The organism is Bosea sp. ANAM02, assembly GCF_011764485.1.
GTDB lineage: Bacteria > Pseudomonadota > Alphaproteobacteria > Rhizobiales > Beijerinckiaceae > Allobosea.
The window spans coordinates 4,596,221-4,651,639 of the sequence record NZ_AP022848.1 but is presented as its reverse complement, the minus strand read 5'-3'; the positions used below and the strand labels follow the sequence as shown (position 1 = coordinate 4,651,639).

Annotated in this window: 53 protein-coding genes and 1 pseudogene (2 of these 54 only partly in view); 21 read left to right on the top strand and 33 right to left on the bottom strand. The window is 66.9% G+C overall.

Annotation, left to right across the window (positions count from 1 at the left end; translation table 11 throughout):
• Nucleotides 1-371, top strand: the 3' end of a protein-coding gene (locus OCUBac02_RS22190) for a flavin-dependent oxidoreductase (RefSeq protein WP_173048744.1). The gene continues 874 nt to the left of window position 1, outside the view; only the last 371 of its 1,245 coding nucleotides appear in the window; its start codon lies beyond the left edge, outside the window; the stop codon is at nt 369-371.
• Between the two features lie 134 nt (nt 372-505).
• Here OCUBac02_RS22190 and OCUBac02_RS22185 read toward each other — a convergent pair whose 3' ends face one another.
• From OCUBac02_RS22185 to OCUBac02_RS22150, 8 genes are all read right to left on the bottom strand, one after another.
• Entirely contained in the window at nt 506-964 is a 459-nt protein-coding gene (locus OCUBac02_RS22185; RefSeq protein ID WP_047582071.1) for a cupin domain-containing protein, read from the bottom strand.
• A 56-nt stretch (nt 965-1,020) separates the two neighbouring features.
• Nucleotides 1,021-1,719 carry an ABC transporter ATP-binding protein gene (locus tag OCUBac02_RS22180; RefSeq protein ID WP_047582073.1) on the bottom strand — a complete coding sequence of 233 codons (699 nt, stop codon included), beginning with the start codon at nt 1,717-1,719 and terminating at the stop codon, nt 1,021-1,023.
• Between the two features lie 166 nt (nt 1,720-1,885).
• Nucleotides 1,886-2,635, bottom strand: coding sequence for an ABC transporter ATP-binding protein (locus OCUBac02_RS22175; RefSeq protein ID WP_173048742.1), 750 nt, complete (start codon nt 2,633-2,635; stop codon nt 1,886-1,888).
• Nucleotides 2,628-3,617, bottom strand: coding sequence for a branched-chain amino acid ABC transporter permease (locus tag OCUBac02_RS22170; protein WP_173048740.1), 990 nt, complete (start codon nt 3,615-3,617; stop codon nt 2,628-2,630). The genes OCUBac02_RS22175 and OCUBac02_RS22170 overlap by 8 nt, the downstream gene beginning before the upstream one ends.
• A 2-nt stretch (nt 3,618-3,619) precedes the next feature.
• Nucleotides 3,620-4,546, bottom strand: a complete 927-nt coding sequence (locus OCUBac02_RS22165; protein ID WP_173048738.1) for a branched-chain amino acid ABC transporter permease — start codon at nt 4,544-4,546, stop codon at nt 3,620-3,622.
• A 203-nt stretch (nt 4,547-4,749) separates the two neighbouring features.
• The gene (locus tag OCUBac02_RS22160) at nt 4,750-5,922 is read right to left on the bottom strand and encodes an ABC transporter substrate-binding protein (protein WP_052232676.1); all 1,173 of its coding nucleotides are present in this window, start codon (nt 5,920-5,922) and stop codon (nt 4,750-4,752) included.
• A 173-nt stretch (nt 5,923-6,095) separates the two neighbouring features.
• Nucleotides 6,096-6,983, bottom strand: coding sequence for a DMT family transporter (locus tag OCUBac02_RS22155; RefSeq protein WP_173048736.1), 888 nt, complete (start codon nt 6,981-6,983; stop codon nt 6,096-6,098).
• A 10-nt stretch (nt 6,984-6,993) separates the two neighbouring features.
• The gene (locus OCUBac02_RS22150) at nt 6,994-8,151 is read right to left on the bottom strand and encodes a trans-sulfuration enzyme family protein (protein WP_173048734.1); all 1,158 of its coding nucleotides are present in this window, start codon (nt 8,149-8,151) and stop codon (nt 6,994-6,996) included.
• 126 nt (nt 8,152-8,277) lie between these two features.
• Here OCUBac02_RS22150 and OCUBac02_RS22145 point away from each other — a divergent pair, with 126 nt between their 5' ends.
• Complete coding sequence (locus OCUBac02_RS22145; RefSeq protein WP_047579992.1) at nt 8,278-8,739, top strand: Lrp/AsnC family transcriptional regulator; 462 nt, start codon at nt 8,278-8,280, stop codon at nt 8,737-8,739.
• Nucleotides 8,740-8,854: 115 nt separating this feature from the next.
• Entirely contained in the window at nt 8,855-10,021 is a 1,167-nt protein-coding gene (locus OCUBac02_RS22140) for an AGE family epimerase/isomerase (RefSeq protein ID WP_173048732.1), read from the top strand.
• Nucleotides 10,022-10,039: 18 nt separating this feature from the next.
• Here the strand turns inward: OCUBac02_RS22140 and OCUBac02_RS22135 are convergent, their stop codons facing one another.
• Nucleotides 10,040-11,239: an MFS transporter gene (locus OCUBac02_RS22135; RefSeq protein ID WP_173048730.1), complete on the bottom strand. Its 1,200-nt coding sequence runs from the start codon at nt 11,237-11,239 to the stop codon at nt 10,040-10,042.
• 93 nt (nt 11,240-11,332) lie between these two features.
• Between OCUBac02_RS22135 and OCUBac02_RS22130 the strand changes: the two genes are divergently transcribed.
• Entirely contained in the window at nt 11,333-12,085 is a 753-nt protein-coding gene (locus OCUBac02_RS22130) for an AraC family transcriptional regulator (RefSeq protein WP_173048728.1), read from the top strand.
• 10 nt (nt 12,086-12,095) lie between these two features.
• Here the strand turns inward: OCUBac02_RS22130 and OCUBac02_RS22125 are convergent, their stop codons facing one another.
• The 7 genes from OCUBac02_RS22125 to OCUBac02_RS22095 are packed head-to-tail and all read right to left on the bottom strand — an operon-like array spanning nt 12,096 to nt 18,994.
• Nucleotides 12,096-12,977 (bottom strand): ABC transporter permease, encoded by an 882-nt coding sequence (locus OCUBac02_RS22125; protein ID WP_173048726.1) that lies wholly within the window; start codon nt 12,975-12,977, stop codon nt 12,096-12,098.
• A gap of 1 nt (nt 12,978) precedes the next feature.
• Nucleotides 12,979-13,911, bottom strand: coding sequence for an ABC transporter permease (locus tag OCUBac02_RS22120; protein ID WP_047579977.1), 933 nt, complete (start codon nt 13,909-13,911; stop codon nt 12,979-12,981).
• Nucleotides 13,911-14,636, bottom strand: a complete 726-nt coding sequence (locus OCUBac02_RS22115; RefSeq protein ID WP_173048724.1) for a glycerophosphodiester phosphodiesterase — start codon at nt 14,634-14,636, stop codon at nt 13,911-13,913. Before OCUBac02_RS22115 ends, OCUBac02_RS22120 begins: the two co-directional genes overlap by 1 nt.
• Nucleotides 14,633-15,625 (bottom strand): ABC transporter ATP-binding protein, encoded by a 993-nt coding sequence (locus OCUBac02_RS22110; protein ID WP_173048722.1) that lies wholly within the window; start codon nt 15,623-15,625, stop codon nt 14,633-14,635. The genes OCUBac02_RS22115 and OCUBac02_RS22110 overlap by 4 nt, the downstream gene beginning before the upstream one ends.
• On the bottom strand, nt 15,622-16,485 hold the full coding sequence (locus OCUBac02_RS22105) for an ATP-binding cassette domain-containing protein (RefSeq protein ID WP_173048720.1): 864 nt from the start codon (nt 16,483-16,485) through the stop codon (nt 15,622-15,624). The genes OCUBac02_RS22110 and OCUBac02_RS22105 overlap by 4 nt, the downstream gene beginning before the upstream one ends.
• Nucleotides 16,482-18,089 (bottom strand): ABC transporter substrate-binding protein, encoded by a 1,608-nt coding sequence (locus OCUBac02_RS22100; protein WP_173048718.1) that lies wholly within the window; start codon nt 18,087-18,089, stop codon nt 16,482-16,484. The genes OCUBac02_RS22105 and OCUBac02_RS22100 overlap by 4 nt, the downstream gene beginning before the upstream one ends.
• Before the next feature lie 53 nt (nt 18,090-18,142).
• The gene (locus tag OCUBac02_RS22095; protein WP_173048716.1) at nt 18,143-18,994 is read right to left on the bottom strand and encodes a MurR/RpiR family transcriptional regulator; all 852 of its coding nucleotides are present in this window, start codon (nt 18,992-18,994) and stop codon (nt 18,143-18,145) included.
• Between the two features lie 109 nt (nt 18,995-19,103).
• Here OCUBac02_RS22095 and OCUBac02_RS22090 point away from each other — a divergent pair, with 109 nt between their 5' ends.
• On the top strand, nt 19,104-19,859 hold the full coding sequence (locus OCUBac02_RS22090) for a glycerophosphodiester phosphodiesterase family protein (RefSeq protein WP_173048714.1): 756 nt from the start codon (nt 19,104-19,106) through the stop codon (nt 19,857-19,859).
• A gap of 166 nt (nt 19,860-20,025) precedes the next feature.
• Here OCUBac02_RS22090 and OCUBac02_RS22085 read toward each other — a convergent pair whose 3' ends face one another.
• The 10 genes from OCUBac02_RS22085 to OCUBac02_RS22040 form a co-directional block, all read right to left on the bottom strand.
• Nucleotides 20,026-20,424, bottom strand: coding sequence for a helix-turn-helix domain-containing protein (locus tag OCUBac02_RS22085; RefSeq protein ID WP_173048712.1), 399 nt, complete (start codon nt 20,422-20,424; stop codon nt 20,026-20,028).
• A gap of 249 nt (nt 20,425-20,673) precedes the next feature.
• Entirely contained in the window at nt 20,674-21,654 is a 981-nt protein-coding gene (locus tag OCUBac02_RS22080) for a peptide ABC transporter ATP-binding protein (RefSeq protein WP_173048709.1), read from the bottom strand.
• Nucleotides 21,651-22,673 carry an ABC transporter ATP-binding protein gene (locus OCUBac02_RS22075; protein WP_047575098.1) on the bottom strand — a complete coding sequence of 341 codons (1,023 nt, stop codon included), beginning with the start codon at nt 22,671-22,673 and terminating at the stop codon, nt 21,651-21,653. The genes OCUBac02_RS22080 and OCUBac02_RS22075 overlap by 4 nt, the downstream gene beginning before the upstream one ends.
• Nucleotides 22,674-22,677: 4 nt before the next feature.
• Nucleotides 22,678-23,586: an ABC transporter permease subunit gene (locus tag OCUBac02_RS22070; protein ID WP_047575095.1), complete on the bottom strand. Its 909-nt coding sequence runs from the start codon at nt 23,584-23,586 to the stop codon at nt 22,678-22,680.
• A gap of 40 nt (nt 23,587-23,626) precedes the next feature.
• Entirely contained in the window at nt 23,627-24,637 is a 1,011-nt protein-coding gene (locus tag OCUBac02_RS22065) for an ABC transporter permease subunit (protein ID WP_047575092.1), read from the bottom strand.
• A gap of 63 nt (nt 24,638-24,700) precedes the next feature.
• Nucleotides 24,701-25,525, bottom strand: coding sequence for a M55 family metallopeptidase (locus OCUBac02_RS22060; RefSeq protein WP_173048707.1), 825 nt, complete (start codon nt 25,523-25,525; stop codon nt 24,701-24,703).
• 98 nt (nt 25,526-25,623) lie between these two features.
• A complete protein-coding gene (locus OCUBac02_RS22055; protein ID WP_173048705.1) occupies nt 25,624-27,240 on the bottom strand; it encodes an ABC transporter substrate-binding protein in 1,617 nt (538 codons plus the stop codon).
• Nucleotides 27,241-27,390: 150 nt separating this feature from the next.
• Nucleotides 27,391-28,983, bottom strand: a complete 1,593-nt coding sequence (locus OCUBac02_RS22050; protein WP_173048703.1) for an ABC transporter substrate-binding protein — start codon at nt 28,981-28,983, stop codon at nt 27,391-27,393.
• A 282-nt stretch (nt 28,984-29,265) separates the two neighbouring features.
• A complete protein-coding gene (locus OCUBac02_RS22045; RefSeq protein ID WP_173048701.1) occupies nt 29,266-29,931 on the bottom strand; it encodes a GntR family transcriptional regulator in 666 nt (221 codons plus the stop codon).
• A 52-nt stretch (nt 29,932-29,983) separates the two neighbouring features.
• Nucleotides 29,984-31,390, bottom strand: a complete 1,407-nt coding sequence (locus OCUBac02_RS22040) for a flagellar biosynthesis protein FlgA (protein WP_173048699.1) — start codon at nt 31,388-31,390, stop codon at nt 29,984-29,986.
• Between the two features lie 153 nt (nt 31,391-31,543).
• Here OCUBac02_RS22040 and OCUBac02_RS22035 point away from each other — a divergent pair, with 153 nt between their 5' ends.
• The 6 genes and pseudogenes from OCUBac02_RS22035 (at nt 31,544) to OCUBac02_RS22010 (ending at nt 37,666) form a co-directional block, all read left to right on the top strand.
• Nucleotides 31,544-32,578, top strand: coding sequence for a 4-hydroxythreonine-4-phosphate dehydrogenase PdxA (locus OCUBac02_RS22035; RefSeq protein ID WP_173048697.1), 1,035 nt, complete (start codon nt 31,544-31,546; stop codon nt 32,576-32,578).
• Nucleotides 32,579-32,647: 69 nt separating this feature from the next.
• Nucleotides 32,648-33,643: a Bug family tripartite tricarboxylate transporter substrate binding protein gene (locus tag OCUBac02_RS22030; protein ID WP_047575901.1), complete on the top strand. Its 996-nt coding sequence runs from the start codon at nt 32,648-32,650 to the stop codon at nt 33,641-33,643.
• Between the two features lie 200 nt (nt 33,644-33,843).
• Complete coding sequence (locus OCUBac02_RS22025) at nt 33,844-34,332, top strand: tripartite tricarboxylate transporter TctB family protein (protein WP_047575898.1); 489 nt, start codon at nt 33,844-33,846, stop codon at nt 34,330-34,332.
• Between the two features lie 18 nt (nt 34,333-34,350).
• The gene (locus OCUBac02_RS22020) at nt 34,351-35,862 is read left to right on the top strand and encodes a tripartite tricarboxylate transporter permease (protein ID WP_047575895.1); all 1,512 of its coding nucleotides are present in this window, start codon (nt 34,351-34,353) and stop codon (nt 35,860-35,862) included.
• A gap of 35 nt (nt 35,863-35,897) precedes the next feature.
• Nucleotides 35,898-36,816, top strand: a pseudogene (locus tag OCUBac02_RS22015) (dihydrodipicolinate synthase family protein).
• A gap of 130 nt (nt 36,817-36,946) precedes the next feature.
• Nucleotides 36,947-37,666, top strand: a complete 720-nt coding sequence (locus tag OCUBac02_RS22010) for a ribonuclease activity regulator RraA (RefSeq protein WP_173048696.1) — start codon at nt 36,947-36,949, stop codon at nt 37,664-37,666.
• Nucleotides 37,667-37,694: 28 nt separating this feature from the next.
• Here OCUBac02_RS22010 and OCUBac02_RS22005 read toward each other — a convergent pair whose 3' ends face one another.
• Nucleotides 37,695-38,168, bottom strand: a complete 474-nt coding sequence (locus OCUBac02_RS22005; protein WP_173048694.1) for a hypothetical protein — start codon at nt 38,166-38,168, stop codon at nt 37,695-37,697.
• A gap of 216 nt (nt 38,169-38,384) precedes the next feature.
• On the opposite strand from OCUBac02_RS22005, the gene OCUBac02_RS22000 reads away from it, so the two are divergent.
• The 10 genes from OCUBac02_RS22000 to OCUBac02_RS21955 all read left to right on the top strand — a co-directional run bounded on the left by OCUBac02_RS22000 (nt 38,385) and on the right by OCUBac02_RS21955 (nt 49,741).
• Nucleotides 38,385-39,041, top strand: coding sequence for a helix-turn-helix domain-containing protein (locus OCUBac02_RS22000; protein ID WP_173048692.1), 657 nt, complete (start codon nt 38,385-38,387; stop codon nt 39,039-39,041).
• 182 nt (nt 39,042-39,223) lie between these two features.
• A complete protein-coding gene (gene ccoN / locus OCUBac02_RS21995) occupies nt 39,224-40,834 on the top strand; it encodes a cytochrome-c oxidase, cbb3-type subunit I (protein WP_173049795.1) in 1,611 nt (536 codons plus the stop codon).
• 13 nt (nt 40,835-40,847) lie between these two features.
• Nucleotides 40,848-41,612: a cytochrome-c oxidase, cbb3-type subunit II gene (gene ccoO / locus OCUBac02_RS21990; protein WP_047575880.1), complete on the top strand. Its 765-nt coding sequence runs from the start codon at nt 40,848-40,850 to the stop codon at nt 41,610-41,612.
• Nucleotides 41,613-41,623: 11 nt separating this feature from the next.
• Nucleotides 41,624-41,779: a cbb3-type cytochrome oxidase subunit 3 gene (locus tag OCUBac02_RS21985; RefSeq protein WP_047575877.1), complete on the top strand. Its 156-nt coding sequence runs from the start codon at nt 41,624-41,626 to the stop codon at nt 41,777-41,779.
• A gap of 4 nt (nt 41,780-41,783) precedes the next feature.
• Nucleotides 41,784-42,668 (top strand): cytochrome-c oxidase, cbb3-type subunit III, encoded by an 885-nt coding sequence (gene ccoP, locus OCUBac02_RS21980; RefSeq protein WP_173048690.1) that lies wholly within the window; start codon nt 41,784-41,786, stop codon nt 42,666-42,668.
• Complete coding sequence (gene ccoG, locus OCUBac02_RS21975; RefSeq protein WP_173048688.1) at nt 42,640-44,124, top strand: cytochrome c oxidase accessory protein CcoG; 1,485 nt, start codon at nt 42,640-42,642, stop codon at nt 44,122-44,124. The genes ccoP and ccoG overlap by 29 nt, the downstream gene beginning before the upstream one ends.
• Nucleotides 44,125-44,144: 20 nt before the next feature.
• Nucleotides 44,145-44,666 carry a FixH family protein gene (locus tag OCUBac02_RS21970; RefSeq protein ID WP_173048686.1) on the top strand — a complete coding sequence of 174 codons (522 nt, stop codon included), beginning with the start codon at nt 44,145-44,147 and terminating at the stop codon, nt 44,664-44,666.
• A gap of 1 nt (nt 44,667) precedes the next feature.
• A complete protein-coding gene (locus tag OCUBac02_RS21965; RefSeq protein ID WP_173048684.1) occupies nt 44,668-46,863 on the top strand; it encodes a heavy metal translocating P-type ATPase in 2,196 nt (731 codons plus the stop codon).
• Nucleotides 46,860-47,033: a cbb3-type cytochrome oxidase assembly protein CcoS gene (gene ccoS / locus OCUBac02_RS21960; RefSeq protein ID WP_082009912.1), complete on the top strand. Its 174-nt coding sequence runs from the start codon at nt 46,860-46,862 to the stop codon at nt 47,031-47,033. Before OCUBac02_RS21965 ends, ccoS begins: the two co-directional genes overlap by 4 nt.
• Before the next feature lie 125 nt (nt 47,034-47,158).
• Entirely contained in the window at nt 47,159-49,741 is a 2,583-nt protein-coding gene (locus OCUBac02_RS21955; RefSeq protein ID WP_244639016.1) for a DNA translocase FtsK, read from the top strand.
• 213 nt (nt 49,742-49,954) lie between these two features.
• Here OCUBac02_RS21955 and OCUBac02_RS21950 read toward each other — a convergent pair whose 3' ends face one another.
• The 6 genes in view from OCUBac02_RS21950 to OCUBac02_RS21925 are tightly spaced (at most 56 nt apart) and all read right to left on the bottom strand, a layout consistent with a single transcriptional unit that may run on beyond the window.
• On the bottom strand, nt 49,955-50,779 hold the full coding sequence (locus OCUBac02_RS21950) for an inositol monophosphatase family protein (RefSeq protein ID WP_173048682.1): 825 nt from the start codon (nt 50,777-50,779) through the stop codon (nt 49,955-49,957).
• Entirely contained in the window at nt 50,776-51,618 is an 843-nt protein-coding gene (locus tag OCUBac02_RS21945; protein ID WP_173048680.1) for an endonuclease/exonuclease/phosphatase family protein, read from the bottom strand. Before OCUBac02_RS21945 ends, OCUBac02_RS21950 begins: the two co-directional genes overlap by 4 nt.
• 16 nt (nt 51,619-51,634) lie before the next feature.
• The gene (locus OCUBac02_RS21940) at nt 51,635-52,498 is read right to left on the bottom strand and encodes a carbohydrate ABC transporter permease (RefSeq protein ID WP_197933290.1); all 864 of its coding nucleotides are present in this window, start codon (nt 52,496-52,498) and stop codon (nt 51,635-51,637) included.
• Nucleotides 52,495-53,373, bottom strand: a complete 879-nt coding sequence (locus OCUBac02_RS21935; RefSeq protein WP_173048677.1) for a carbohydrate ABC transporter permease — start codon at nt 53,371-53,373, stop codon at nt 52,495-52,497. Before OCUBac02_RS21935 ends, OCUBac02_RS21940 begins: the two co-directional genes overlap by 4 nt.
• Nucleotides 53,374-53,383: 10 nt before the next feature.
• Nucleotides 53,384-54,676, bottom strand: coding sequence for an ABC transporter substrate-binding protein (locus OCUBac02_RS21930; protein WP_173048675.1), 1,293 nt, complete (start codon nt 54,674-54,676; stop codon nt 53,384-53,386).
• Nucleotides 54,677-54,732: 56 nt separating this feature from the next.
• Nucleotides 54,733-55,419 carry the 3' portion of an ABC transporter ATP-binding protein gene (locus OCUBac02_RS21925; protein WP_173048673.1) on the bottom strand. The gene runs 351 nt beyond the window's last position, so 687 of the gene's 1,038 nt are visible here — the last part of the coding sequence; its start codon lies beyond the right edge, outside the window; its stop codon occupies nt 54,733-54,735.

Here is a 55,419-nt window from a genome sequence, read left to right as displayed (position 1 = left end):
TGCCGCGCTGGACCCATGGCCGCGTCACGCTGCTCGGCGATGCCGCGCACCCGATGTACCCGGTCGGTTCCAACGGCGCCTCGCAGGCGATCCTCGATGCCCGCTGCCTTGCCGACTGGCTGGCGAGGGCCGAGCATCCGCGCCAGGCGCTGGCGGCTTACGAGGCCGAACGCCTGCCGGCGACGGCGGAGGTCGTGGCGATGAACCGGGTCGGCGGGCCGGAGCGGGTGATCGACGCGGTCGAGGCGCTGGCGCCGCAGGGCTTCGACAATGTCGAGAGCGTGCTCGACCACGCCTCGCGCGAGCAGATCGTTAAGGGCTATGCCGGCAAGGCCGGGTTCTCGGCCGAGCAGCTCGCGCGGAAGAAGTAACGTTACGTCATGGTCGGCCTTGTGCCGACCATCCACGCCTTCCTTCGTACAATGCGGCGTTCAAGACGTGGATGCTCGCCACAAGGGCGAGCATGACGGCGTGGCTCCACGACGGGCGTTGAAGCGTCTTGGCCTCAACCCGCGTCGGGCGGAGGCGGCAGGAAGTCGACCTCGTGCTTGGCCGAGAGCGCGACGACATCGGCCGGCTTCTGCTCGGCCATCGAGTGCAGGCCCCAGAACAGGTCGTAGAGACGCGCCGTCGGCGAGACCCAGAACAGGCACTTCACCGTCGCGTCGCTTTTGTTGAACAGGCCGTGGGGGACGTTGCGCGGCAGCTTGATCAGGTCGCCGGCGGTGGCGAAGCTCTCCTTGCCGTCGAGCAGCAGGTCGAGCCGGCCCTCCAGCATGTAGATGAACTCGTCCTGCGTGGTGTGGATATGCGGCGGCACGAAGGTGCCGGGCGGCAGGGTCGCGTGCCAGGAGAAGCTCTCCTCCGTCAGCGTCTTCGGCACATAGGTCTGGCCGAGGATGCTCCAGGAGATGCCCTCCAGGCCCTCGTTGGCGCGCGTCACGCCGGCGGTCAGCGGGTTCATGTCTCGGCTCTCCTCATCTGTCGGCGTGCAGGCCAGGTGGCGGTGATGTGATGGGCTCAGAAATGCAGGAAGCGGTCCTTCACGGCGCTGTCGTTACGCAGCTCCGCGCTGGAGCCACGCCAGACGACGCGGCCCTTCTCCAGCACGACATGGCGGTCGGCGATCCGGACCAGCGCATCGACATTCTTGTCGATGACGAGGATGGATTCTCCTTCCGCCTTCAGGGCCGTCAGGCAATTCCAGATCTCCTCGCGGATCAGGGGGGCGAGCCCCTCGGTCGCTTCGTCGAGGATGATCAGCTTCGGATTGGTCATCAGCGCCCGGCCGATCGCCAGCATCTGCTGCTCGCCGCCGGAAAGCTGGTTGCCGCGATTCTCGCGCCGCTCCTTGAGGCGCGGGAAGAAGGCGTAGATCCGCCCCAGGTCCCAGCGCTTCTTGCCGGAACGGTCGGCCGCGGTTGCGATCAGGTTTTCCTCGACAGACAGCGTCGGGAAGATCTGGCGGCCTTCCGGCACGAGCCCGATCCCGGCCTGCGCGATGCGGAAGGGCGCGGCGCCGGTGAGGTCGCGCCCGCCGAAGGCGATCTTCCCGGCCTGTGCCGGCAGCAGCCCCATGATCGAGCGCACCGTCGTGGTCTTGCCCATGCCGTTGCGGCCAAGCAGGGTCACGACCTCGCCTTCGCCCACCGTGAGATCGACCCCGAACAGGATCTGCGCCTCGCCATAGCCGGCATCGAGCCCTTCGACGCTCAGCATGGCGAGCGCCCCATCTTTGTCGTTCCGGGGCGCGCAGCGAACCCGGAACCCACCACTGGGTTCGACGATTTTGCGGTGTCGGAAAGGGCTCGCTCGGTCGTGGGTTCCGGGTTCTTCGCTGTGCGAAGCTCCGGAATGACAAAGGCGGAGCAACAGGCTGGCATCGCTAGCCCTCCTCGCCGAGATAGGCATGCCGCACGGCCGGATCGGCTCGGACAGCCGCCGGCTCGCCCGAGGCGATGACGCCGCCATAGACCAGCACGGTGACGCGATCCGCCAGCGCGAAGACGGCACTCATGTCGTGCTCGACCAAGAGCATGGCGAAGCGGCCCTTGAGGCTGTTGAGCAAGGCGATCAGACGCTCGCCCTCCTCATGGCCGACGCCGGCCAGCGGCTCGTCGAGCAGGATGAGCTTCGGCTGCAGGGTCAGCGCCATCGCGATCTCCAGCGCCCGCTTCTCGCCATGCGACAGGCTGCCGGCCGGGGCGTGGGCGCGTTCGGTCAGGCCGACTGCGTCCAGCGCCTCCCAGGCAGGCGCATTGAGCCCCGCGTCGCTGGCCGCGTCGCGGAACAGCGAGAGCGGACGGGCGCTATGCGCCTGCACGCCGAGCGCGACATTCTCCAGTGCCGAGAGCGAGGCGATGGTCGAGGTGATCTGGAAGGTGCGGGCGAGTCCGGCGCGCGCGCGCGCCTGCGGCGGCAGGCGGGTGATGTCCTGGCCGCCGAACAGGATTGCGCCGGCATCGGGCTTGAGCGTCCCGGAGATCTGGTGGACCAGCGTGGTCTTGCCGGCGCCGTTGGGGCCGATCAGGGCATGAAGCTCGCCGAGCGCGATGGTGAGGTCGACCCCGTTGGTGACCTTGAGCGCGCCGAACGACTTGGCGAGGCCCCTGAGTGCGAGCGCCGGCTCAGCCATCGCGGCGCCCCCCCAGCTTCTTGGCGAGCCCGGCGATGCCGCCACGGGTGAACAGCACGAAGAGCACGATCAGGGGCCCGAAGATGATCTTCCAGTTCTGCGTCAGGCTGGAAAGCACATCCTCTGTGACGAGAAAGGCGAGCGCGCCGAGGATCGCGCCATAAAGCGAGCCGACACCGCCGAGCACGACCATGAAGATCAGTTCGCCCGAGCGCGGCCAGGACATATAGGCCGGGCTGACGAAGTCGGTCTGGTTGGCGAGCAGGAAGCCGGAGAGCCCCGCCATCATGCCGCTGATCACATAGGCGCCGAGCCGGACATGGTTGACGTCGTAGCCGGTGACGGTGACGCGCACGGCGTTCTCCCGCGCCGCCCGCAGCACCCGGCCGAAGCGCGAGGAGACGATGCGACGCGCCAGCCAGTAGCAGAAGGCCAGGGTGCCGAGCGCGACATAGTAGAAGCCGGTGCGGTTGCCTAAGATGTCGTGTCCGAAGAGCGTGCTCTTCTCGTAGAGCGTCAGCCCGTCATCGCCGCCATAGGCCGAGAGCGCCTGTGCGAAATAGAAGGCCATCTGCCCGAAGGCGAGCGTGATCATGATGAAGGCGACGCCGCGCGTGCGCAGCGAGACATAGCCGGTGACGGTCGCGAAGACGGCGCAGACGAGCAGGATCACCGGCAGCGCCACCAGAAGCTCGGTCTGGCCCTCCGTGATCAGGATGCCGGCGCCATAGGCGCCGATGCCGATGAAGGCGGCATGGCCGAAGGAGACGAGGCCGCCGATGCCGAGGACGAGATCGAGCGAAAGTGCTGCGATCGCGAAGATCATCGCCCGGGTCACCAGCGTGAGCCAATGGCCGGGCAGGCCGAGCGCGGAGGCCAGCGGCAGCAGAGCGAGCAGGAGGAAGATGACGGGCGGTGCCAGCCGGCGCAGCGTCGGTGTTGCCGGCCGCGTCGCGACGGCAGTCGGGGAGGAACTCGCCATGCTCACGAGCGCCCCTTGGCCGGCAGCAGGCCTTCGGGCCGGACGAACAGCACCGCCGCCATGACCAGATAGATCAACATCGAGGAGAGCGCCGCGCCCGTGGCGCGGGCCGAGGCCGGCGCCATGAACAGCCGCAGCAGATCGTTCATCGAGGACCGGCCGAGCGTATCGACGAGGCCGACGATGAGCGCGCCGACGAAGGCGCCGCGGATCGAGCCGATGCCGCCGACGACGATGACGACGAAGGCGAGGATCAGGACCGTGTCGCCCATGCCGGGCTCGACCGAGAGGATCGGCGCCGCCATCGCCCCGGCGAAGCCGGCGAGCATCGTGCCGAAGGCGAAGACGATCATGAACAGCTTGCGGATATCGACGCCGAGCGCCGAGACCATCGGCGCGTTCGAGGCGCCGGCCCGGAGCAGCATGCCTGTGCGCGTCTTCTCGACCACGAACCAGAGCAGCGCGCCGACACCGAGCCCCGCCGCGATCAGGGCGAAGCGGTAGACGGGGTAGAGGATGCCGTCCATCAGCCGGACATTGCCGGAGAGGAATTCCGGCACCGGTACCGAGAGCGGCGCGGCGCCCCAGATCATCTTCACCGCCTGGTTGAGCAGCAGGATCAATCCGAAGGTCGCCAGAACCTGGTCGAGATGGTCCCGTTCGTAGAGATGCCGGAAGACCAGGAATTCGAGCGCGAGCCCCAGCAGCAGCGCGGCGGCGAGCGCGAGCACGAGGCCGAGCAGGAACGAGCCCGTCAGCCCGACGAAGGTCACGGCGAGATAGGCGCCGAGCATGTACTGGACGCCATGGGCGAGGTTGATGAAGTCCATCACGCCGAAGACCAGCGTCAGCCCGGCCGCGACCAGGAACAGCAGGACGCCGAACTGGAGGCCGTTGAGAAGCTGGACGATCAGGAGGCTGAGGGTCATGGAAGGTGCTGTCGCCTGTTCGCTCAGGGCACGGGGCCGTTGCCGTCTTTCCGGAGGGCGATCGCTTAAGCCCGTCATGCTCGCCCTTGTGGCGAGCATCCACGTCTTGAACACGACCTTCGCCCAGCGAAGACGTGGATGGTCGGGACGAGCCCGACCATGACGACGGGACGGATAGCGTCAGAGACGTCTGACGCTTCGCGTCACTTCAGCGCGCAATCCTTGGCGTGCGGATCGGCGTAGTCCGAAAACACCTTCTGGGCGATCTCGGTCTGGAACTTGCCGTCGGCGCGCTTGGCGACCTTGACGAGGTAGAAGTCCTGGATCGGGTAGCCGTTGGTGTTGAACTTGAACTTGCCGCGCAGCGAGGTGAAATCGGCCTTCTTGATCGCCTCGCGCAGCTTGTCGGCATTGCCGGTGCCACCCGCCGCCTTCACCGCGGAATCGATCAGCATCGCCGCGTCATAGGACTGCTGCGCATAGGAGCCGGGCACGATCTTGTAGGCCGCCTCATAGGCTTTGACGAAGTCCTTCGTCTGCGGGTTGTCCATGTTGGGCGCCCAGGTCATGCCGCCATAGAGGCCGACCGCGGCGTCCTGCTGCGCCGGCAGGGTCGATTCATCGACCGTGAAGGCGGAGAGGAACGGGATCTTGCCCTGCAGGCCGGCCTGCGACCACTGCTTGACGAAATTGACGCCGAGCCCGCCGGGCAGGAAGGCGAAGACGACATCGGGCTTGGACGAGGCGATCTTGGCGAGATCGGCCGAGAAATCCATCACGTTCAGCGGCGCATAGACCTCGTCGACGATCTCGCCCTTGAAGTAGCGCTTGAAGCCGGCGAGCGAGTCCTTACCCGCCTGATAGTTCGGCGCGATGATATAGGCCCGCTTGTAGTTCTGGTCCTGCGCGTATTTGCCGAGGACCTCGTGCACCTGGTCGTTCTGGTAGGAGGTGACGAAGAAGTTCTTGTTGCAGGCCTTGCCGGCCATGGTCGAGGGGCCGGCATTCGGGCTGATCAGGAAGGCGCCGGAATCGAGCACCGGCTTGGCGATCGCGCCGAGGATGTTCGAGAAGACCGGGCCGACGACGAAGGCAGGCTTCTCGCTCTCGACGAACGAGCGCACGCGCTCGACCGCGACATCGGGCTTCAGCTCGTCGTCGATCACCGTGATCTTGACCGGCACGCCGCCGAGCTTTCCGCCGTTCTTGTCGACCGCGAGCTGGAAACCGTCGCGAACCTGCTGGCCGAGGGAGGCAGCCGGGCCGGTCAGCACGCTGACCACGCCGATCTTGATCGGCTCCTGCGCTTGCGCCGAGGCGATGGACAGCGCCAGCGCGCCGCAACCGAATGCCAGACCGAACCTGAATGCCGTCATCGATGCTCTCCCGGACGAAGTTGAAGCGCGGCCGCGTTCCCTCGGATTTCTATGGCTCGCGCAGACCATAATGTTTCAAGCTTAAAATATCTGCAAGTCGCAGTTTACGGAAATTTCGCGAACTCTCCAAGGCAGCCTCGGCTGCGCTCGCCTGACGCTGCTCGCTGCGGCGCTCAGGATCGAAGGGCCAGCGCCACGCCGCCGATGGTCAGAGCGATCGCGACGGCCTCCCGCAGGCCGAGCGTTTCGCCCAGCAGGGGGACGGCGGTCAGCGTTCCCACGACCGGCACGATCAGCATGCTGGTCGCGGCAACCGCCGTGGGCAGCCGCCTGAGCGCGCCGAACCAGGTCAGATAGCAGAGCGCCATCGGGCCGACGGCCATATAGGCCAGTCCAAACGCTCCGGGCATGGACAGTGACGATATCCGCGGCTGCTCCAGCGCAAGGCCGAGCACGACCATCGGCAGGCAGCCGAGGCAGACCTGCCAGGCTGCGAGCGCCGGGCCGGGCATGGCGATGGGTTTCCGTGCCCGGACCGTGCCGAGCGCGAACAGCAGGGCAGCAGCGAAAGCGAAAAGCACGCCGGGAAGCTTTGCCGCGGTGAAATCCGGCCCACCCATCAGGATGGCCATGCCGGTGAGGCTCAGCCCCAGCGCCACCAGGCTGCGCCGGGTCGGGCGTGCACCGAGCAACGGCCAGGCGAGCAGCATCGCCCAGATCGGCATCGAATAGGCGATCAGGGCCCCTTCCGAGACCCTGAGCCAGTTCAGGGCGAGCGCGGTGAAACCCATCCAGGCGAAGACGTTGACCGCCGCGGCCGTCACGAGAGCGGCCCAGGCCTGCCGTGGCACGGCGAGGCTGTCGCCCCGGGCGAGGGCCAGCAGGACGAGGCAGAGCGCGCCGAGGAGGCCGGCCGTGCCCCGCGCGAAGAGCGGCGGCCAGTCCTGCAGGACGAATTTCAGCACGGACCAGTTGAGGCCCCAGCCGAAAGCCGTCGTCAGCAGCAGGGCTTTGCCGATCGCCTGACCGGCCGGCGCGCTGGCGGAACCCGTCGTGGCCATGGCGCGCGCCTCAGGAGCGATGCCCGGCCTTCAGCGCCTGGTCGAGATCGGCATAGAGGTCATCGACATCCTCGATGCCGGTCGAGAGACGCAGCAAATCGGTCGGGCAGGGCGAGCCGGCGCCTTCGATCGAGGCGCGATGCTCGATCAGGCTCTCGACCCCGCCGAGCGATGTCGCTCGCTTGTAGAGTTCGACATGGGCCGCCGTCTTGATCGCTGCGCCCTCGCCGCCGGTGACCTGCACCGAGAGCATGAAGCCGAAGCCGTTCTCCATCTGCCGGGCGGCGATGTCGTGGCCGGGATGCTGCGGCAGGCCGGGATAGAGCACGCGCGCCACCAGCGGATGCGCCGAGAGGCGCTGCGCCAGCGCCATCGCCGAGGCCGCCTGTCGCTCCTGCCGGACATGGAGCGTGCGCATGCCGCGCATCAGGAGATAGGCCTCGAACGGGCCGAGGATGCCGCCCTGGCCCTTGCGGACCGTCTTGATACGGTTCCAGAACTCGTCGTCCTCGCGGGCGCAGAGCGCGCCGGCGACCACGTCGGAATGGCCGTTCAGCACCTTGGTCGCGGCATGCATGACGATATCGGCGCCGAGCGTCAGCGGGCGGGTATGGACCGGCGAGGCGCAGGTCGAGTCGACCGCGAGCCTGGCGCCGGCCTTGTGCGCGATCTCGGCCGCCGCCGCGATATCGGTGATGGTCCAGAGCGGGTTCGACGGCGTCTCGATCCAGACCAGCTTGGTCGCGCCCGGCTTCACGGCGGCCTTGAGCGCGGCGAGATCATCGGTCTCGACGAAATCGACCTTGATGCCCCAGCGCGCCGCCTCGGTGAGCAGCCAGGCGCGCAGCGCCCAGTACATCACCTTGGAGGCGACGACATGGTCGCCGGGCGAGAGCGCCTGAAACACGGCGGTCGCCGCCGCCATGCCCGAGCCGAACAGCAATGCGCCGGCCTGGGCCTCCTCCAGCATGGCGAGCACGGCCTGTGCCTCATGCACCGTCTCGTTGTCCGGGCGGCCATAGATGAAGCCGGTCGAATAGCCGTTATCCTCATCGCGGATATAGGTCGTCGCGATATGAATCGGCGGCACCACGCCCCTGGTGGTCGGGTCGATCTTGCCCATGGCCTGCGCGGCAAGGCTTCGCTTCGTCCATTTCGTCGAGGTCATGGCCTGCTTCCCGGATTCATGGCTGCCGAGGGATCGGCGGATGCTGGGATCATGCCGGCGAACGCCTGGCGATTGTCGCCCAATTTTGCTATCGAATGACGAATTTTGCCGATCGTGGGGTATTTCGTGGCCAAAACGGTCGATCTCGACAAGTTTGATCATGCCTTGCTCAAAGAGATGCAGGCCGACAACCAGACGCCGGCGCGGGTGCTGGCCGAGCGCGTGGGCCTGTCCCAGAGCGCGGTGCTGCGGCGATTGAGGCGGCTACGGGCGGAAAAAGTCATCACGGCCGATGTCTCGATCGTCAGTCCGGAGGTGATGGGCGTGCCGGTGACGGTGCATGTCACCGTCTCGATCATCCAGGGCTCGCGGACCTATGGCGATTTCGCCCGCAAGCTCCAGGCCCGGCCCGAGGTCAAACACGCTTCCTATGTGACGGGGGACGCCGATTTCGTGCTGCATCTGCAGGTCGAGAGCATGGCCGCCTATGCCGCCTTTACCCGCGAGGTCTTCCATGACGACCCGAACGTCGCGGAATACCATAGCTATATCGCCATGCGGGAAGTCGTCGGCTGGGGCGCGGCCTGAGCGGGATGCTCGTCTTGGCGCACGGTCCGGCAGGCGCTATCGATTCGGCCTGTTCGCGACGACACGGTTCTTTGATCTCCGGTTCGTCGCAGTGCCTCCCCGAAGGTAACGCCCGATGAAGTCTGAAGAAGCCTTGGAAACCGCCGCCGGCCTGCCGTCGAAGGCGTGGCTCAGCGACACCCTCATCCCGGCCTGGATCGCTCGCGCCGTCCGGCCCGGCCGCGCCGGTTACGTCGAGATGTTCGATCCGGCCGATCCGGACCGCGAGCCCGGCCCGGTCCGGACGACGCTGGTCACCGCCCGGCTGATCTATGTCTTCAGCCATGCCCACCTGCTCGACCCGCAGGGGCATGCGCTCGATGCCGCCCGTCACGGCTTCGCCTTCCTGCGCGATGCCTGCCGGGAAGGCGGGCAGGGGCGCTTCCTGCATTCGGTCCGCGAGGACGGCTCGGCCGTAGATGTCCGCACCGATCTCTACGATCTCGCCTTCGTGCTCTTTGCCATGGCCTGGTACCATCGCGCGACGCGGGACGATCAGGCTCTCGCGATCGCCGACGAGGTGATCGGCTTCATCGCAAGCGAGATGGCGCATCCACAGGGCGGTTTCGTCGAGGACACGCTGGGCAGCCTGCCGCGCCGGCAGAACCCGCATATGCATCTGCTGGAGGCGTTCCACGCGCTGGCCGAAGCGACCGGGGAGCGACGCTGGCTCGACCACGCCGATGCGATCGTCCGGCTGGCGCGCGAGCGCCTGGTCGATGCCGGAGCCGGGACGCTCGGCGAGTATTTCACCGATGACTGGCAGCCCGCTCCCGGGGCGGCCGGCATGGTCTGCGAGCCCGGCCATCACTTCGAATGGACCTGGCTCCTGCTGCATCACTGGCGCCTTACCGGCGACACGCAGGCGCGCGATCTGGCGGAGAGGCTCTATGACTTCGCGATCCTGCACGGTCTCGACAACGGCGCGGCTGGCCCGCTCGCCGCTTTCGACGTTGTCGACCGCTCGGGCAGCATCACGGCCTCGACCAAGCTGCTCTGGCCTCAGACCGAGGCGATCAAGGCCTTCCTCGCCCGGATCGAATTCCTGGATGACGCCGATGCGGCTACGCGTCTCGACAGGCATCTTGCCAGCCTGTTTCGCTGGTTCGTCGCGCCCGAGACCGGGCTCTGGTTCAATCAGGTGGCGAGAGATGGAACGCCGACCCAGACCGTGATCCCGGTGCGGGTGCTCTACCACCTCCTGCTCGCTCTCGCGGAAAGGGAGCGTGTTCGCGCAGGCTGACCGGGCCGTTGGCGGAATCTATTGTTCGGCGGGCACGGTGCTCGCCGCGGGCGCGGCCTGCGCCAGGAAGAAGAAGGCCAGCGCGGCGCACCAGACGATCAGGCCGAAGACGCTGGCGCCGGCCAGCACGAGCCCGAACCCGCCCTGCGCATGCAGCAGGGCCAGCATCGGCACAACGAAGCCGCTGACCGTGAAACCGAGGAAATAGCGCACGCTGAAGGCCTTGGCGCGATGTTGCGCCGGCACGTAGCGGGCGACCATCGCGTCGTTGACGACGACCTGCCCGTAGATCGCGGCCATGGTCATGACGAGGCCGATGAGCAGCGGCACGCCGGAGGTCGTCGCCGCGAGCGCGAGGCCGAGCGGCTGGAATAGCGCGAGCCCGACGAACAGGGCCGGCAGCGTGAAGCGATCGACGAGGCGGCCCATCAGCCATTGCGTCGCGGCGCCGAAGACGAAGACGAGCGTCGCCAGAGAGCCGATCAGCGCCAAGGGCAGGTCGAGGCCGAGCCGCTCGTCGATGACCTTCGGCAACGCGATCGTGGTGATGTTGAAGGTCATGCCGCCGGCGATGACCGCGACGGCGAAAACGACGAGCAGCGCCATCGGCCGGCTGACCGGGACGAGCTCGGCCTTGCCGGAGCGGCTCGCGGACGGGTTTCCGTCGCCGGGCACCAGCGCGAGGAACGCCGCGCCCAGCACGAGGCAGACGAGGCCGGGCAGGATGAAGGCGAAGCGCCAGCCGAATTGCGCGGCGATCAGCGCGGTGACGCCGGCGGCCGAAGCGGCGCCGAGATTGCCCCAGACGGCGTTGACGCCAAGATCGCGGCCGAGCTGGCGGGCATGGCTGACCAGCATGGTCGAGCCGACGGGGTGATAGATCGCCGATGCCACGCCGAGCACGAGCAGCCAGCCGGCGAAGGCGGCGGGACGGTCCGCGCTGGCGACGCCGAGGCAGGACAGGCCATAGCCGAGGAAGAACACGGCGAGCATGTTGCGCCGGCCGAACCGGTCCGAGAGCCAGCCCATCGGCAGGGAGCACAGGCCGAAGGCGACGAAGGCGCCGGTGGCGAGGCCGATCAGTTCCGCGTAGCTGAGATCGGTTTGTGCCGCGATGGCGATCACCGCGGTCGGATAGATCAGCAGCACGAAATGGTCGAGCGCGTGCGCCGCGTTGACGAAAAGCAGGGTGCGCCTGGACAGCGTCTCGGGAATCATGGGCGATCTCGCAGCGATGATGTGCGATCCTAGCTTGACCCGCTAAGCCTGTCGGGTCGTTATTCGACATGATCGGGCCAAACAGGGCATAGGATGCGCAACGCAAGCGAGGCCTATCAGACGGTGCCGCGCGCGGTTGCCGTGATGCCGAAGAGCTACGAGTCCGGCGCGAGTACGGGCTGGCACAGCCATCCGCGCGCGCAATTGCTCTATGCGACGGCCGGGCTGACGCTGGTGCGGGCCGAGGACGGCACCTGGGTTCTGCCGGCCCGGCACGCGCTCTGGATACCGCCGCGTCTCTCCCATGAAGTCAGAATGCATGGCGCGGTCTCGATGTGCTCGGCGTATATCGCGCCCGAGGCGGTCGGCGTCCTGCCCTCGGGGTGTCGCGTGCTGGAGGTCTCGGCCCTGCTGGCTTCGGCACTGGAGGCGCTGTCAGTCGAGCCGCTGCTCTATGACGAGGCCGGGCGCGGCGGCCATCTCGCCGCGCTGATCCTCGACGAGATCGCGCGAGCGCCCGAAACCCCGCTGACGCTCCCCCTGCCGCGCGACCCGCGCCTGCGGCGGATCTGCGATGCGCTGCTGAAGGACCCGGCGCTCGACGTCGATCTCGACGGCTGGGCCGAGCGGGCCGGCGCGAGCCGGCGCACCCTGACGCGCGGCTTCAGGGCCGAGACGGGGATGAGCCTGGGCGATTGGCGTGCCCGCCTGCGCGTGCTCAGGGCCATGACGATGACGAGCGATGGCGCTTCGCCGCAGCAGGTCGTCAAGGCGGTCGGCTATGCCGATCAGCGTGCGTTGCGGACAGCGGCCCGGCGTATCCTCGGCCGGACTGATCTTTCCTGAGGGTAGCCGGTCAGCGCGATTGCAGCGTCGGGTCGAGCCGGTCGCGGATCCAGTCGCCGACGATCGAGATCGACATCGTCGTCAGGAAGATCGCCAGGCCCGGCAGCAGCGCGATCCACCAGGCGCTGGTCAGATAGGCGCGGCCGGCGCCGAGCATCTGGCCGAGGCTGGTCAGGGGCGGGCGGATGCCGAGGCCGAGGAAGCTGAGCGAGGTCTCCAGCAGGATCACCTGCGGGAAATTCAGCGTGAACTGGACGATCAGCACACTCAGGATATTCGGCAGGACATGCCGGAGATAGACATGGCGGGCGGGCGCCCCGAGTGCGGTCACGGCGGTGGCATAACCCTGCGTGTTGGCGGCGATGACGACGCCGCGCGTCAATCGCGCGAAGACCTCCCAGCCATAGAAGCCCATGATCGCCACGAACAGGAAGAAGCCGCCGCCGAACAGGGCAATCAGCGCCAGCGCGATCATCATGAAGGGCAAGGACGCCTGCACGTCCGCCAGCATCATGATCGCTTCCTCGGTGAGCCCGCGGAAATGGGCCGCGATGAAGCCGAGCGTGGTGCCGATCAGGGCGCCGATCAGCGTGCCGCCGAGCGCGACCAGCACGCTGAAGCGGATCGCGTAGATCAGGCGGCTGAGGACGTCGCGCCCGAGTTCGTCGGTGCCAAGCGGGTGCTGCGGCAGGCCGCCGAGAAAGCTCGGCGGCTTCAGACGCTTCAGCAGCGACTGCGTGCGGTAGTCGTAAGGCGCGAGCCAGTCGGCGAAGAGGAAGATCACGAGGATCAGGCCGAGCAGGACGAGCGCCGCGATGACGAGGGCCGGATAGCGCGCTTCGGCCTTCACCGGCGCATCGTCCTTCCGGCGGAAGAGGGTCGTCAGCGCCATCTCAGCTCTCCGAGCGGGCGGCGCGCATGCGCGGGTCGATCAGCGCGTAGATCGCGTCGACGGCGAGGTTGGCGAGAACCATCGTGATCGAGGTCATGATCAGGATCGCCTGCACCAGCGCGAAATCGCGCGAGGTCACCGCGTTGACCAGCAGCCGCCCGACGCCAGGCACTGCGAAGACGGTCTCGACGATGATCGAGCCGGCGACGAGATCGCCGAGCTTGAGGCCGATGATCGTGATGATCGGGATCGCGGCATTGGGCAGGGCATGCCAGAGCACCCGGCGCGGGCGTGGAACACCCTTGGCCCGGGCGGCGACGACATATTGCTTGTTCAGCACCTCGAGCATGGCCGAGCGGGTGAAGCGGGCGAAGGTGCCGGCGAAATGCGTGCCGAGCGTGATCGCCGGCAGGATCAGGTGCCAGATCGTCTGGTCGCCCGAACTCGGCAGCAGGCGCCAATGCAGCGAGAACAGCAGGATCAGCAGGATACCCAGGAAGAAATTCGGCAGGCTGAAGCCGAGCACGGCGAAGCTCATCACGAAGCGGTCGATCGCCCGGTTGCGGTTGAGCGCCGCGACGATGCCGAGCCCGACGCCGAGGACGAGGCCGAGCAGGAAGGCGGTGAGCCCGAGCCGGAGCGTGCGCGGCAGCGCCGCGGCGATGAGCTCGATCGCAGGCTGCTGATCGGACAGCGACAGGCCGAAATCGCCCTGCGCGATTCCCGCGACATAGGAGACGTATTGCTGCCACAGCGGTCGGTCGAGGCCGAATTTCTCGCGGTAATGCGCGACGACCTCGGCCGGAGCCTGGTCGCCGACCAGCGCCTCGATGGGGTCGCCAGACAGATTGAGCGCAACGAAGGTCAGCGTCACGATCAGCCACACGGTCAGCAGGCCGCGCGCCAGCTTGGTCAGGAAGAGCCGGCCGGGCATCACGAGGCCTTGCGGCTCTGGAAGCCGGTCAGCAGGTCGGGGTCGTTGAGCAGCACGGCCTGCGGCGCATGCGCGAGGATGGCGCGAAGACCGTCGCCATCGACATCGCCGACGATGCGGCCGGTGCCGGTGCCTCCGGCCGTGACCCAGACGGGCACGCGCCCCAGCAGCCGCGACGCGACCGGGCCGTCGAGAGCGCCCTCCCAGATGCGGAAAGCGCTCGCGCCCGCGGCGGCATAGTGATCCGGATTGGCCTTGTCGGGCAGGAAGGCGAGCATGCGGATGCCCGGCACCTTGAGCGTGGCATGGGCAACCTGAAGCACCTCGCGCGCGCCGATCCAGACCCGGTCGAGCAGGTCCAGGTCCCTGATCACCGCGAGCACCGCGTCGATGATCGCGAGGTCTTTCGTCTTGATGTCGATCAGCGCTTCGCGATGCGGGCAGATCGCGGCGAGCGCCTCTGCCAGCGTCGCGAGCTGAACGCCGCCGGAGCGGGCGATGGCCTTGAGCTGTTCGTGAGACGTCTCCACGATCGCGGCATCGCTGCCTGCGACCCGGACGAGATCGGGATCATGCGACGCGATGACGATGCCGTCGGCGCTGAGCCGCGCATCGGTCTCGACAAGATCGGCACCCGACGCGATCGCGGCGCGATAGGCCTCCAGCGTGTTCTCGGGATAGCGGGCGGAATGGCCGCGATGTGCGATGACGAGTGGCGGGGTCATGACGCAACTCCCAGTTCACCAGCAAAATGGCAGCGGACGCTGCGGCCTTCGCCCATTGGACGCAGCTTCGGCATCTCGGCCGAGCAGCGCGGACGGGCATAGGGACAGCGCGTGTGGAAATGGCAGCCGGCCGGCGGGTTGGCCGGCGAGGGCGGATCGCCTGCGAGGCGCACGGACCGGGCCTCGCGCGCGGCCGAAAGGTCCGGAATCGCGGCGAGCAGGGCCATCGTATAGGGGTGCATCGGCTGTTGGTAGACCGGGTCCGTCGGGCCTTCCTCGACGATCTGGCCGAGATACATCACGGCGATGCGGTGCGAGAGCTTCTTCACCACGCGCAGGTCGTGCGAGATGAAGAGATAGGCGATGTCGAAGCGCTCCTGCAGCTCCTGCAAAAGCTCCGTCACCGTCGCCTGCACGGAGACGTCGAGCGCCGAGACCGGCTCGTCGCAGACGATCAGGCTCGGCTTCATCGCCAGCGCCCGCGCGATCACCACCCGCTGTGCCTGCCCGCCGCTGATCTGATGCGGGAAGCGGTCCGCCATCTCCGGCGCCAGCGCCACGGCCTGCATCAGGCTTAGGACTTCCGCGTCGCGCCCGCTGCGTTCGCCGATCTCGTGCAGGTCGAGCGGCTCGCGGATCTGCCGGCCGATGCTGAGCCGCGGATCGAGCGCCGATTGCGGGTTCTGGAAGATCATCTGGATGTCGCGGCGCTGCCGCTGCCAATCCTTCGGCGTCAGGCTTGTGAGGTCGCGGCCCTTGAACAGGATTTCGCCGCCGCTCGGCCGCTCGAGCCCGACGATCATTCGACCTGTCGTCGATTTCCCGCAGCCGGATTCGCCGACGAGCCCGAGCGTCTCGCCGATCCGCAGGGTCAGCGAGACGTCCTCGACGGCGCGGATGGTCCGCTGCGTCCGCAGGAAGGTGCGCCCGCCGCCGAAATGCCGGCGCAAACCTGAGACGCGCAGCAAGGGCTCGATCGCGGCGCTCATGACGCTGCCCGTTCGCGATAGACCGGCGCGGCAACGTCGAGGCGCGGCATCGCTGCCAGCAGCTCGCGCGTATAGGGCGCTTCAGGGGCCTTGAGCAGGCGCTCCGCCGGGCCGGCTTCGACGACGCGGCCATGGCGCATCACCACGACGTCGTCGGCCATCTCGGCGACGACGCCGAGATCATGGGTGACGAACAGGATCGCCATGCCGAGCTCGGCCTTGAGCCTGTTCAGGAGGTCGAGGATCTGCGCCTGGATGGTGACGTCGAGCGCGGTGGTCGGCTCGTCCGCGATCAGCAGGCGCGGCTCGCAAGCCAGCGCCATCGCGATCATGACGCGCTGCGCCATGCCGCCGGAGAACTGGTGGACATAGGATGCGAGGCGCTGCTCCGGCTCGGGGATGCCGACGAGGCGCAGAAGCTCCAGCGCGCGGGCCTGACGCTGCGGCTCGGAAAGCGCGGTGTGCAGGCGCAAGGTCTCGCGCAACTGTGTCCCGACCGTGTGCAGCGGGTTGAGCGATCCCAGCGGGTCCTGGAACACCATGCCGACGCCGCGGCCGCGGATGGTCTCCAGCTCGGCCTCGCTGGCGGCGGCGAGGTCGCGCCCTTCGAACAGGATGCGCCCCGCCGTCCGGCGCCCGTTCCCAGGCAGCAGACCGAGCACCGCCTGGCAGGAGACGCTCTTGCCGCTGCCGCTTTCGCCGACGATGCAGGTCGTCGTGCCCGGCCGCACGGCGAAGGAGACCGCGTGCAGGATGTCGGCATAGCCTCTGGCGGTGCGGAAGCCGACGGTCAGTCCCTCGACGGAGAGCAGCGCATCGCCGCCCCCGTCGGGGCCGATCCTGCGTTCCCTTTCCGTCACTTCGCGGCCAGCGAGAAGTTCGAGGGGCGGAAGTCCATGTAGTACTGGCTGTAGGGCGTCCACTCGATGCCCTTCTTCACGCCATAGCCGGTGACGGGGTTGTAAAGCATCGTCATCGGCATATCGTCCTCGAAGGCCGTCAGCAGCTTGGCGAAGACCGCCCGGCGCTTGGCCTCGTCGGTCTCGGCAGTCAGCGCCTTGGCGGCGTCGTTGAAGGCCGGGCTCGCGCCATAGAGCTTCCAGGTCTTCTGGTTCTCGCTGTCGGGACCCCAGAGCGTCAGGATCGCGCCGGAGGGGTCGGGAACGCGGTAGGTGTTCGACCAGGCGAAGACCTGGGCGCCCGGCTTGCGCACCTCCTTGAAGCTGTCGACGAAATCGATGCGGGCATTGATGCCGACCGCGCGCCACATCTCCTGGATCACCTGCGCCGCCTCGACATTGTAGAGGTAGTAGTTCGGGATCAGCCGGTAGGAGATTTCCTGCCCCTTGTAGCTGCTTTCCGCGAGCAGCTTCTTCGCGAGCGCCGGGTCGTAGGCGTAGCCCTTGTTCTCCTTCACATACATCGGCCCGAAGCTCGGGAGCTGATGGCCGTTGGGCGTGAAGGTCTGGCCCTTCCAGAGCGCGTCGATCAGGGCCTTGCGGTCGATCGACAGGCTCATCGCGTGGCGCAGCTTCTTGTCTGACAACACGGGGTCGTTGGTGTTGAACTGGAGGACATGGCTGTTCTCCAGCGGCTCGGTCTTCACCGAGACGTCCTTGTAGCGCTTCAGGCCGTCCCACTGGTCCGGCGGCAATTCGACGGCGATGTCGAAATCGCCGGCGACGAGGCCGGCGACGCGGGCCGCGACCTCGGGGACCGAGCGGAAGGTGATGGACTTGGCCGCAGGCGCACCGCCGTAATAGCGGTCGAAGGCCGCGAGCGTGATCCTGTCGTTCTTCTGGTAGTCGACGAAGCTGTAGGGGCCGGTGCCGACCGGCTTCCAGCGCAGCGCCTTCGCCGCCTGGTCCATCCAGACCTTGGAATCGACCCCCTCCTTGCGGAAGGCGTTCCACGGTTCGTCGCAGATCGCGAAGGACATGTAGCTAGACAGGCGGTGCTCGATGATCGGGTCGTGCTGCGCCACGGTGATCCGGACGGTGAAGTCGTCGAGCTTCTCGACATTGGTGAAATGACCGAAATAGACGCGGCCTTCGGGATAATAGGCCTTCGGCCCCCAGAGCCGATCCGGCGAGAAGGTTGCCAGCACGTCGTTCGCGTCGAAGGGGCTGCCGTCGTGGCAGGTGACGCCGCGGCGCAGCTTCAGGTCGAAGGTGGTCGGCGTCGACCACGACCAGCTCTCGGCGAGGCCGGGCACGAGATTGGCGCCGCCGTCGGCTTTAGGCTTGGCGAAGTCCCGCCGGATCAGCGTATCGAAGATCGAATAGTAGATGCGGATGTCGACATTGCCGGTGTGCTCGCCGGGATCGAGCGAGCGCGCAAGCTCGTTGACAGCGACCGTGAGGGCGGGCCGTTCCTGTGCGGTGGCGCTTAACCCGGCCGCGATGGCGAGGCCTGCGCCAAGCATGATTCCGAGCGGCGCTTTGCGTGTCATCGGGTTCGTCATGTCATCCTCCCATCGGAATCGTTTGGTGTTCCGTCATCGTCGCTGCGGCAGCCCTATCCGGGCTTGCCGCGAAACAGGCGTTGCAGGGTCTCGACCTTCGCCAGTGTTTCCAGCGAGCGGCCGTCATCGGTGCGCGACAGTTCCAGGATCAGCGTGTTGCAGATCGCCATCGGCACCGTCAGCGAATGGAATTCGCCCAGCTCGCCGCGCGCAGCGACGAGCTGGAGGTCGCAGGCCGGCACGCCGGTGCGCCGGTCGGTGACCAGGAGCGTCTTCGCTCCAATCTCGCGGGCGCAGGCGATGACGCGCGTCATCGCCGGGCTTTCGTGGCGGAAGATCAGCGCGACGACGACGTCGCCGGCGGCCAGGCCGAGCAACTGGTCGGCCGCCTGCCAGTCGGCATGGGCGACGACCGCCGCGCGATAGCCGGACCGGACGAGGCGCCGCACGAACAGGTCGGCGAGGCTGCTGGCATGGCCCTCGCCGGCGACGAGGATGCGCCCGGCCTGCCGCAGCATCCCGGCTGCCGCGACGATCTCGGCATCGGAGATCTGGCTCACCAGCGCGCCGAGCGCACGGATCTCGCCCTCGACGACCGAGCCGAGCAGGGAATCGCCGCGCACCCGGTCGAGCCGGCGCCGCACCCTGACCGAGGCGTCGAGATCGGCGACGACCGTGTCCTGCAGCGCCCCGCGCATCTCGCGGTAGGAAGCAAAGCCGAGCTTGCGGGCAAGGCGCCCGGCGGTGGAAGCGTGCACGCCGGCCTGCTCGGCGACCTTGTGCGACGGCAGGAAGCTGCCCGCCGTGCGGTTGGCCAGCAGAACCTCGACCAGCCGGCGATCCGACTCGGTCAGCTCCTCCCGTCGCGCCGCGATGATCTCCGTCAGGTTCATCGTCTCGTCCATGCCCCGCAGCCTAACGGAGCCTTGCAGTAATCTGCAAGTTAAATTGCAGATTAGCCAATCGGCAACTTATATTGCATACACAGGCATCGCTCCGTAGGGTGACAGAGATATGACGGACATCGCCTCGCATCGCGGCGGCGCCAGAATCTGGCCAGAGAACAGCCGCCTCGCCTTCCGCAATTCCGCGGCCCTGCCGGTGGATTTCATCGAGTTCGACATCCATCGCAGCCGCGACGGCGTGCTGGTCGTCCATCACGATCCCTTGCTGGGCCGGACGGCTTCGGGAGACGGCGCGGTCGGCGAGATGGACTGGACCGCGTTGCAGACCGTGCAATTGATCGGAGCGGACGGCGAGACCATTCCGAGCTTCGACGAGGTCCTCGACATCCTTGAGCCGAGCGGCATCAGGCTGCGCATCGAGCTCAAGACGCGCCAGGGTGGCGCACGCTATCCGGGGATGGAGGCACAGGTGGTGACGCGCTTGAAGGAAAGGCGCCTGCTCGACCGGACGACCTTCACCTCCTTCGATCTGCCGACGCTGGCCGAGCTGCGATGCCTCGCGCCTTCGTCGCCGTCGATCTGGCTCATCGCGGACAAGCTGCTGGCGCCGCCCTCGCGCGATCTGCGCGGCCTCTGCCGCGACGCGATCGCGACCGGCGTGCGTGAAATCGCGATCCGCATCAGTCAGGCGAGGGACGGTGATGGGGAGGTCTGCCGCAGCGAGGCCGTGACACTCGGCTATTACGGTGCCCATGACGAACCGGCGATCCGCAAGGCCTTCGCCGATGGCGTAAGTGCCTTCACGACCGACCGGCCGGATATCGCCATCGCCGTGCAGCGCGAGCTGAATGAGGGGCGTGGCTAGGGCCTGCCGGACAGGCCAAAATGCAGGCCATCCGGTGGGGCATTGCTCCGACAGGAGGTTGCCCTCCGCGCAAGCCGCCATTGCGGGGAACGGGCGATGAAGCAATCCAGGAGGTTGGGTCGAGGATATGCACCCGGCCGCCTGGGTTGCTTCGCGGATTATGCGGTCAGGCCGCGCCGTCGTCGCGCCGCGCGATTGTCTCCACGATCGCGACGGCAAGCGCCCGGTCGCGCTGCGAGCGGATGCGCCCGAATGCGGCGTCGAGCTTGTCGGATTGGGGTAGCCTTTCGATCGCCTGTGCGTAGGCCGCGCCATCCTCGGCGAAGCCCGCTTCGGGCGAGGACAGGCCTTCGAAGAAGGCCGCCGGGCTGATCCCGAGGAAGCGCGCAAGCAGAAAGAGCGCGCCGGCGCTGAGGCGGTCCTTGCCCTTTTCGTAGTTTCCCATCTGCTGGAACGAGACGTCGAGGACGGCCCCAAGGTCAGCCTGGCTCAGGCCGCGTTTCTTACGGATAACGCGCAGCCGATCTCCGATATGGCGGTTGATCGTCTCAGCTTCAGTGCGCATTCCGCTCTCCAGTCGCTTTGAACCGGAAGCGCAATCTGACTCCACAACCGCGGACTCGTCCAGTTTTCATTGGGACTGAACTGATGGTTCGTGGAAGGTTGCATTGCATTGAAACAAGTCGGCGCGCTGTAAACATGAAAGCGCAAGCGTTACGGGCGGCGAACCCAACGGCAGCCGGAATGCGATGGGAGACGAGTGGGCTAGTTTGGCATGAGGCGTGCCGTCACTGCCCGACGAGTTCTCCTCGGATCAAGCGGCCGTGGCGAGAAACTCCTCGGCGTAGTGGCAGGCGACCGCGCGGCCGTCGATCTCGCGCTTCTCAGGGCGCTCGACGCGGCAGCGATCGGTGACATGCGGGCAGCGGGTCGAGAACACGCAGCCCTTCGGCGGATTGAGCGGAGAGGGCAGTTCGCCGCGCAAGATGATGCGCTCGCGCTTGCCGGCGTCGACGCGCGGGGTCGAAGCGAGCAGCGCCTGCGTGTAGGGATGCAGCGGCCGCGCGTAGATCCGCTCCTTCGGCCCGTGTTCGATCGCATTGCCGAGATACATCACCATCACGTCATGGGCGATGTGGCGGACGACGCTGAGATCGTGCGAGATGAAGAGATAGGCGAGCTTCAGCTCGTCCTGCAGATCGGCGAGCAGGTTCAGCACCTGCGCCTGGATCGAGATGTCGAGCGCCGAGACCGGCTCGTCCGCCACCACGACCTTGGGCGAGAGGATCAGCGCGCGGGCGATCGCGATGCGCTGGCGCTGGCCGCCCGAGAACATGTGTGGGTAGCGGGCGTAGTGCTCGGGCCGCAGGCCGACCTTGGCCATCATCGCGCGGGCCTTCTCGGTGCGATCGGCCGGGGAGAGGTCGGTGTTGATCTTGAGCGGCTCCTCCAGGATCGTCCCGATCTTCTTGCGCGGATTGAGCGAGCCATAGGGGTTCTGGAACACGAACTGCACCGTGCGGCGCAGTCGCCGACGCTCGCTTGCCGGCGGCGAGACGGCATCCAGCCCGTCGAGAGTCAGCGTGCCCGCTGTCGGCTTCTCGATCAGCGTCGCCATGCGCGCCAGCGTCGACTTTCCGCAGCCGGACTCGCCGACGACGGCGAGCGTGCGGCCGGCCTCGACCGCGAAGGAGACCTTGTTCACCGCCTGCAACTGCGCCGGGGCGCGGAAGAGCCCCTGCTTGACCGGGTAGACCTGGGTCAGCTCGCGCGCCTCGATGACCGGGTTGCTCATCGCACGGCCTCCTTCGCCTGGCCGGCTTCGTCGCGGGCGCGCGCGGCATCGCGCTGGAGATCGCCGAGCGGGTAATGGCAGCGTACGCGTCCGTCCGCCCAGTTGCGGAGCTCCGGCTGGATGTTGCGGGAATGATCGGTCGCATAGGCGCAGCGCGGACTGAACAGGCAGCCCTTCGGCCGGTCGTTCAGGCCCGGCACCATGCCGGGGATGGTGGCGAGCCGGGTTGCATCCTCGCTGCGCTCCGGCAGCGCGGCGAGCAGGGCGGCGGAATAGGGATGCTGCGGATCGGCGAAGAGCGCGTCGACCTTGCGCTCCTCCATGATCTGCCCGGCATACATCACCATGATGCGCTGCGCCGTCTCGGCGACGACGCCCATGTTGTGGGTGATCAGGACGAGTGCCATGTTGCGCTCGCGCTGCAGCGTCATGAGCAGTTCGAGGATCTGCGCCTGGATGGTGACGTCGAGCGCAGTCGTCGGCTCGTCGGCGATCAGCAGGCGCGGATTGCAGGCGATCGCCATCGCGATCATCACGCGCTGGTTCATGCCGCCCGAGAGCTGATGCGGAAAGGCCTTGAGGCGGCTCTCGGCGGCAGGGATGCCGACCTGTTCCAGAAGCTCGATCGCCCGGCGCTTCGCCGCCTTGCGGTCCATGCCCTCATGCTTCCGCAGCGTCTCGGCGAGCTGGAAGCCGATGGTGAAGCACGGGTTCAGGCTGGTGCTCGGCTCCTGGAAGATCATCGCCACGTCCTTGCCGGTGAGCTGGCGGCGCTCGCGCGCGGACATGGTCAGGAGGTCGCGGCCGTCGAAGCGCAGCTTGTCGGCGCGGACGCGGCCGGGATAGCCGACGAGGCCCATCAGCGCGAGCATGGTGACGGATTTGCCGGAGCCGGATTCGCCGACGACGCCAAGCACCTCACCCTCGTCGAGGGTGAGATCGATGCGGTCGACGGCGCGGAGCGTTCCCTGGGAGGTCGGGAACTCGACGCTGAGGTTTTCGATTTCGAGCAGGGGCATGGGATCAGCGCTTCAGCTTGGGGTCGAGCGCATCGCGCAGGCCGTCACCGAGAAGGTTGAAGGCGAGCACGGTGATGAGGATGGCCAGACCCGGGAAGGTGACGACCCACCAGGCGCGCAGCACGAACTCGCGCGCATCGGCGAGCATCGTGCCCCATTCCGGTGTCGGCGGCTGGGCGCCGAGGCCGAGGAAGCCGAGCGCGGCGGCGTCGAGGATCGCGGTGGAGACGCCGAGCGTCGCCTGCACGATGAGCGGCGCGGCGCAGTTCGGCAGGATCTCCGAGAACATCAGGCGCACCGTCTGCGCGCCCGAGACCTGAGCGGCGACGACATAGTCCTTGCTCGCCTCGGCGATGACGGCGGCGCGCGTGATGCGCACGTAATGCGGCAGCACGACGATGGCGACCGCGAGCATCGCGTTCATCAGGCCGGGGCCGAGGATCGCGACGATGACGATGGCGAGCAGCAGGCTCGGCATCGTCATCAGGATGTCCATCAGGCGCATGATCGCGATATCGGCGAGGCCCTTGAAATAGCCGGCGATCAGCCCGAGCACGATGCCGACGACGATGGCGAGCGCCACGACCGCGATGCCGATGACGAGCGAGAGCCGCGCGCCGAAGAGCAGGCGCGAGAGGATGTCGCGGCCGATCGCGTCGGTGCCGAGCGGATAGGACAGCGAGCCGCCCTCCTGCCAGAACGGCGGCTTCAGAAAGACCGTATTGTTGGTCAGGTTCGGGTCATGCGGCGCGATCCATGGCGCGAACAGGGCGCAGAGCAGCACGAGGACGATGACGACGAGGCCGGCCACGGCGCCGCGATTGGCGCTGAAATAGGTCCAGAACTCGCGCAGCGGATGGGGCGGCGCGACGCTCGGCACGGCGGCCGGGACATTGATGGTTTCGGTGCTCATGCGACGCGGCTCCAATGGGAGCGAAGAACGGAACGACGGGTCATTTCGCGTGCCTGATGCGCGGGTTGATCAGGCCGTAGAGCAGGTCAACGAAGAGATTGACGCTCATCACGACGATGCCGAGAAGCAGCGTGCCGCCCTGCAGCACGGGATAGTCGCGCCGGCTGATCGCCTCGATCAGCCATTTGCCGACGCCGGGCCAGGAGAAGATCGTCTCGGTCAGGATCGCGCCGGTGAAGAGTGCCCCGACCTGCAGGCCGATGACGGTGACGACCGGGATCAGGGCGTTGCGCAGGGCATGCATCGCCACGACCCGGATCGGCGCCATGCCCTTGGCGCGGGCGGTGCGGATGTAGTCCTCGCCCAGCACTTCCAGCATCGCCGAGCGGGTCATGCGGGCGATCACGGCGAGCGGCACGGTGCCGAGCACGATCGCCGGCAGGGCGAGATGCGACAGCGCCGACCAGAAGGCGTCGATATCGCCGGCGAGCAGGCTGTCGATGGTGAGGAAGCCGGTGACCGGCTCGATGAAATACTGCACCGCGATCCGGCCCGAGACCGGCGTGATGCCGAGCTGCACCGAGAACAGCAGGATCAGCAGCAGGCCCCACCAGAAGATCGGCATCGAATAGCCGGTGAGCGATATCCCCATCACGCCATGGTCGAAGATCGAGTTGCGCTTCACCGCGGCGATGATGCCGGCCGGGAGCCCGACGATCAGCGCGATCAGGATGGCGCAGATCGCGAGCTCGATCGTTGCCGGAAAGAGCTGGCCGAACTCGGTCAGCACGTTCTCGCGCGTGACGATCGACTTGCCGAGATCGCCCTGCACGACGCGCTCGATATATTTGCCGTACTGGACGAGCAGCGGCCGGTCGAGTCCGTATTCGGTCAGGAGCTGGGCGTGGCGGGCGGCGTCGATGCCGCGTTCGCCGGCCATGGTCTCGATCGGATCGCCGGGGACGAGGCGGACGAGGAAGAAGGCCAGCAGCGTGATGCCGATGAAGGTCGGGACGACCAGGCTCAGCCGGGTGAAGATGAAGCGCAGCATGGGTCTGCCAATGTTATTGGCCGGCGTGGACGCGTTCGCCGCGCGCCGGCAGGTCGTTTTGATTTATTGCAATGTCGAGCTGTAGCCCAGCGCAAACACCAAAAAGCGCTGGAGATCAAGGATGTCGTCCGCGACATAGCGGATCGTGAAGGCGTCGACCCGCTCGACGAGCTTCAGCATGACGAGATATTCGACCGGCTGGCGGAACAGGAAACTGACCTCGAGCGTGATCGGCCCTGCGATCCGGTAGGGCTTGATCGAGGCCCGCCGCGCGATGGCGCGCTTCACCCCCTCCGCGATCAGCGCGTAGGAAGCCTCCGGCATCAGCGTGCGGGCCGATTGGCGGCTATGCGCCCATTTCACCGTCACGCCTTCGATATCGGGCAGGAACCCCCTGGTCTCGGCGATGGTGGCGTCGTCGCCGCTGACGAGCAGGACCGGCACGTCGAAATGCCCGGCGATGGCCGCGTTGATGCCGGCCTCCGGCACCGCGACACCGTTGACCCGCACTTCCCGCAGCGAGGCGCCGCGGAAGGTATGCGCCAGCACGCCCTCTGGATTGGTCGATCCCGTGTGGTAGCCGATGAAGAGCGCGCCCTCATAGGCGCCGGCTTCGACGCCCTGCATCATCGAAAGCGGGCGGGGATGGGCGCGCACGAGCTGGACGTCGCGCGGCAGTCGATCCAGCAGCAGGTTCTGCGCCCGGCCATGGCTGTCGGCGATCACGACCTCGCTGGCGCCGCTGTCATAGGCGGCTTGCGCCGCCGCGGTGACGCTGTCGGTCATCCAGACACGGGCGGCCTGGTATTCGAAACCTTCGACCAGGGTCTGGTCGCGGGTGACGACGCCGGCGATGCCTTCGATATCGGCGGAAATATAGATGCGCATGATGGGGGAGCTCCAGGAAGGCCCTGTGCGGCCCGCATGACCGCGCAGGCAGTCGACCGCGGCAGCGGGAAGGCTGCCGCGGCGAGCATGACGGACGATTACTTGGCGATGGAGACGCCGTAGAAGGGCTGGCCGCCGAAGAAGTGGATCTTGTAGTCCTTCACCTCCTTGCGCACCGGCGTGAAGGCCTGCGCATTGGCGAAGAGCAGACCCGCGACATCCTGGTGGAACAGCTCCTGGAAGCGCTTGTAGAGCTTGGCCCGTTCGCCCTGGTCGGTGATCGTGTTGGCCTTGGCCAGCGCGTCCGAGGCCTCCTGGTTGCACCAGCGGGCGCGGTTGGCGCCGCTCTTGACGCCCTCGCAGGTCCAGCCCGAGAGCAGGATCTGGCTCGGGTCGGGATAGTCCCAGGTATAGCCGAACATGCCGACCTCATGGTCGCCGGCCCGGCCGCGTTTGAGATATTCGCCCCATTCGAAGGTCTGGATCGTCGCCTTGACACCGATCTTGGCCCAGTCGGCCTGGATCAGCTCGGCCGCGCGACGGCCGTTCGGCATATAGGCGCGCACCACCGGAATGGCCCAGAGCGTGGTCTCGAAGCCGTCGGCGAGGCCGGCTTCCTTCAGCAGGGCCTTGGCCTTCTCGGGATCGTAGGGGCGCGGCTTCAGGTCGGCATCATGCGACCAGAGCGAGGGCGGCACGGCGGCGGCGGCGATCTTGCCGGTGCCCTGATAGACCGCATCGATGATCGCCGGGATGTTGGTCGCATAGGCCAGGGCCTCGCGCACCCGCTTGTCGCCGAAGGGCTTCTTCTGCTGGTTGAAGGCGAGGAAGCTCTGGTCGGCGATGCTGCCCTGCAGCACGTTCAGCGTCGGCTCCGCCTTCATCGCCGGCAGGTCGCCCGGGTTCGGATAGCGCGCGATCTGGCATTCGCCCGAGCGCACCTTGGCGAAGCGTACGGCGGCATCCGGCGTGATCACGAAGATCAGGTCGTTGACCAGCGCCATGCGGTCGCGATTTCCGACGGCCTTGGTCCAGTGGTCCGGCACCGCCTTGAAGCGGATCACGGCGTCCTTCTGATAGGAAACCAGGGAGAATGGGCCGGTGCCGATCGGCGTGAAATCGATCTGCTCGGGGGTGCCGGCCTTCAGCATCGCGGCGCCGTATTCGGCCGAGAGGATCGACATCGGCTCGACCGAGAGCGCCGAGAGCAGCGGCGAGTTCGGCTTCGAGAGGGTCAGCTTGACCGTGTAGTCGTCGACCTTCTCGACCGCTTTCAGGCTGGGCTTCACGATTTCGGCGAAGAAGCTGAAATTGCCGCTGCCGACCTTGTGGAAGGGATGGTTCGGATCGAGCATCCGCTGGAACGAGAAGACCACGTCGTCGGCGTTGAAGTCCCGCGTCGGCGTGAAATTCTTGCCGGCGTGCCATTTCACGCCCTTGCGCAGCTTGAACGTATAGGTCAGCGCGTCGTCCGAAATCGTCCAGGACTCGGCGAGGCTGGGGATGATCTGCGATCCCCCGCGCTCCGTCGCCGTCAGGCGCTCATAGATCTGCGCGGCGACGTCGAAGGCGGTGTTCTGGCCGGTGAATTGCGGATTGAGATAGTCGGGGCTGGCCTCGGAGCACACGACGAGCGCCTGGGCGCTGGCGATGGCGGGAAGCATGAGGGCACTGAGCCCCAGCGTCAGGGCAAGGGAGCGGGCACGAACGGACATGGGCGGTTCTTTCGGCAGAGGCGGGAGAGGCGGATCGGGCGCGGGGCCTCGTGCCCCATCGTCTCCGCCTTCCGGAGCGCGGCCCCGCCGGGGCCGCGCCGTCTGGCATGCATCAGCCGCGCCAAGTCGCGGCGCGGTCGGCAATTCGGCTCACTTGCCGATGTCGACGCCGTAGAAGGTGTGGCGGCCGAACGGCGAGAGCTTGAAGTCCTTCACTTCCTTGCGGACGGGCTTGAGCTGGACCGCATGGGCGATGGTGAACCAGGGCGACTGCTCCTTGAAGATCACCTGCGCCTGCCGGTAGAGCTTTTCGCGCTCGGCCTGGTCGGTGATGCTCTTCGCCTTCAGCACCAGCTCCTCGAAGGGCTGGTAGCAGAACTTGGCGACGTTCGAGCCGTTGGTCTTGGCCGACTCGCAACCCAGCAGCGTGTGCAGGAAGTTGTCCGGGTCGCCGTTGTCGCCAGTCCAGCCGAGCATGCCCGTCTGGTGCTCGCCCGCCTGCATGCGCTTGCGATACTCGCCCCATTCGAAGCTCTTGATCTCGGCCTTGACGCCGACCTTGGCGAGGTCCGCCTGCATCAGCTCGGCGATGCGCTTGGCGTTCGGGTTGTAGGGGCGCTGCACCGGCATGGCCCAGAGGTCGATCTCCAGCCCGTTCGGATAGCCGGCCGCGGCCAGCTCCTTCTTGGCCGCCTCCGGATCGAAGGGGTCGTCCTTGATCGTCTCGTTATAGGACCACATCGTCGGCGGGATCGGGTTCGTCGCCGCGACGCCGCTGGAGAGATAGACGGCGTCGATGATCGCCTTCTTGTTGATCGCCTTGTTGATGGCGCGGCGGACCTTGACGTCGTCGAAGGGCTTCTTGGTGGTGTTGTAGGCGAGATAGCCGATGTTCAGGCCCGGCTGCTCCAGGATCTCGACATTGGCGTCCTTCTTGATGGCGTCGAGATCTGCCGGGTTCGGATAGGGCATGACATGGCATTCGCCCTTCTGGAGCTTGGCCCAGCGCACCGAGGCGTCCGGCGTGATCGCGAAGATCAGGTCGTCGATCTTGGCCTTGCCGGCCCAGTAGTCGGGATTGGCCTTGTAGCGGATGATCGCGTCCTTCTGGTACTGCACCAGATAGAACGGGCCGGTGCCGATCGGATCCTGATCGAGCTTCTCGGGCGTGCCCGCCTTCAGCATCGCATCGGCGTATTCCTTCGACTGCACGCTGGCATATTGCATGGCGAGGTCGGCAAGGAACGGCGCTTCCGGCTGGTTCAGCGTGATCTTGACGGTGTAGTCATCGACCTTCTCGACCGACTTCAGCAGCTTGGGCATGCCCATGTCGTTGAAATAGGAGTGGTTCGAGCTGGTCACCTTGAAGAACGGGTTGGCTTCCTTCCACTGCCGCTCGATCATGAAGATGATGTCGTCGGCGTTGAAGTTGCGCGTCGGCTTGAAATTCTTGTTCGACTGCCACTTGACGTTCTTGCGCAGGTGGAACGTGTAGGTCAGGCCATCCGGGGTGATGTCCCATTTTTCGGCGAGCGCCGGCTGGACCTTGGTGCCGCCGCGCTCGAACTGGACGATCGTGTCGTAGATCTGGGTGTTCGCGTCGAAGGACGTGCCGGTGGTGTTGACGCTCGGCGCGAAATTCTCGGGGCTGCCCTCCGAGCAATAGACCAGGGTCTTGGCCATCAGTGGCTGCGCTGCCATCAGCGCGGAGGCCGACAGCGTCGCCAACAGAATTTTCTTCATGGATGTCTCCTTGAACGCCTTTACCGCCCTGCCCGGGCGGTGAACGGCCCCGTTGTATCGGAAGCTCCTGGAGCGAAAGTGCCCGGGCCGCCTTGTCGACAGCTTATTGAAAGAATGGGGGCGCGGATAGCCGTCCCGGAGGACGTGAAGGCCGGCTCCGGGAGCAGAGTAAACGATTGCGCTGGAACGAATTCCGGGTGAAGCGAGGCGGCTTTCCGCCCCCGTCCGGAGCTTGGTCGAAAGTCTATGGGCCCAGCCGAAGCCGCCGTTTCGAATGGGCGCTCAGAGCACCTCGCGCACCCGCACCAGCGTCGTGTCCATATGGCGGCCGATCGCTTCGGAGAGGGCGTCGGCGTCGCGCTTCAGCAGGGCTGCCATCATGTCCTCGTGCTCGGCCACGGCGCCGGCCCATTTCTCGGGACCCTCGTTGCCGACGAAGCGCAGCCGCTTGATCCGGGCCTGCAGGGTGGTGTGCATCTCGGCCAGCACGGCATTGCCGGAGGCGGCGACGATGGCGCTGTGGATCGCCTGGTTCAGCTTGAAATAGTCGAGCCGCTCGCGCGTCGCATAGAGCGCGAGCATGTCCTTGTGCAGCTTGTGGATCGCCGCGACCGTCGCGTCGCTGGCCTGGGCGCAGGCGATCCGGCCGCCGAGCTGCTCCAGGCTCTTGATCACCTCGAGGATGTCGGCGAGGTCGCGCGCCGTGAATTTCCGGACGATCGCGCCCTTGGCCGGCAGGATCTCGACGAGCCCCTCGCTGGCGAGCGTCTTGATCGCCTCGCGCAGCGGCGTCCGCGAGACGCCGAGCTGGGCGCCGACCTGGCCCTCGTTGATGCGCTGGCCGGGAGCGAGCCGCCCCTCGATGATCATGTCGCGCAGGCGCTCCAGCACCTCGTCATGGAGGGTCCGCCGCATGATCGGGGGATAGTCGGCCGACGCCTCGCTCATCGCTGCTCCATTGTTTCAGGTTGCCCCGTTACGGCATGCGGCTTGCGTGCTGTCAAACCGCCATGCCGTTCCCGGCGAAGAAGAGCCCATCCTGCCGCCGGCGCATCGCCAGCAGTCCGGAGTCCTCGGGGATCGCGACATCGCCGAGACGGATCGCCTCGCCGGCCTTGACCGGACGGACGAGCGTCCGATCGGCTGCCAGATAGAACGGGGCAGGGCCTTCGGCCGCCAGCGCCGCAGCAGGTCTCACCTCGGCCCCGACATTCTCGATGCTGTGGTGATGCCCGCCCATCCTGAGCACGGTCCCCGCCGCAAGGTCGCGCTGCGCCACCGCGACGAGGTCCTGCCGCGGCCGGTAGTCGTCGCCATAGCCGGAGCGGCCGAGGCCGGCCGCATCGAGAATGGAGGTTGCAACCTCGACACCCAGCAGATGGCGCGGCAGGTACAGCGCGGCGGTCTTGCCGCTGCGGCTGACGACATGGCCCTTGCCGGCCAGCATCTCCCAGGTCTCGTCATTGTCTGAGCGGACGACGATGAAGACGCCGCCGGCGAAGCTCGCTTCCTCGGCCAGGCGCAAATGATGGAAGACGTCGATCCGGCGCGTGCCGCCCATCAACCCGCCTTCGCTGCGCTCGGCGAAGAGGTCGGCGAGTTCCGGCACGCGGGCCGGAGGCGCATGGAAGCCGGGAGCATCGGCCGAGAAGCCGAGCGCATTGGCGACGAGCGTCATCTCGCAGAGATCGGGCACGGCCCTCAAGGGGAAGGCCTCGCCGAGGATGCGCGCGCGCTCGGCGGCATTGGCGGTGATGGAGCGCGAGCCCGGCAGCCAATGCTCGCGCAGGGCCGGCAGCGATCGCGTCACGCCATTGCAGGTGACGTTGCCGGTCGCGGCATCCAGGACGAAATCATATTCGCTCGACTTGCCGGCTGCGATGATCTCCAGGCCGATGATTTCGGCCCAGCTCGCCAGTGCGATCAATAGGCTCGGCTGATCGCCGTCGACCGGCGTCACCACCACACCCTTGTCGCGGGCGAGCCGTGCCAGGCCCGGCCCGACGACGCTGTCGGCCTCCTTCGAGACCAGCGCGACATGGCGCCCGGCATCGATCGCCGCGAGGCTATGTCGCGTCGCCGCTTCCGGGCTGCCGGTTGCCTCGACGAGCAGCATGAAGGGCAATTCCATGACGACATCGAGGCTCGCCGTGGCGACGCATTGGCCCGCATTCCAGGCAGCCTTCGCCTCGGCTCCGGTCGTACACAGCGCGATCTCGCCGGGCTGGAATCCCGCCGCCGCGAAAGCTTTGCCGGCGGCTTCGGCGGTGACGTCCACCGCGATGCGCGCGTTCACCAATCGCGTCCGACGCGACTGCGCGAGATAGCTGCGCCCGAAGCTGCCGCTGCCGACGAGGCAGGTTTCGACCGGCTCCGCGATCCCGGCGTAATGCGCGTGAAAATTCATCGGCTTTCCTCCCGGTTCGATGCGGTCTCGGCATCCGAACCGGCGCAAGGAGTACAACAATCTCGATATGCTGCATACAGCATACTTGAGTAGGTGCGCCTGCTGTGTTAGCCAACGTAGCCAGAAGAACGATCAGGCAGCGGAGTTGCGGCCATGAATGAGCGGACGAATGATCCCTTGCCGGTGATCGCCGTGGCGATGGGCGACCCTTCCGGCATCAGCCCCGAGCTGACGGCTCGCATCCTGTCGGAGGCTGATCTGCGCGGCGCCGCCCGCTATGTCGTCTTCGGCGACAAGCGCCTGCTCGATCTCGGCATCGAGGATGGCGGCGTCGATCCGCAGGTCCAGGTGGTGAAGGACGGCGATGCGCTGCCGCTCGGCGACAGGCCCGCCTTCGTCGATCTCGCGAACCACGACCCCGCCGATCTCAAGCGCGGCACCGCGACGCTGGCCGGCGGCAAGGCCGCGACCGAGAATTTCCGCCGCGCGTTGCAGTTCGCCGCTTCCGGCCAGGCCGATGCGGTGTTCTTCACGCCCTTCAACAAGGCGGCGATGCGCTTCGCCTATCCAGGCTATGACGACGAAATCCGCTTCGTGCGCGATGCCATCGGCTTCGAGGGCGCGGCGAGCGAGTTCAATATCCTCGACAAGCTCTGGAACGCCCGCGTCACCTCGCATATCCCGCTCTCCGAGGTCGCGCAGAACATCACGCAGGAGCGCATCCTGCGGGCGCTGACGCTGGCCGATGCCAACCTGCGCGCTGCCGGCTTCAACCCGCCGCGCATCGCTGTCGCAGGCATCAATCCCCATGCCGGCGACGGGGGCAATTTCGGCCGCGACGAGATCGAGACGATCGAGCCGGCGGTGAAGGCGGCCAAGGCCAAGGGTTTCGCGGTCGAGGGGCCCTTCCCCTCGGATACCGTCTTCCTGCGCGCCAGGAACGGCGATTTCGACGCCGTGCTGACGATGTATCACGACCAGGGCCAGATCGCGATGAAGCTGATCGGCTTCGACCGCGGCGTCACCCTCATCGGCGGCTTCCCCTTCCCGATCTGCACGCCGGCTCATGGCACGGCCTACGAAATCGCCGGCAAGGGAGTGGCCAATCTCGGCGCAACGCGGGCCGCGCTCGCGCTCGCCATCAAGATGGCCCAGGACGGAAAGGGCAGGACCCGCGTCGCCGCCTGACGCTCAGCCTTCTCGACAAAGCCGCCGGCAAGAGCGGCCTCGCATCATCAAAACCCAGGGAGAGAAACCATGAAGACAATCGCCATTTCGGCCGCGATCGCCGGTGCGCTGACGCTTGGCGGCATCGGTGCCGCGCAGGCCTGGGAACCGACCAAGCCGATCGAATTCGTCGTGACCTCGGGCGCCGGCGGCGGCACCGACAACTTTGCCCGGATCATCCAGTCGATCATCACCAAGCACAAGTTCACCGAGCAGCCGATCGTGGTGGTGAACAAGGGCGGCGGCTCCGGCGCCGAGGGCTATGTCTATGGCAAGGGCGCCAAGGGCGATCCGAACCGCGTGATCTTCGGGACCAACAACGCCTATCTCCTGCCTTACGTCGCCAAGCTCGGCTACAAGTTTTCCGACCTCACTCCCGTCGCGGCGCTGGCGCTCGACGAGTTCCTGCTCTGGGTCAAGGGCGACGCTCCCTATGCCGATGCCAAGGCCTATATCGAGGCGGTCAAGGCCAAGCCCATGGGCTTCAAGATGGGCGGCAGCCAGTCGAAGGATACCGACCAGACCCTGACCTCGATGATCCAGGACGCGACAGGCGTGAAGTGGATCTACGTACCGTTCCAGGGCGGCAGCGCTGCGGCGGTGCAGCTCGCCGGCGGCCATATCGACTCCAACACCAACAATCCCAACGAGAATATCGGCCAGTGGAAGGCCGGGCAGGTGAAGCCGCTCTGCGTCTTCTCGCCGGTGCGCCTGGCCAAGGGCGAGCCCGTCCATGACGGCAAGGGCTGGGGCGACGTCCCGACCTGCAAGGAAGCGGGGCTGCCGCTCGAGACCTTCCAGATGCCGCGCACCGTCTGGCTGCCGGCCGACGTCCCGGCCGATGCGGTGACCTATTACGCGGACCTTCTGGAAAAGGTCTCCAAGACGCCGGAGTGGAAGGAGTTCGTGACGCGCACCGCCCAGACCGGCAAGTTCATGAAGGGCAAGGAATTCGCCGATTTCGTCGCCAAGGACGAGGCGGCGAACAAGAAGGTCTTCGAGAACGAAGGCTGGGTCGCGAAGTAAGGTGGGATCGGCGCACGTCGATTGACCTCGGAAACACGCGGTCATCCCGGGCCTGACCCGGGATCCATGCCGGAACCTTCATCGGGTCCGCTCAGGCATGGATCCCGGATGTGCGCTTCGCTCCGTCCGGGATGACCCGCTTTTCCCTATAGCCGTATAGCCGTGCCTTCCCGCCGCTCCCGCAAGGAGGAACCCACCGCATGATCACCCGCTTCTGGGCCGAGATCGGGACTGCGATCCTGACGCTGGTCTTCGGGCTCGTCATCGTGAAGGGCTCGCTCGAATTCGGCATCGGCTGGGATACGTCCGGCCCACAGCCCGGCGCCTTCCCCTTCTATGCCGGCGCGCTGATCGCGTTGGCGAGCCTGGGCACGATCGCAGTTACGCTCGGCCAGCGCGTCGCCGGCAAGGCGGCGCTCGCAGAAGCCTTTCTCGACGCCGAGCGCGGCAAGCGCGTGCTGGCCTTTCTTCTGCCGCTCGTCGCCTTCGTCGTGCTGAGCGCGACACTCGGCATGTATGTCGCGACGATCGTCTACCTCGTCTTCGCGATGCGCTTCCAGGGCGGATATGGCTGGCTGCCAAGCCTTGTCACGGCGTTTGCGACGGCGGCCTTCCTCTACTTCTCTCTCGAGAAATTCTTCCAGATCGGCCTGCTCAAGGGCCCGATCGAGCCGCTCATCGGCCTCTGAGACGGCGGGGATATCAGCATGGACAACATCGCCAACCTGATGCACGGCTTCTCGGTCGCGCTCACCACGCACCATGTCCTGCTGATGATGGCAGGTGTGCTTCTCGGCGTGCTCGTCGGCGTCCTGCCGGGGCTCGGCGCGCCCAACGGCGTCTCGCTGCTGCTGCCGCTGACCTTCTCGATGGACCCGGTCTCGGCGATCATCCTGCTGACCTCGCTCTACTGGGGCGCTCTTTTCGGCGGCTCGACCACCTCGATCCTGTTCAACATCCCCGGCGAGCCTTCGTCGGTCGCGACGACCTTCGACGGCCATCCGATGGCCAAGCAGGGCAAGGCGACGGAAGCGCTCTCCTTCGCCTTCCTGTCGGCCGGCTTCGGCGCGCTCGCCGGCGTCATCCTGATCACGCTGCTTTCGGGCTGGGTCGCGAAATTCGCGCTGCGCTTCTCCTCGCCCGAATATTTCGCCGTCTATTTCATGACCTTCGCGAGCTTCATCGGGCTCGGCGGCGCTTCGCCCTTCAAGACGGTCGTGTCGATGGCGATCGGCTTCGCCTTGGCGACGATCGGCATGGACTCGGTCTCCGGCAATGTCCGTCTCACCTTCGAGTTCGACGTGCTGCTCGCCGGCGTCAGCTTCCTGATCGCCGTCATCGGCCTGTTCGGCATCGGCGAATTGCTGCTGACGATGGAGGAAGGGCTGAAATTCGAGGGCGTCGCCGCCAAGGTGCGCATCGGAGACGTGCTGCGAACCGCGATGAAGCTGCCGCGCTACTGGCTCGCTCTCCTGCGCTCCTCGATGATCGGCATCTGGATGGGCATCACGCCGGGCGGGCCGACCGCGGCCTCGTTCATGAGCTATGCCATGGCGAAACGCTCCTCGCGCCATCCCGCCAAGTTCGGCAAGGGCGAGCCAGAAGGCGTGATCGCGCCCGAGACCGCGGACCATGCCGCCGGCTCTGCCGCGATGCTGCCGATGCTGGCGCTCGGCATTCCCGGCTCGGCGACCGCGGCGGTGATGATGGGCGGCCTGATGATCTGGGGGCTGAATCCCGGCCCGACCCTCTTCACCGACCGTCCCGATTTCGTCTGGGGCCTGATCGCGTCCATGTATCTCGGCAATCTCGTCGCGGTCGTGGTCGTGCTGGCGACGGTGCCGCTCTTCGCCTCGATCCTGCGCATTCCCTTCTCGATCATCGGCCCGATCATCGTGGTGATCTGCTTCATCGGCGCCTATACCGCCGCGAGCAAGGAATTCGACATCTGGCTCGCGCTGGTCTTCGGCCTCGTCGGCTATGTCTTCAAGAAGCTCGACTACCCGATCGCGCCGCTGGTGCTCGCCATGGTCATCGGAGACAAGGCCGAGGACGCCTTCCGCCAATCGATGATCTTCAGCCAGGGCTCGCTCTCGATCTTCTGGTCGAACCCGCTGGTCTCGACGCTGATGACGATCGGCCTCGCGCTGCTGGTCATGCCGGTCGTAGGCTCGATCGCGCGCCGCTTGCGCGGCACCAGGGCCGCCAGCACAGTCTGACCACCGCCTGAGCCAGCCACCGACGAGATGACGCCATGACCGAACCCTACAAGGGCATCCTGCCGATCGCGCCGACCATCTTCCATGAGAACGGCGACCTCGATATCGAGGGCAACAAGCGCGTCATGGGCCTGATGGTCGACCAGGGCGTCGATGGCATCTGCATCCTTGCCAACTTCTCGGAGCAGTTCCTGCTGACCGACGAGGAGCGCGATCAGGTCATGCGGCTCTCGCTGGAGCAGGTGGCCGGCCGCGTGCCGGTCATCGTCACCACCTCGCATTTCGCGACCCGCATCGCCGCCGCCCGCGCCAAGGCCGCGGCCGACGCCGGCGCCAAGATGCTGATGATGATGCCGCCCTATCACGGCGCGCTGCTCAAGGCCGACGAGCCGGGCATGATCGAGCATTTCAAGGCGGTGGCCGATGCCTGCGGCATTCCGATCATCCTGCAGGACGCACCGCTCTCCGGCGTGACCTTGACCGTGCCCTTCATGATCCGGCTGGCGAAGGAGGTTCCGCTCGTCCGCTACTTCAAGATCGAGGTGCCCGGTACGGCCAACAAGCTGCGCGCGCTGATCGAGGCCGGCGGCGACGCCGTGGTCGGCCCCTTCGACGGCGAGGAGGCGATCACGCTGATGGCCGATCTCGATGCCGGCGCGACCGGCACCATGACCTCGGCGATGATCCCTGACCTGATCAAGCCGATCCTCGCCGCCCATGCGGCAGGCGATCGCAAGCAGGCGGCGGCGCTCTATGCCCGCGTCCTCCCGATCATCAATTACGAGAACCGCCAATGCGGCCTGCGCTCGGCCAAGGCGGTGATGAAGGAGGGCGGCGTGATCAAATCGGAGGCCGTGCGCCATCCGCTGACGCCGCTGCATCCCGAAGACCCGCGAGGGCCTGATCGAACTGGCGCGCGAGCTCGATCCGCTGGCGCTGCGCTGGGGCAAATAGGCAGCCTTGTGGAAGGCAAGGGCAGGGTTGCGTTTTTCGCATCCCGTTCCGCCTTTACAAAGCGGGCCGGAACGCGGGAACCTCCCTGCCACCTGCCGCCCGGCGGGAGTCATGGACGGAAGGTGAGCGCATGCCCAGTCTCAAGCCGGATACCCGCGAGAAGCTGCGCGGGGTCTCCGTCGCCACGCTCTGCACGGCCCTGTTCAAGCGCGGCCTGCGCAACCAGTTCATCCAGGATGTCCGCCCGCTCAATCCCGGCGCCGGCAACATGGTCGGCGAGGCCTTCACGCTCCGCTACATCCCGGCGCGCGAGGACCTGAACCCGCTTTCGGTCTTCCAGGACCGCGCCCATCCGCAGCGCAAGGCGGTCGAGGATTGCCCGCCGGGCGCCGTGATGGTGATCGACAGCCGCAAGGACCCGCGCGCGGCTTCCGCCGGCGGCATCCTCGTCTCGCGCCTGATGAAGCGCGGCGTCGCCGGCGTCGTCACCGATGGCGGCTTCCGCGATTCCCACGAGATCGCCGGATTGCCGTTTCCGACCTATCACAACCGCCCGTCCTCGCCGACCAACCTGACCCTGCATCAGGCGATCGACATCGACGTGCCGATCGGCTGCGGCGATGTCGCGGTCTTCCCGGGCGATATCGTGGTCGGCGATGCCGAGGGCGTCATCGTCATTCCCGCCCATCTCGCCGACGAGGTCGCGGCCGAGGCCGTCGAGATGACGGCGTTCGAGGATTTCGTCACCGAGGAGGTATTGAAGGGCCGCTCGATCCTCGGCCTCTACCCGGCGACGGAAGAGCAGACCAAGGTCGATTTCGCGGCGTGGCGAAAGGCTAACGGCCGCTGAGCGGTAGAGCCTGCCGGTTTGAGGCAGGTCAATTGGGGGTCGTCGGCGCCAGTTGCGCCCGGCCGAGAACCATCATCCGGTCGATCTCGAAGCCCGAGCGCTGGAGCGCGTCATGGTCCTGCGGCCAGGCGGCGGAGCGCTCCAGCGAGATCGCGATCCGGGGCAGGTCGAGCTCGACCGCGAGCTGGTTGGCGAAGCGCAGCAGCGCGTTGACGAGATGGGTGCCCGGCAGCCGGAGCATCGCGAGCTCCGAGATTTCCAGCGCCGTGCCGCCCGCGATCGTCTGGGCGACGCGGAAGGTGAAGACGGCATGCGGCATGGCGCGGGCATCGCGCAGCGCGAAGACGCCGCGCGGCCGGGCGCCATCCTGCGAGTTGTCTCGCACGAATTCGGCCCAGCCTTCCGGCGTCACCTCCGGATGCAGCATGGCGACGAGGCTGAAGACCGTGTCGGCGCCGGCCGGCGCGATGCGCGCGACCTCGAAGATATCATCGCCCGTCACTGCGGCCTCTCCCGAATTCAGGGCCGCACGGTGGTTGCGCGAGGCCTGTCGTCGCATTGATCTGGATCAATTTCGCCGGCTGCGGCAGGGAGCGTGCTTTGAGCCTTTGCACGCCTCGGTTATGGTCTTTTCGATCAGTGGGAAGATGCGATCGTGAACTGTCATCCTTCGGCCTGTAGCGCCGCGCACCGTGGTGAAGGCAATTGCCGCAGCTGCATGGTGCGTCTCGTGAGCGTCTGCGCGTCGCTCTCGGACGATGAGCTGTCGCTGCTGGAATCCCTGGCCCATCCCACGCATTTCGCCTCGGGCGAGACGCTGTTCACGCAAGGGCGCGAGGCGCATTCCGTCTACAACGTCACGGCCGGCGTCGTGCGCCTCTACAAGCTGCTCTCCGACGGCCGCCGCCAGGTCGTCGGCTTCGCCCTGCCCGGCGATTTCCTCGGGCTTGCGATGCGCGATGCCTATGGCTTCTCGGCCGATGCGATCGGCGAGGTCGCGGCCTGCGCCTTTTCGCGCGGCGCTTATACGGCTCTGGTCGATGCCAAGCCGCATCTGCTGAAGCGCCTGCACGAGTTCGCCACCCATGAGCTGACGCTTGCCCACGAGCAGATGATGCTGCTCGGCCGGCGCACCGCCGAGGAGAAGCTGATCTGCTTCCTTCTCGGCATGCAGCAGCGCTGGGCCAGGCTCGGCAAGCCTTCGGTCACGGTGCCCCTGCCGATGACGCGACAGGACATCGCCGATTTCCTCGGCCTCACCATCGAGACGGTCAGCCGTACCTTCACCCGGCTCGCCAAGGACAAGACGATCCTGATCGTCCCCGGCGGCGTGCGCGTAATGAATGCCGAGCGCATGAGCGCCGTCGCGGCCTGAGCCTGCGCTACCGCGCCGCACGCTGCGCGGCGCTGCCCTTGACCTGAATCAACGCCCCGCCTTCTCCCGCTCGCTAAGCCTCACGCGAAGGGCGCGCTCATGCGCCGGCGACGAAGCGGGGTCAGAAGGTGACGGCAACGGCAAGCCCTGTGAGGCAGGCAACTGTCGGCGAATTGTTGGGGATGCTGATCGCGGCGGCCTGCGTGCTGCCCCTGATCGTCATCGCGGCGCTGACCGAGAATTCCGGCTACGCCTTCCATGCCATGCTCGGCGTGCTGGCCGCAGCCGTCAGTATCGTCCTGATCGCCAATCGCTGCTTCGACGGCACCGTCGCGGTCGAGCCGCAGGAGATCGACGGCAAGCCCAACTACAATATGGGGCCGGTCAAGTTCGCGACCGTCGCTGCCATGGTCTGGGGCATCGCCGGCTTCACCATCGGCCTGCTGATCGCCTCGCAGCTCGCCTTCCCGGACCTGAACTTCGATCTGCCCTGGATCAATTTCGGCCGGATGCGGCCGCTGCACACTTCGGCGGTGATCTTCGCCTTCGGCGGCAACGTCCTGATCGGCACGTCCTTCTACGTCGTGCAGCGCACCTGCCGGGCGCGGCTCGCGGGCACCCTGTCGCCCTGGTTCGTCGTGCTCGGCTACAATGTCTTCATCGTCATCGCCGGCACCGGCTACCTGCTGGGGATCACCCAGGGTAAGGAATACGCCGAGCCCGAATGGTATGCCGATCTCTGGCTGACCATCGTCTGGGTCGTCTATCTCCTGGTCTTCCTGGGCACGGTGATGAAGCGCCGGGAGCCGCATATCTATGTGGCGAACTGGTTCTATCTCGGCTTCATCCTGACCATCGCGGTCCTGCATATCGGCAACAACGTCGCCGTGCCGATCTCGATCCTGTCGCCGAAATCCTACGGCCTCTGGTCGGGCGTGCAGGATGCGATGTTCCAGTGGTGGTACGGCCATAACGCGGTCGGCTTCTTCCTCACCGCCGGCTTCCTCGCGATCATGTACTATTTCGTGCCCAAGCGCGCGGAGCGGCCGATCTACAGCTACCGGCTCTCGATCATCCATTTCTGGGCCCTGATCTTCATCTATATCTGGGCCGGCCCGCACCATCTCCACTACACCGCCCTGCCCGACTGGGCGCAGACGCTGGGCATGACCTTCTCGATCATGCTGTGGATGCCCTCCTGGGGCGGCATGATCAACGGCATCATGACCCTGTCCGGCGCCTGGGACCGGCTGCGCACCGACCCGGTGCTGCGCATGATGGTCGTTTCGCTCGCCTTCTACGGCATGTCGACCTTCGAAGGCCCGCTGATGTCGATCAAGGCGGTCAACGGCCTGTCGCATTACACCGACTGGACCATCGGCCATGTCCATTCCGGCGCGCTCGGCTGGGTCGCCTATATCTCCTTCGGCGCGATCTACTGCCTCGTGCCCTGGCTCTGGAACCGCAAGGGGCTCTACTCGCTCAGGCTGGTGAGTTGGCACTTCTGGATCTCGACACTCGGCATCGTCTTCTACATCACGGCGATGTGGGTCTCCGGCATCCTCCAGGGCCTGATGTGGCGCGCCTACACCGCGCTCGGCTTCCTCGAATATTCCTTCATCGAGACCGTCGCGGCGATGCACCCCTTCTACGTGATCCGCGCATTGGGCGGCGCGCTTTTCCTGATCGGCGCGCTGATCATGGCCTTCAACCTCTGGATGACCGTGCGCTCGCAGAGCGCGGCCGAGATGCCGCGTGCCGACGACATGCCGTCCGCGCTGGCCGCCGCCTGAGGAGTTCCGGGGAATGACGAGCATCGAACACAAGCCCGCGCGCAAGTCGCTCTGGGCCAAGCACAAGATCTTCGAGACCAACTCGATCATCCTGGTCATCGGCGTGCTGCTGGTGATTTCGGTCGGCGGCCTCGTCGAGATCGCGCCGCTCTTCTACCTGAAGAACACGATCGAGACGGTGCAGGGCATGCGTCCCTATACGCCGCTCGAGCTGGCCGGCCGCGCGATCTATGTCCGCGAGGGCTGCTACAACTGCCACAGCCAGATGATCCGGCCGCTGCGCGACGAGGTCGAGCGCTACGGGCATTACTCGCTCGCGGCCGAGAGCCTATACGACAAGCCGTTCCAGTGGGGCTCGAAGCGCACCGGGCCGGACCTTGCCCGCGTCGGCGGCAAATATTCCGACGAGTGGCAGCGGGCGCATCTCGCCGAGCCGCGGGCCGTCGTGCCGCAATCGATCATGCCGGGCTATCCCTTCCTGGCGAAGACAGAACTGAAATACAGCGACATCGCCGATGAGCTGCGCGCCAACCGCGCCGGGGGCGTGCCCTATAGCGACGCGATGATCGCCCAGGCGCAGAGCGACCTGAAGGCGCAGGCGACGCCGGACCATCCCGGCCAATCCGATCTGGAGAAGCGCTACCCCAAGGCGCAGTCGCGCGATTTCGACGGCGACCCGCAGCGCATTACCGAGGCCGACGCCCTGATCGCCTATCTCCAGGCGCTCGGCACGCTCGTCGACTTCAAGCTCTACGACGACAAGGCCAACATCCGCTGAGCGAGGCTGCCATGCAATCGACCTATCACTGGCTCGCCGGCTTCGCCCAGTCCGTCGGCCTTCTCTACTTCGTCGCCGTCTTCCTCGGCGTCTGCCTCTACGCCTTCTGGCCGAAGAACCGCGCCCGCTTCGAGCAAGCCGCGCTCAATCCGTTGCGCGAGGACTGAGATCATGGAACAGCAGCACGACGCCCCGCATATCGACCCGCACACCGGCATCGCCACCACCGGCCATGAATGGGATGGCATCCGCGAGCTCAACACCCCGCTGCCGCGCTGGTGGCTCGGCATCTTCTACGCCAGCATTCTCTGGTCGATCGGCTACTGGGTCGTCTATCCCGCCTGGCCGCTTCTGACCGATACGACCCGGGGCGTGATCGGCTATGCCAGCCGCGCCGATATCAGCGCGGACATGGCCCGGCTCAAGGCGCAGCGCGCCGTCCAGGCCGCCGGCATGGCCGACGCGACACCGGCGCAGATCAAGGCCGACCCGACCCTGTTCCAGATCGCGATGGCGCAGGGCAAGGCGGCCTTCGGCGACAACTGCGCCGCCTGTCACGGCGTCGGCGGCGCCGGTGCCAAGGGCTATCCCAACCTCAACGACGACGACTGGCTCTGGGGCGGCTCGCTCGACGCGATCCAGCAGACCATCCGTCACGGCATCCGCGTCGCCGGCAATGACGAGACGCGCGTGAGCCAGATGCCGGCCTTCGGCCGCGACGGCATGCTGAAGCGCGACGAGATCAATGCCGTCGCCAATCACGTCCGCGCTCTGGCCGGCCTGCCGGCCGAGCCCAAGGCCGATCTCGCGCTCGGCCGCAAGCTCTTCGCCGATAATTGCGCCGCCTGCCATGGCGAGGCCGGCAAGGGCAACCAGGAGATGGGCGCGCCCAATCTCACCGACGCGATCAGCCTCTACGGCATGGATATGGCTTCGCTGACCGAGACCATCACCAACAGCCGCAATGGCGTGATGCCGGCCTGGGGCGGGCGCCTCGACGCGACCACCATCAAGGCGCTGACCGTCTATGTCCACTCGCTGGGGGGAGGGCAGTAGCGTGAGCACGGCCGGGACCGATCCCGACGACATCCCGCTCTTCGCGGCGTCGGCGAAGGTCTATCCGCAAAGCGTGTCCGGCCCGTTCCGGCGCGCGAAGTGGTTCATCCTCTTCCTGTGCCTCGGCATCTATTATCTGCTGCCGTTCCTGCGCTGGGATCGCGGCCCGCATCTGCCGAACCAGGCGGTGCTGGCCGATATCGCCAACGGACGCTTCTACTTCTTCTTCATCGAGATCTGGCCGCAGGAGGTCTACTATTTCACCGGCCTGCTGATCCTCGCCTCCTTCGCGCTCTTCCTGATGAACGCGCTCGCGGGCCGGGTCTGGTGCGGCTATCTCTGCCCGCAGACGGTCTGGACCGATCTCTTCCTCGCTGTCGAGCGCTTCTTCGAGGGCGACCGGCGCGAGCGCATGCGCCTCGATGCGGCGCCGTGGAGCTTCGACAAGCTCTGGCGCAAGAGCGCCAAGCACGCGGTCTGGATCGTCATCGCCTGGTGGACCGGCGGCGCCTGGGTGCTCTATTTCGCCGATGCGCCGACGCTGGTGCGGGAGCTCGCGACCTTCACCGCGCCGCTCTCGGCCTATGTCTGGATCGCGATCCTGACCTTCACCACCTACTCGCTCGCCGGCATCATGCGCGAGCAGGTCTGCAAGTTCATGTGCCCCTGGCCGCGCATCCAGGCGGCGCTGACCGACGACGAAGCGCTCAACGTCACCTATCGGTACGATCGCGGCGAGCCGCGCGTCTCGGTCAAGCAGGGCCTGAAACTGAAGGCGCAGGGCGCGCCGGCCGGCGACTGCATCGACTGTCATCAATGCGTCGCGGTTTGCCCGGTCGGCATCGACATCCGCGACGGTTCCCAGCTCGACTGCATCCAGTGCGGGCTCTGCATCGACGCCTGCGACACCGTCATGGCCAAGGTCGATCGGCCGAAGCGCCTGATCGCCTATGATACCGAGATCAACGTCAAGCGGCGGATGGCTGGCCTGAAGGCGGTCTATCGCCCGCTCCGGGCGCGCACGGCGATCTACACGGCGCTGATCGTCGTGGTTGGCGGCGCCATGCTCTGGCAGCTCGCGACGCGCCGCACCGCCGATATCTCGGTGCTGCACGAGCGCTCGCCGCTCTTCGTGACCTTGAGCGACGGCTCGATCCGCAACGCCTATGCGGTTCGCCTGCTCAACAAACGCCCGGAAATTCGCCCCTTCGCCCTCACTGTCGATGGGCTGCCCGGCATCCGCATCGAAGCGATCGGCGTGGCGCAGACCGCCGATGTCAGGCCGGTCGTGACCGTCGATCCCGATTCCTCGCGCGAGGTGCGCGTGCTCGTCACCGTCCCGGCCGGCGTGCCGCTGGAAACGTCGCAGCCCATCACCATCACCGCCTCGGATCTCTTCGCCGGGGAGACCGTGCGCGCGGCCGACCACTTCATGGCGCCCGGAGCCAAACCATGAGCTGCTGCGGAGTTTTCCTGATGTCCTGCGACACCCCTGCCGCCCCGCGCCCGCGCCGCCCCTTCGAACTGACCGGCTGGATGGTCGCGGCGATGCTGGTACTGTTCTTCGGCGTCGTCATCTCGGTCAATGCGACGATCCTGACGGTGGCGCTGCGCACCATGCCGGGCGTCGAGACCAAGAGCGCCTATGAGACCAGCCAGCATTTCAACGAGGAGATCGCCCGCCAGCATGAGCGTGACGCGCGCGATTGGAAGGCTGCAGCTACGCTCGCGCGCCAGGGTGAGGGCGCCACGCTCGGCGTCACGCTGGCGGATCGCCTCGGCCAGCCGCTTTCCGGCTTCTCCGCGACGGCGCGGCTGCGTCATCCCGCGACCTCCGCGCGCGATCACACTGTGGCGCTGAACGAGCGCCAGCCCGGCCGCTACGAGGCCGGCTTCGACCGCATCGAGGCCGGCTCCTGGATTCTCGAATTGGAGGCGAAGCGCGGCGAGGAGGTCGTCTTCGTCTCGCGCAGCCGCGTCACTTTGCCGGAGACGTAAGATGGCGGCGCAGGACCTCTCCGTCTTCGTGCGCCATCGCGACGGCGGCATCGCCAGCATGGAACTGGCGGTCGACGGTATCCGTTGCGCCGGCTGCATGCAGGCGATCGAGAGCGGGCTTGCCCGCGAGCCCGCCATCCTCGGCGCCCGCGTCAATCTCGCGCTGAAGCGCGTCTCGGTCGAGTGGCGCGAGGCGCTGCTGCGGCCGGAGGCCGTCGTCGACAAGCTCGGCGCGCTCGGCTTCAAGGCCTATCCCTTCGTGGCAGAACGGCAGGAGAATGATGCCGCCGCGGAGGAGCGCAGCCTGATGCGCCGCCTCGGCGTCGCCGGCTTCGCCTCGATGAACATCATGCTGCTCTCGGTCGCCGTCTGGGCCGGCAATAGCGGCGATATCGACCCGACGACGCGCGACTTCTTCCACTGGCTTTCGGCGCTGATCGCCCTGCCGACGGCGGCCTATGCCGGCCGGCCCTTCTTCGAGAGCGCGCTGCGCGCCCTCAGGGCCGGCGCCGTCAACATGGACGTGCCGATCACCATCGGCGTCGTGCTGGCGCTGGTCATGTCGGTCGCCGAGACCTGGACCCATGGCCGCCACGCCTATTTCGACGGCGTGGTGATGCTGCTCTTCTTCCTGCTGATCGGGCGCTATCTCGACCAGCTCATGCGCCGCCGCACCCGCGACCTCGCCGGCAATCTCGCCGCGCTCAAGGCCGAGACTGCGACGCGGCTCGCCGACGACGGCAACTGGACGATCACGCCGATCGCTGCGATCCAGCCCGGCGACCGCGTCCTCGTTCGCCCGGGCGAGCGGGTCTCGGTCGACGGCATCGTCGAGACCGGTCGTTCCGAGCTCGACCAGAGCCTCGTCACCGGCGAGACCGCGCCGGCTGCGATCGGGCAGGGCGAACGCGTCCATGCCGGCACGCTGAACCTGACAGGCACTCTCACCATCCGCGTCGAGGCGGCAGGGCAGGGCACGCTGCTCGACGAGATCGACCGGCTGATGAATCAGGCCGTGGGCAGCCGCTCGCGCTATGTCCATCTGTCGGACCGGGCCGCGCGGCTCTATGCGCCGGTGGTCCATACGCTGGCGGCCGCGACCTTCCTCGGCTGGCTCGCCTGGGGGCTGGCCTGGCCGGAGGCGCTGCTGATCGCCGTGACCGTGCTGATCATCACGTGTCCCTGCGCGCTCGGCCTTGCGATCCCCGCCGTACAGGTCGTCGCGGCCTCCGCCCTGTTCAGGCGCAAGATCATGCTCAAGGAGGGCGCTGCCCTGGAGCGCCTCGCCGAGGCCGACATCGCCGTTTTCGACAAGACCGGCACGCTGACCCTGCCGGAGCCCGAGATCCTCAACCGCGAGGCGCTGCCGGCCGAGCGGCGGGCTGAGATCGGCGCGCTCGCCGCAGCCAGCGCCCATCCGCTGGCGCAGGCTCTGGCCCGCGCACTCGGCGCCGCCTTCCCCCGAACGGATGTCCGCGAGGAGCGCGGGCACGGCCTGTCGTCCGGCGATGGCGACGACGAGCAGCGCCTCGGCAGCCTCGCCTTTTGCGGCGCCGAAACCGAGGCGGTTTCTGTCAAGGCGCTCCATCCCGGCGCCTCGCTGATCGCCTATCGCCACGGCGCCTATCGTACGGTTCTGGCGCTCGGGCAGAGCCTGCGCCCGGATGCGCGCGCGACGATCGACGCTTTGCGCGCGGCGGGGCTGGACATCGCGATCCTCTCTGGCGACCGGCCGGAGGCCGTCGCGCCGATCGCGGCCGCGCTCGGCATCGCGCATGTCGAGGCTGGCCTGCTGCCGGCCGACAAGCTGAACCTGCTCGACAGCATGGCGGCCGAGGGCCGCAAGGTGCTGATGGTCGGTGACGGGCTCAATGACGCGCCGGCGCTCGCGGGCGCGCATGTCTCGCTCTCGCCGGTCAGCGCGACGCATCTCGCGCAGGCCGCGGCCGATATCGTCTTCCTCGGCGACAGCCTCGCGCCGGTCTCGGCCGCGCTCGGCATCGCCCGCAAGGCGCGCGGGCTGATGCTGCAGAACCTGTGCTTCGCGGTGCTCTACAACGCGGTGGCGGTGCCGATCGCCATCGCCGGGCTTGCGACGCCGCTAGTCGCGGCCGTCGCCATGTCGGGCTCGTCGCTGGTGGTGACCCTCAACGCCCTGCGCGCACGCAGCGCAAGGTTTCCGGAGGCAGAGGCATGAACATCATCGTCATCCTGTTTCCCCTCGCGCTCGGGCTCGGCCTGCTGGGCCTGGGCGCCTTCTTCTGGTGCATGCGGTCAGGCCAGTTCGCCGATCTCGAGGGCGCCGCCTGGCGCGTGCTTCAGGACGATGATGCCGCCACCCCGCCCTCGGAAAAGCGGGCGCGCTGACAGTCGCTGCGAGCCTGAACGCGCCAGCTTCGGACACCGAAAGGAAGGCTGCCGGAACGGTCTCTTAACCCTGCCGGGCTAGGACTGGGTCTCAGGTTAACGAAGCGTAGTGTTCGCCTAAGCCCATGCAAAAACTGGATCGTCTCCGCCGCGCGAACGCCGTCGTTTCCGAGGATCATCGCCTCGTTCAACCACAGCAGAACGCAACACCGCACCCTCCTGCCGCAGAGTCGATTCGGACCGAATCGACATCATCCAGTCTCTGGCCGACCTATGTCCGCCCCTCGCGCGCCGCTGACGCCCAGCGCAAGCTCGCGCAGGCCGAGCAGGAGCTCTCTACCTCGCCGGTCCTCGGGCAGCGCTTCGACATCAGCCTGTCTCCGAACGCGCCTGTTCCGGGCGAGAGCCGCGTCCGCTTCTGGCGCACGCCGGATCACCTCATCCGGCAGGTCTGGGGCGCGCCCGGCACCGAGCCAGCGCCCGAACCCGTCATGGACGAGCAGGCCGATGTCGAACTGACCTTCGACGCGGAGGAGAACGCCTTCGTCGATGAGATGCAGCCCGTCGAAATGGTGTTCGAGGGGTCTTCGGAGACCGCCGCGTACCCCGAGCAGGACGTCGCGACGCCGCTCGATTTCATCTCGGATCACGCCTTCTGGGAATGCGTCCCCGAGGCCGAGCGCGACGATGCCGATTTTGTCTTCGACCCCGTCGCTCCGTCGATGATGGCGGAAGCGATGACCCATGCCCCGACGATTGGCTTTGAAGAGCAGCCGGTCGCAAAGCGCGAAGCCGCGCCGCTACCGATCACCGCTCCGGTGGTTGCGCCAGCCTGGTCCGGCTTCGGCTGGGGGCAGAGCTATCGGGTGAGTTTCCAGGTCGCGACCCCGTCCTGGCAGATGCCAGCCGATGAAGCGCCCGCGGTCGAGGATGAGGCGCCGGTTCCGGTCGAGCCTCCGGTCATGGCGAAACCCGGTGTGCCGCTGGCACGCAACACGCGGCCTTTGGTCGAGCCCAAGCCTGTTCCGTCCAAGCCTGTTCAGTCTCAGCCGGTGCCGTTGGCGCCGGTTCAGCCTGAACCCGTTCGTCCCGAGCCGGTCGCGGTCGAATCCGCGAAGGTCACGCCGTTCCGGGCCAAGCTTCGTCTTGTCGAACTGCCCGTGGTGCAGGATGCCGGTTTCCAGCTCCCGCCGATCGAGTTCCTGGCCGAGCCGCCGCAGGCGCAGGCCGAGACCATGCCGGTCGAGATGCTCCAGCAGAATGCCGGCCTGCTCGAAGGCGTGCTGGAGGACTTCAACATCCGCGGCGAGATCGTCCAGGCTTGCCCTGGTCCGGTCGTCACTCTGTATGAATTGGAACCCGCCCCCGGCATAAAGAGTTCCCGCGTGATCTCTCTGGCCGACGACATCGCGCGTTCGATGAGTGCGGTGTCGGCGCGCGTTGCGGTGGTGCAGGGCAAGAACGCGATCGGCATCGAGCTGCCGAACACCCGCCGCGAGACCGTCTTCCTGCGTGAGCTTTTGGCCAGCCAGGATTTCGAGGCGACCAAGCACAAGCTCGCGCTCTGCCTCGGCAAGACCATCGGCGGCGAGCCGGTGATCGCGGATCTGGCGCGGATGCCCCACCTGCTCGTCGCGGGCACCACCGGCTCGGGCAAGTCGGTCGCGATCAACACCATGATCCTGTCGATCCTCTACCGGCTGAAGCCGGAGGAGTGCCGCCTGATCATGGTCGATCCCAAGATGCTGGAGCTCTCCGTCTATGACGGCATCCCGCATCTGCTCACCCCGGTCGTGACCGATCCCAAGAAGGCGGTCGTCGCCCTGAAATGGGCGGTGCGCGAGATGGAGGAGCGCTACAAGAAGATGTCGAAGCTCTCGGTGCGCAACATCGACGGCTTCAATGCCAGGGTCGGCGAGGCCAAGGCGGCGGGCGAGGTCATCACGCGCACGGTCCAGACCGGCTTCGACAAGCACAGCGGAGAGGCGATCTACGAGGAGGAGGTCATGGACCTCGAGCCTCTGCCCTATATCGTCGTCATCGTCGACGAGATGGCCGACCTGATGATGGTCGCCGGCAAGGAGATCGAGGGCACGATCCAGCGCCTCGCCCAGATGGCGCGCGCGGCCGGCATCCATGTCGTGCTGGCGACGCAGCGCCCCTCGGTCGACGTCATCACCGGCACGATCAAGGCGAATTTCCCGACCCGCATCTCCTTCCAGGTGACGAGCAAGATCGACTCGCGCACGATCCTGGGCGAGATGGGCGCCGAGCAGCTTCTGGGCCAGGGCGACATGCTCTACATGGCCGGCGGCGGGCGCATCACCCGCGTCCACGGCCCCTTCGTCTCGGATGCCGAGGTCGAGAAGGTCGTGGCCCATCTCAAGACCCAAGGCCGCCCGCAATATCTCGACGCCGTCACCTCCGAGGAGGACGAGGGGGGCGAGGACGAGGACGGCGCCGTCTTCGACAAGACCGGCATGGGTTCCGCCGAGAGCGACGACCCCTACGAGCAGGCCGTCGCCGTCGTGCTGCGCGACAGGAAGGCCTCGACCTCCTATATCCAGCGCCGCCTCCAGATCGGCTACAATCGCGCCGCATCCATCATGGAGCGCATGGAGAACGAAGGCATCGTCGGGCCCGCAAACCACGCAGGAAAACGCGAGATCCTCGGGGAAGGTCCGCGCCAGCGCGACGACGAGGACTGAGCCCGGAATCCATAAATTGGCTCTGCTCCAGTTCGTCATGCTCGCCCTTGTGGCGAGCATCCACGTCTTGGACACCGCATGGTACGAACGAAGCGTGGATGGTCGGGACAAGCCCGACCATGACGGGAACGTGGTGTTCATGGGTTCCAGGCTCTTTGCTGCGCGAAGCCCCGGAATGACAGCAGAGGTTCCGTCGAATATCGATCTTGCCGCTCAATCCAGCAGGGTCGACCTGACCTCCCGCCAGCTCGCTTCGTCGGGCGTGCAGAGCAGGCCGGCAGGCCGCTCGGTCGGCGAATAGGGTCGGCCGTCGAGCAGGCGCGCATGGCCGCCGGCTTCGCTGTAGAGCAGAACGCCGGGCGCATGGTCCCAAGGGTTGAGGACGCCGTAGAGCAGGAATTGCAGGCGCCCTGCTGCTGCCAGCCGGTATTCCTGCCCGCAGCAGCGCAGCGAGCCGACTTCGAGGAAGGCCGGGAAGCGGCCGGGAAGCGTGCTGCGCAGCGGCTCAGGGAAATACTGCCAGCTCGCCATGCCGTTCATCTGCCGCGTCGCGACGGCCGGAGCGACGCGCAGGTCGCGGTTCGTGCCGTCTGCCGAGCTCATCCAGGCGCCTTCGCCGCGCAGGGCCATGGCGCTGTCATCGGCCGTCGGGTCATGGATCACGGCGGCGGCGATCTCGCCCCGGACGACGACCGCGGCCATCACAGCGAAGAGCGAGAGGTCGCTGGCATAGTTCAAGGTGCCGTCGATCGGGTCGATGACGAAGGCAAGCTCGGCTTCGGAGAGCTTCGCGAGGAGCGTGGGATCCTGCGTCACCGCCTCCTCGCCGATCATCGCGGCGCCTGGAAAGGCCCTGGCCAGCTCGGCGCAGATGAAGCGTTCGGCCGCCTCGTCGGCTTCGGTGACGACATCGACCGGGTTCTGCTTGGCGCGGATATCGCCGGCCCCCAAGCGGCGGAAGCGCGGCATCACCTCGCGCTGCGCCGCTTTGCGCAGGATCGCGTCGAGCCGCTCGTGATCCTGCCGCGTGAAGATCATCCGAGGGCGAATTCGACGAGGATCGGCTGGTGGTCCGAGGCCCGCGTTTCGATGTCGTAAACGATGGAGCGCGCCCGCTTGGCGAGGTCCGGGGTCGCCAGCACGAAGTCGAGGCAGCCCGGCGGGCCATAGGTCTGGTCGCAGATGAAGGCGGAAGGCGGATGCGGTTCCGTGCCCTTCAAGACCGGCCAGAGATCGACCAGCGGCGGAACATCGCCTTCGAACGGGGCAAGCAACTGCGCCAGCCCGGCATCGTCGGGCCGCATGTTGAAATCGCCGGTCAGGATCGCGCTTGCCGCGTTGGGCGTCGGTGCATAGGTGTGCGGACCGGGAAGGCGCGGCGTCGCCTGCCGGGCGGCGGCCAGGCGGTGGATGTGCCGAATGCCTTCGACCTGTGCAGCCCGCAGGACAGGCGAGGAATATTCCAGATGGGTCGTCATCACCCGGATCGGCCCGAAAGGCGTCTCGACCATCGCCTCGACCAGCACGCGTGGCATGTTGCGCGTCGCCGCCGCCTCCCAGGGCAGGACATGGCGCAGCGCCTGCGCCACCGGCAGCCGCGACAGGATCAGGTTGCCGAAGCGCTTGCGGCCGCCGGCGCCATCCGGGACATCGACGCCGATCGCCTCGATCGCGGTGAAGCCCGGCAGCAGCTCGCTGAACAGCGCGAACTGGTCGGTGCGGTCATTGCCGTCGAGATCGGGGAAATTGGCCGCGACCTCCTGCAGGCAGAGCACATCGAAATCCGCCATCTGCCGGGCATGGTCGATGATGCGGCGCGGGTCGACCTTCTCGTCGACGCCGCGGGCCCACTGGGTGTTCCAGGTGATCAGCTTCATGCGGTCGGCCGGGTCCTTACTTGATGCCGGCGCGCATGAAGCTCTGCACGAACTGGCGCTGGAACAGCAGGAAGCCGAGGAGCAGCGGCGCCGAGGTCATCAAGGTCGCCGCGCAGATGACCGCCCAGTCGATACCCTGGTCGGCCGAGGAGAAGACCTGCAGGCCCACCGTCAGCGGCCGCGACTCCACGGAGTTCGTGACGAGCAGCGGCCAGAGGAAGTTGTTCCAGTGATAGCTGACCGAGACGAGGCCGTAGGCGACATAGGTCGGCTTCGCCAGCGGCACGTAAACCTTCATCAGCACCTGCAGGGGGCTCGCGCCCTCGACGCGGGCGGCGTCGTCCAGCTCCTTCGGCACGGTCTTGAAGGTCTGCCTGAGCAGGAAGATGCCGAAGGCCGAGGCGATATAGGGCAGGGCGATCGCGGGGATCGTGTCGATCAGGTTGAGTTTGGCGAGCGTGCGGTAGTTCTCCACGATCAGCGCGTCCGGCATGATCATGAGCTGCGCCAGGATCAGCACGAAGGCGACGTCCCGGCCCCAGAAATCCTGCCGCGCCAGGGCGTAGGCCGCGAGCGTACCCAGCACGATCTGGAAGGTCAGGATCAGGGTGACCAATATGAAGGTGTTGAGGAAATAGCGGGCGAAGGGCGCGGCCGCCCAGGCGCGGGTGAAATTATCGAGCGTCAGCGGCGCGGTCAACACGAAGCGCGTGGTGTATTCGGCCGGATGGAACGCCGCCCAGACAGCATAGGCCAGCGGCAGCACCCAGAGCAGGGCGAGCAGGATCGCCCCGGTCGATTCCAGTGTCAGCGACAGGCCCTTCGGCGCGTAGGGGTCGCTGCGCGTCGTGGCCGGAGCGGGTTGCGTCGGCGCGCTCATTGATAATGCGTCCTGCGTTCGAGCCAGCCATACTGGACGAAGGCGACGAGGGCGAGCAGCGCCAGCAGCACGCAGGTCAGCGTCGCCGCATAGGCCGTGTCCCAGAAGCTGAAGCCGACCTGGTAGATGTAGAACAGCAGCAAGGTCGTGGCGTTGTCCGGTCCGCCGCGCGTCATCACGAAGATATGGTCGACCATGCGGAAGGCGTTGATCACCGCGTTGATCAGCACGAACAGCGTCGTCGGCATCAAGAGCGGGAACTGGATGCGCCGGAAGAAGGTCCAGCGCGAGGCGCCCTCGATGGCAGCCGCCTCGCCGAGGCTGGGCGGAATCGCCTGCAGCGCCGCGAGGTAGAAGATCATGAAGAAGCCGGCTTCCTTCCAGATCGCGACGATGGTGATGGCGTAGAGCGCGGTATCCTGCGACCCCAGCCAGTTGGTCGAGCGCGCCCCGAACAGGCCGGTGATCTGCTCCAGCAAGCCGTATTGCGGCGTGTAGAAGAACAGCCAGATATTGGCGACCGCGATCATCGGCAGGATCGTCGGCGTGAAGAAGGCCATGCGGACGAGCGTCCGGCCGGCGATCCTGTCGTTGACCCAGACCGCCATCAGCAGCGCCAGCGCGATCGAGGTCGGGATCGTGCCGAGCGCGAACCAGAGATTGTTGCTCATCGCCTTCCAGAAGATCGGATCGGCGAGCATCTGCTGGTAGTTATCGAGCCCGATGAAGCGCGCCGGGCGGCGCGCCTTCGGGGTCGAGTGGAAGCTTTCGATGAAGCTCGCGACCGCGGGCCAATGCGTGAACAGGGCCAGGCAAGCCATGGCCGGCAGCAGCAGCAGCCAGCCATGGATCGTCGCGGTCGCGCGGTTCGTCATCCGGGCGCGATCAGCGATAGGCCTTGAGGATGCGCTCGGCCTCGGCCTGCGCGTCCTCCATCGCCTTCTGCGGCATCTTGGTGCCGGTCAGCGCTGCCTGTAAGCCGTCGTTCAGCGCCTTGGTGACGCGCTGGTTCTCGTGGGTCGAGAGTTCGGCGACTGCGAATTCCAACTGGTCGCGCGCGACGGCCGCCGGCGGGAACTCGACGACGTATTTCTTCATCGCCGCGGTCTCGTAGGCCGCCTTGCTGACCGCGACATAGCCGGTGTCGATCGACCATTGCGCGGCGCGCTCCGGCTGCGTCATCCACTTGATGAACTGGAACGCCGCCTGCTGCTGGGCCGCGGTCGCCTTCTTCGAGATATAGAAATTGCCGCCGCCGGTCGGCGAGCCCCGGCGCTTGTGCGCCGGCAGCATCGCGACCCCGAAGGGGAATTTCGCGTTGGTGCGGACATTGGTGAGGTTGCCCGTGGTCGTCCAGATCATGGCGACCTTCTTCTCGAAGAAGTCCTTCGGCGTGGTGCCCCATTCGACGATCCCGGGCGGGTGCACCTTGTGCTTCTGCGAAAGGTCGACCCAGTACTGCAGCGCCTCGACCACGCCCGGCTTGTCGTAATAGGTGGTGTCGCCGGTGGGGCTCATCAGGATGGCATCGGCCTCGGTCGTCAGCGCCTGAAACAGCCAGTAGGGGAAGCCCGAGGACGGGATCTGCGTGCCCCATTGCGTAACATTGCCGGACGCGTCGCGCTTCGTGAGCTTCTGCGCGAAGGCGAGATGCTCGGCCCAGGTCTGCGGCGGCTTCTCGGGATCGAGCCCTGCCTCCTTGAACAGCTCCTTGTTCCAGTAGAGCACGATGGTCGAGCGCTGGAACGGAATGCCCCAGGTCTTGCCGCCGGTCTGGCTGTTCTCCATGAAGCCGGGATAGAAGCCGGCAAGCCACTTCTTGTCGTCCTCGGTCTTGACGAAATCGTCAAAGGGGACGATCGCCTCTTCGTCGATCAGCGTGAACATGTCGGTCGAGAGCAGCACCGAGGTGACCGGAGGCGTGCCGCTCTTGTGTGCGGTCAGCGCCTTGACGATCGTCTCCTGATAGGTGCCGGCATAGATCGGCTTCACCTTGACCGCGGGATTGGCCTTCTCGAAATCGGCCGCATAGGCGTCGATCAGCTTGGTGATCGGCCCGCCGACGGCGACCGGATAGAAGAACGAGAGCTCCGTGGCGCTCTGTGCGCCGGCGATGCCGGGAAGCGCGGTCGCGCCTGCGAGTGCGGCGGTGCCGCCAAGAAATTCACGCCTGTCCATGATATCCTCTCTCCCTGTTGCGGGGATGGTTCGAGCGTCCGGCGCTTCCGGCCGGTTCAGTTTCGAACCACCTTCCGTTCCGACGCCTGGTCGAACCAGTGCAGTGCCGATTGTGACAACGTGATGTAGATCTGTTCGCCGGCTGCGGCTCGCACCTTGCCGGGGCGCTTGACGATGAAGGAATGGCCGTCGATCCGGGTTTCCAGCAGCGTGTCGGAACCGAGATATTCGACCGCGACGACATCGGCGGCGACGCCGCTGCCGGCGATCTCGACCATCTCGGGGCGGATGCCGACGGCCAGGCTGGCGGGATCGAGCCCATCCGGAGCGCTGATCGTGCCGCCCCGCGCCTGGATCGTCGCAAGCGGCAGCACGTTCATCGGCGGCGTGCCGACGAAGCGGGCGGCGAAGATCGTCGCCGGATTCTCGTAGAGCACGTCCGGCGGGGCATCCTGCTCGATCCGGCCGTTCCGCATCAGCACGACCTGATCGGCCATGGTCATCGCCTCGACCTGATCATGCGTGACATAGACCATGGTCATGCCGAGCCGCTGCTGCAATTCGCGGATCTCGCGACGCATCTCGACGCGCAACTGGGCGTCGAGATTGGAGAGCGGCTCGTCCATCAGGCAGACCGGGGCCTCGGCGACGATGGCGCGGCCGAGCGCGACGCGCTGCTGCTGGCCGCCCGAGAGCTGCGAGGGTTTGCGTTCGAGCAGGGCCGAGAGCCCCAGGATAGATGC

What these genes read in the sequence shown, in the direction of transcription:
- OCUBac02_RS22140 (WP_173048732.1), top strand. Translation starts at nt 8,855, where the DNA reads ATGAAGTCTGAAGAAGCCTTGGAAACCGCCGCCGGCCTGCCGTCGAAG.
- OCUBac02_RS21950 (WP_173048682.1), bottom strand. Translation starts at nt 50,779, where the DNA reads ATGATCTTCACGCGGCAGGATCACGAGCGGCTCGACGCGATCCTGCGC.
- OCUBac02_RS22010 (WP_173048696.1), top strand. Translation starts at nt 36,947, where the DNA reads ATGCCCAGTCTCAAGCCGGATACCCGCGAGAAGCTGCGCGGGGTCTCC.
- OCUBac02_RS22100 (WP_173048718.1), bottom strand. Translation starts at nt 18,089, where the DNA reads ATGACGAACCCGATGACACGCAAAGCGCCGCTCGGAATCATGCTTGGC.
- OCUBac02_RS22085 (WP_173048712.1), bottom strand. Translation starts at nt 20,424, where the DNA reads ATGCGCACTGAAGCTGAGACGATCAACCGCCATATCGGAGATCGGCTG.
- OCUBac02_RS22045 (WP_173048701.1), bottom strand. Translation starts at nt 29,931, where the DNA reads ATGAGCGAGGCGTCGGCCGACTATCCCCCGATCATGCGGCGGACCCTC.
- OCUBac02_RS22125 (WP_173048726.1), bottom strand. Translation starts at nt 12,977, where the DNA reads ATGGCGCTGACGACCCTCTTCCGCCGGAAGGACGATGCGCCGGTGAAG.
- ccoN (WP_173049795.1), top strand. Translation starts at nt 39,224, where the DNA reads ATGCTGATCGCGGCGGCCTGCGTGCTGCCCCTGATCGTCATCGCGGCG.
- OCUBac02_RS22160 (WP_052232676.1), bottom strand. Translation starts at nt 5,922, where the DNA reads ATGACGGCATTCAGGTTCGGTCTGGCATTCGGTTGCGGCGCGCTGGCG.
- OCUBac02_RS21935 (WP_173048677.1), bottom strand. Translation starts at nt 53,373, where the DNA reads ATGACGAACCGCGCGACCGCGACGATCCATGGCTGGCTGCTGCTGCTG.
- OCUBac02_RS22080 (WP_173048709.1), bottom strand. Translation starts at nt 21,654, where the DNA reads ATGAGCAACCCGGTCATCGAGGCGCGCGAGCTGACCCAGGTCTACCCG.
- OCUBac02_RS22170 (WP_173048740.1), bottom strand. Translation starts at nt 3,617, where the DNA reads ATGGCGAGTTCCTCCCCGACTGCCGTCGCGACGCGGCCGGCAACACCG.
- OCUBac02_RS22110 (WP_173048722.1), bottom strand. Translation starts at nt 15,625, where the DNA reads ATGAGCGCCGCGATCGAGCCCTTGCTGCGCGTCTCAGGTTTGCGCCGG.
- OCUBac02_RS22165 (WP_173048738.1), bottom strand. Translation starts at nt 4,546, where the DNA reads ATGACCCTCAGCCTCCTGATCGTCCAGCTTCTCAACGGCCTCCAGTTC.
- OCUBac02_RS21970 (WP_173048686.1), top strand. Translation starts at nt 44,145, where the DNA reads ATGTCCTGCGACACCCCTGCCGCCCCGCGCCCGCGCCGCCCCTTCGAA.
- OCUBac02_RS22155 (WP_173048736.1), bottom strand. Translation starts at nt 6,983, where the DNA reads ATGGCCACGACGGGTTCCGCCAGCGCGCCGGCCGGTCAGGCGATCGGC.
- OCUBac02_RS22025 (WP_047575898.1), top strand. Translation starts at nt 33,844, where the DNA reads ATGATCACCCGCTTCTGGGCCGAGATCGGGACTGCGATCCTGACGCTG.
- OCUBac02_RS22020 (WP_047575895.1), top strand. Translation starts at nt 34,351, where the DNA reads ATGGACAACATCGCCAACCTGATGCACGGCTTCTCGGTCGCGCTCACC.
- OCUBac02_RS22000 (WP_173048692.1), top strand. Translation starts at nt 38,385, where the DNA reads ATGGTGCGTCTCGTGAGCGTCTGCGCGTCGCTCTCGGACGATGAGCTG.
- OCUBac02_RS22065 (WP_047575092.1), bottom strand. Translation starts at nt 24,637, where the DNA reads ATGCTGCGCTTCATCTTCACCCGGCTGAGCCTGGTCGTCCCGACCTTC.
- OCUBac02_RS22185 (WP_047582071.1), bottom strand. Translation starts at nt 964, where the DNA reads ATGAACCCGCTGACCGCCGGCGTGACGCGCGCCAACGAGGGCCTGGAG.
- ccoS (WP_082009912.1), top strand. Translation starts at nt 46,860, where the DNA reads ATGAACATCATCGTCATCCTGTTTCCCCTCGCGCTCGGGCTCGGCCTG.
- OCUBac02_RS22075 (WP_047575098.1), bottom strand. Translation starts at nt 22,673, where the DNA reads ATGCCCCTGCTCGAAATCGAAAACCTCAGCGTCGAGTTCCCGACCTCC.
- OCUBac02_RS22180 (WP_047582073.1), bottom strand. Translation starts at nt 1,719, where the DNA reads ATGCTGAGCGTCGAAGGGCTCGATGCCGGCTATGGCGAGGCGCAGATC.
- OCUBac02_RS22040 (WP_173048699.1), bottom strand. Translation starts at nt 31,390, where the DNA reads ATGAATTTTCACGCGCATTACGCCGGGATCGCGGAGCCGGTCGAAACC.
- OCUBac02_RS22115 (WP_173048724.1), bottom strand. Translation starts at nt 14,636, where the DNA reads ATGACCCCGCCACTCGTCATCGCACATCGCGGCCATTCCGCCCGCTAT.
- OCUBac02_RS22055 (WP_173048705.1), bottom strand. Translation starts at nt 27,240, where the DNA reads ATGTCCGTTCGTGCCCGCTCCCTTGCCCTGACGCTGGGGCTCAGTGCC.
- OCUBac02_RS22120 (WP_047579977.1), bottom strand. Translation starts at nt 13,911, where the DNA reads ATGCCCGGCCGGCTCTTCCTGACCAAGCTGGCGCGCGGCCTGCTGACC.
- OCUBac02_RS21940 (WP_197933290.1), bottom strand. Translation starts at nt 52,498, where the DNA reads ATGAGCGCGCCGACGCAACCCGCTCCGGCCACGACGCGCAGCGACCCC.
- OCUBac02_RS21985 (WP_047575877.1), top strand. Translation starts at nt 41,624, where the DNA reads ATGCAATCGACCTATCACTGGCTCGCCGGCTTCGCCCAGTCCGTCGGC.
- OCUBac02_RS22050 (WP_173048703.1), bottom strand. Translation starts at nt 28,983, where the DNA reads ATGAAGAAAATTCTGTTGGCGACGCTGTCGGCCTCCGCGCTGATGGCA.
- OCUBac02_RS22130 (WP_173048728.1), top strand. Translation starts at nt 11,333, where the DNA reads ATGCGCAACGCAAGCGAGGCCTATCAGACGGTGCCGCGCGCGGTTGCC.
- OCUBac02_RS22060 (WP_173048707.1), bottom strand. Translation starts at nt 25,525, where the DNA reads ATGCGCATCTATATTTCCGCCGATATCGAAGGCATCGCCGGCGTCGTC.
- OCUBac02_RS21930 (WP_173048675.1), bottom strand. Translation starts at nt 54,676, where the DNA reads ATGGACAGGCGTGAATTTCTTGGCGGCACCGCCGCACTCGCAGGCGCG.
- OCUBac02_RS21955 (WP_244639016.1), top strand. Translation starts at nt 47,159, where the DNA reads ATGCAAAAACTGGATCGTCTCCGCCGCGCGAACGCCGTCGTTTCCGAG.
- OCUBac02_RS22150 (WP_173048734.1), bottom strand. Translation starts at nt 8,151, where the DNA reads ATGACCTCGACGAAATGGACGAAGCGAAGCCTTGCCGCGCAGGCCATG.
- OCUBac02_RS22135 (WP_173048730.1), bottom strand. Translation starts at nt 11,239, where the DNA reads ATGATTCCCGAGACGCTGTCCAGGCGCACCCTGCTTTTCGTCAACGCG.
- OCUBac02_RS21965 (WP_173048684.1), top strand. Translation starts at nt 44,668, where the DNA reads ATGGCGGCGCAGGACCTCTCCGTCTTCGTGCGCCATCGCGACGGCGGC.
- OCUBac02_RS22095 (WP_173048716.1), bottom strand. Translation starts at nt 18,994, where the DNA reads ATGGACGAGACGATGAACCTGACGGAGATCATCGCGGCGCGACGGGAG.
- OCUBac02_RS22070 (WP_047575095.1), bottom strand. Translation starts at nt 23,586, where the DNA reads ATGAGCACCGAAACCATCAATGTCCCGGCCGCCGTGCCGAGCGTCGCG.
- OCUBac02_RS22175 (WP_173048742.1), bottom strand. Translation starts at nt 2,635, where the DNA reads ATGGCTGAGCCGGCGCTCGCACTCAGGGGCCTCGCCAAGTCGTTCGGC.
- ccoO (WP_047575880.1), top strand. Translation starts at nt 40,848, where the DNA reads ATGACGAGCATCGAACACAAGCCCGCGCGCAAGTCGCTCTGGGCCAAG.
- ccoP (WP_173048690.1), top strand. Translation starts at nt 41,784, where the DNA reads ATGGAACAGCAGCACGACGCCCCGCATATCGACCCGCACACCGGCATC.
- OCUBac02_RS22035 (WP_173048697.1), top strand. Translation starts at nt 31,544, where the DNA reads ATGAATGAGCGGACGAATGATCCCTTGCCGGTGATCGCCGTGGCGATG.
- ccoG (WP_173048688.1), top strand. Translation starts at nt 42,640, where the DNA reads ATGTCCACTCGCTGGGGGGAGGGCAGTAGCGTGAGCACGGCCGGGACC.
- OCUBac02_RS22090 (WP_173048714.1), top strand. Translation starts at nt 19,104, where the DNA reads ATGACGGACATCGCCTCGCATCGCGGCGGCGCCAGAATCTGGCCAGAG.
- OCUBac02_RS22030 (WP_047575901.1), top strand. Translation starts at nt 32,648, where the DNA reads ATGAAGACAATCGCCATTTCGGCCGCGATCGCCGGTGCGCTGACGCTT.
- OCUBac02_RS21945 (WP_173048680.1), bottom strand. Translation starts at nt 51,618, where the DNA reads ATGAAGCTGATCACCTGGAACACCCAGTGGGCCCGCGGCGTCGACGAG.